At 50.4% G+C, this 57,671-nt stretch carries 51 protein-coding genes, 1 rRNA gene and 1 riboswitch (1 of these 53 running past the window's edge); of the genes, 11 read left to right on the top strand and 41 right to left on the bottom strand.

The window, feature by feature from the left end; genetic code table 11:
- The 4 genes from CBE73_RS20540 to CBE73_RS20525 all read right to left on the bottom strand — a co-directional run.
- Positions 1-633: ribosomal RNA gene (locus CBE73_RS20540) — 16S ribosomal RNA — on the bottom strand; it reaches 922 nt to the left of the window's first position.
- Between the two features lie 479 nt (positions 634-1,112).
- Positions 1,113-1,979, bottom strand: coding sequence for an L-serine ammonia-lyase, iron-sulfur-dependent, subunit alpha (sdaAA, locus tag CBE73_RS20535; RefSeq protein WP_094095831.1), 867 nt, complete (start codon positions 1,977-1,979; stop codon positions 1,113-1,115).
- Positions 1,976-2,674: an L-serine ammonia-lyase, iron-sulfur-dependent subunit beta gene (gene sdaAB / locus CBE73_RS20530; protein WP_094095830.1), complete on the bottom strand. Its 699-nt coding sequence runs from the start codon at positions 2,672-2,674 to the stop codon at positions 1,976-1,978. Before sdaAB ends, sdaAA begins: the two co-directional genes overlap by 4 nt.
- 122 nt (positions 2,675-2,796) lie before the next feature.
- Positions 2,797-4,395, bottom strand: a complete 1,599-nt coding sequence (locus CBE73_RS20525; RefSeq protein WP_094095829.1) for an amidohydrolase — start codon at positions 4,393-4,395, stop codon at positions 2,797-2,799.
- A 267-nt stretch (positions 4,396-4,662) separates the two neighbouring features.
- Between CBE73_RS20525 and yhbH the strand changes: the two genes are divergently transcribed.
- Both yhbH and CBE73_RS20515 read left to right on the top strand, forming a co-directional pair.
- Positions 4,663-5,823, top strand: coding sequence for a sporulation protein YhbH (gene yhbH / locus CBE73_RS20520; RefSeq protein ID WP_373286365.1), 1,161 nt, complete (start codon positions 4,663-4,665; stop codon positions 5,821-5,823).
- A 281-nt stretch (positions 5,824-6,104) separates the two neighbouring features.
- Positions 6,105-7,595: a peptide MFS transporter gene (locus CBE73_RS20515; RefSeq protein ID WP_094095827.1), complete on the top strand. Its 1,491-nt coding sequence runs from the start codon at positions 6,105-6,107 to the stop codon at positions 7,593-7,595.
- Between the two features lie 170 nt (positions 7,596-7,765).
- Here CBE73_RS20515 and CBE73_RS20510 read toward each other — a convergent pair whose 3' ends face one another.
- A complete protein-coding gene (locus CBE73_RS20510; RefSeq protein ID WP_174704784.1) occupies positions 7,766-10,093 on the bottom strand; it encodes a helicase C-terminal domain-containing protein in 2,328 nt (775 codons plus the stop codon).
- Between the two features lie 285 nt (positions 10,094-10,378).
- On the opposite strand from CBE73_RS20510, the gene CBE73_RS20505 reads away from it, so the two are divergent.
- From CBE73_RS20505 to CBE73_RS20495, 3 genes are all read left to right on the top strand, one after another.
- Positions 10,379-11,824 carry a SpoVR family protein gene (locus CBE73_RS20505; protein ID WP_094095826.1) on the top strand — a complete coding sequence of 482 codons (1,446 nt, stop codon included), beginning with the start codon at positions 10,379-10,381 and terminating at the stop codon, positions 11,822-11,824.
- Between the two features lie 153 nt (positions 11,825-11,977).
- On the top strand, positions 11,978-13,018 hold the full coding sequence (locus CBE73_RS20500; RefSeq protein ID WP_094095825.1) for a HEAT repeat domain-containing protein: 1,041 nt from the start codon (positions 11,978-11,980) through the stop codon (positions 13,016-13,018).
- A 306-nt stretch (positions 13,019-13,324) separates the two neighbouring features.
- Positions 13,325-13,684: a nucleotidyltransferase domain-containing protein gene (locus CBE73_RS20495; RefSeq protein WP_094095824.1), complete on the top strand. Its 360-nt coding sequence runs from the start codon at positions 13,325-13,327 to the stop codon at positions 13,682-13,684.
- A 273-nt stretch (positions 13,685-13,957) separates the two neighbouring features.
- Here the strand turns inward: CBE73_RS20495 and CBE73_RS20490 are convergent, their stop codons facing one another.
- On the bottom strand, positions 13,958-15,853 hold the full coding sequence (locus CBE73_RS20490) for a PrkA family serine protein kinase (RefSeq protein WP_094095823.1): 1,896 nt from the start codon (positions 15,851-15,853) through the stop codon (positions 13,958-13,960).
- A 332-nt stretch (positions 15,854-16,185) separates the two neighbouring features.
- Between CBE73_RS20490 and CBE73_RS20485 the strand changes: the two genes are divergently transcribed.
- Positions 16,186-16,926 (top strand): DUF2161 family putative PD-(D/E)XK-type phosphodiesterase, encoded by a 741-nt coding sequence (locus CBE73_RS20485; RefSeq protein WP_094095822.1) that lies wholly within the window; start codon positions 16,186-16,188, stop codon positions 16,924-16,926.
- Positions 16,927-16,979: 53 nt separating this feature from the next.
- Here CBE73_RS20485 and CBE73_RS20480 read toward each other — a convergent pair whose 3' ends face one another.
- Positions 16,980-17,468: an aminotransferase-like domain-containing protein gene (locus tag CBE73_RS20480; RefSeq protein WP_094095821.1), complete on the bottom strand. Its 489-nt coding sequence runs from the start codon at positions 17,466-17,468 to the stop codon at positions 16,980-16,982.
- A 206-nt stretch (positions 17,469-17,674) separates the two neighbouring features.
- Here CBE73_RS20480 and CBE73_RS20475 point away from each other — a divergent pair, with 206 nt between their 5' ends.
- Positions 17,675-18,085, top strand: coding sequence for a hypothetical protein (locus CBE73_RS20475; RefSeq protein ID WP_094095820.1), 411 nt, complete (start codon positions 17,675-17,677; stop codon positions 18,083-18,085).
- A complete protein-coding gene (locus CBE73_RS20470; RefSeq protein WP_094095819.1) occupies positions 18,082-19,155 on the top strand; it encodes a phosphodiester glycosidase family protein in 1,074 nt (357 codons plus the stop codon). The genes CBE73_RS20475 and CBE73_RS20470 overlap by 4 nt, the downstream gene beginning before the upstream one ends.
- A 125-nt stretch (positions 19,156-19,280) precedes the next feature.
- On the opposite strand, the gene CBE73_RS20465 is transcribed toward CBE73_RS20470, so the two are convergent.
- The 20 genes from CBE73_RS20465 to metA all read right to left on the bottom strand — a co-directional run bounded on the left by CBE73_RS20465 (position 19,281) and on the right by metA (position 42,215).
- Complete coding sequence (locus tag CBE73_RS20465; RefSeq protein ID WP_094095818.1) at positions 19,281-19,535, bottom strand: AbrB/MazE/SpoVT family DNA-binding domain-containing protein; 255 nt, start codon at positions 19,533-19,535, stop codon at positions 19,281-19,283.
- A 275-nt stretch (positions 19,536-19,810) separates the two neighbouring features.
- Complete coding sequence (trmL, locus tag CBE73_RS20460) at positions 19,811-20,275, bottom strand: tRNA (uridine(34)/cytosine(34)/5-carboxymethylaminomethyluridine(34)-2'-O)-methyltransferase TrmL (RefSeq protein WP_094095817.1); 465 nt, start codon at positions 20,273-20,275, stop codon at positions 19,811-19,813.
- Positions 20,276-20,428: 153 nt separating this feature from the next.
- Entirely contained in the window at positions 20,429-21,517 is a 1,089-nt protein-coding gene (serC, locus tag CBE73_RS20455; protein WP_094095816.1) for a 3-phosphoserine/phosphohydroxythreonine transaminase, read from the bottom strand.
- A gap of 199 nt (positions 21,518-21,716) precedes the next feature.
- Positions 21,717-23,141 carry a type I glutamate--ammonia ligase gene (glnA, locus tag CBE73_RS20450; RefSeq protein ID WP_094095815.1) on the bottom strand — a complete coding sequence of 475 codons (1,425 nt, stop codon included), beginning with the start codon at positions 23,139-23,141 and terminating at the stop codon, positions 21,717-21,719.
- Positions 23,142-23,415: 274 nt separating this feature from the next.
- Positions 23,416-24,459, bottom strand: a complete 1,044-nt coding sequence (aroF, locus tag CBE73_RS20445) for a 3-deoxy-7-phosphoheptulonate synthase (protein ID WP_094095814.1) — start codon at positions 24,457-24,459, stop codon at positions 23,416-23,418.
- A 344-nt stretch (positions 24,460-24,803) separates the two neighbouring features.
- Positions 24,804-25,766 carry a 4-hydroxy-3-methylbut-2-enyl diphosphate reductase gene (locus CBE73_RS20440; RefSeq protein WP_094095813.1) on the bottom strand — a complete coding sequence of 321 codons (963 nt, stop codon included), beginning with the start codon at positions 25,764-25,766 and terminating at the stop codon, positions 24,804-24,806.
- A 40-nt stretch (positions 25,767-25,806) separates the two neighbouring features.
- On the bottom strand, positions 25,807-27,282 hold the full coding sequence (locus CBE73_RS20435; protein WP_094095812.1) for a sensor histidine kinase: 1,476 nt from the start codon (positions 27,280-27,282) through the stop codon (positions 25,807-25,809).
- A gap of 2 nt (positions 27,283-27,284) precedes the next feature.
- Positions 27,285-27,974 (bottom strand): response regulator transcription factor, encoded by a 690-nt coding sequence (locus CBE73_RS20430; protein WP_094095811.1) that lies wholly within the window; start codon positions 27,972-27,974, stop codon positions 27,285-27,287.
- Between the two features lie 106 nt (positions 27,975-28,080).
- Positions 28,081-29,796, bottom strand: a complete 1,716-nt coding sequence (locus CBE73_RS20425) for a S1C family serine protease (RefSeq protein WP_094095810.1) — start codon at positions 29,794-29,796, stop codon at positions 28,081-28,083.
- 171 nt (positions 29,797-29,967) lie between these two features.
- Positions 29,968-30,624 carry a response regulator gene (locus CBE73_RS20420; protein WP_094095809.1) on the bottom strand — a complete coding sequence of 219 codons (657 nt, stop codon included), beginning with the start codon at positions 30,622-30,624 and terminating at the stop codon, positions 29,968-29,970.
- On the bottom strand, positions 30,621-31,658 hold the full coding sequence (locus CBE73_RS20415) for a sensor histidine kinase (RefSeq protein WP_094096448.1): 1,038 nt from the start codon (positions 31,656-31,658) through the stop codon (positions 30,621-30,623). Before CBE73_RS20415 ends, CBE73_RS20420 begins: the two co-directional genes overlap by 4 nt.
- Before the next feature lie 5 nt (positions 31,659-31,663).
- The gene (gene liaF / locus CBE73_RS20410) at positions 31,664-32,599 is read right to left on the bottom strand and encodes a cell wall-active antibiotics response protein LiaF (protein WP_094095808.1); all 936 of its coding nucleotides are present in this window, start codon (positions 32,597-32,599) and stop codon (positions 31,664-31,666) included.
- Between the two features lie 195 nt (positions 32,600-32,794).
- Positions 32,795-33,028, bottom strand: coding sequence for a hypothetical protein (locus CBE73_RS20405; RefSeq protein WP_094095807.1), 234 nt, complete (start codon positions 33,026-33,028; stop codon positions 32,795-32,797).
- 92 nt (positions 33,029-33,120) lie between these two features.
- A complete protein-coding gene (locus CBE73_RS22725; RefSeq protein WP_373286364.1) occupies positions 33,121-33,960 on the bottom strand; it encodes a 3D domain-containing protein in 840 nt (279 codons plus the stop codon).
- Between the two features lie 103 nt (positions 33,961-34,063).
- Positions 34,064-36,001, bottom strand: a complete 1,938-nt coding sequence (gene thrS, locus CBE73_RS20395; RefSeq protein WP_094095806.1) for a threonine--tRNA ligase — start codon at positions 35,999-36,001, stop codon at positions 34,064-34,066.
- A gap of 428 nt (positions 36,002-36,429) precedes the next feature.
- Entirely contained in the window at positions 36,430-37,299 is an 870-nt protein-coding gene (locus CBE73_RS20390; RefSeq protein WP_157739636.1) for a putative sporulation protein YtxC, read from the bottom strand.
- A gap of 198 nt (positions 37,300-37,497) precedes the next feature.
- Positions 37,498-38,634, bottom strand: a complete 1,137-nt coding sequence (mqnC, locus tag CBE73_RS20385) for a cyclic dehypoxanthinyl futalosine synthase (RefSeq protein WP_229752657.1) — start codon at positions 38,632-38,634, stop codon at positions 37,498-37,500.
- Between the two features lie 211 nt (positions 38,635-38,845).
- Positions 38,846-40,048 (bottom strand): trans-sulfuration enzyme family protein, encoded by a 1,203-nt coding sequence (locus CBE73_RS20380; RefSeq protein WP_094095803.1) that lies wholly within the window; start codon positions 40,046-40,048, stop codon positions 38,846-38,848.
- A 2-nt stretch (positions 40,049-40,050) separates the two neighbouring features.
- Complete coding sequence (locus tag CBE73_RS20375) at positions 40,051-41,265, bottom strand: aminotransferase class I/II-fold pyridoxal phosphate-dependent enzyme (protein ID WP_094095802.1); 1,215 nt, start codon at positions 41,263-41,265, stop codon at positions 40,051-40,053.
- Positions 41,266-41,279: 14 nt separating this feature from the next.
- On the bottom strand, positions 41,280-42,215 hold the full coding sequence (metA, locus tag CBE73_RS20370) for a homoserine O-acetyltransferase MetA (protein WP_094095801.1): 936 nt from the start codon (positions 42,213-42,215) through the stop codon (positions 41,280-41,282).
- Between the two features lie 123 nt (positions 42,216-42,338).
- Positions 42,339-42,471: riboswitch (SAM riboswitch) on the bottom strand.
- 448 nt (positions 42,472-42,919) lie between these two features.
- Between metA and corA the strand changes: the two genes are divergently transcribed.
- On the top strand, positions 42,920-43,855 hold the full coding sequence (gene corA, locus CBE73_RS20365) for a magnesium/cobalt transporter CorA (protein ID WP_094095800.1): 936 nt from the start codon (positions 42,920-42,922) through the stop codon (positions 43,853-43,855).
- A 134-nt stretch (positions 43,856-43,989) separates the two neighbouring features.
- Here the strand turns inward: corA and CBE73_RS20360 are convergent, their stop codons facing one another.
- Entirely contained in the window at positions 43,990-45,018 is a 1,029-nt protein-coding gene (locus CBE73_RS20360) for an HRDC domain-containing protein (protein ID WP_094095799.1), read from the bottom strand.
- 233 nt (positions 45,019-45,251) lie between these two features.
- Between CBE73_RS20360 and CBE73_RS20355 the strand changes: the two genes are divergently transcribed.
- Positions 45,252-45,554 (top strand): DUF3055 domain-containing protein, encoded by a 303-nt coding sequence (locus tag CBE73_RS20355; RefSeq protein WP_094095798.1) that lies wholly within the window; start codon positions 45,252-45,254, stop codon positions 45,552-45,554.
- A gap of 14 nt (positions 45,555-45,568) precedes the next feature.
- Here the strand turns inward: CBE73_RS20355 and CBE73_RS20350 are convergent, their stop codons facing one another.
- The 10 genes from CBE73_RS20350 to CBE73_RS20305 form a co-directional block, all read right to left on the bottom strand.
- Positions 45,569-46,717 (bottom strand): phosphodiester glycosidase family protein, encoded by a 1,149-nt coding sequence (locus CBE73_RS20350; RefSeq protein WP_229752656.1) that lies wholly within the window; start codon positions 46,715-46,717, stop codon positions 45,569-45,571.
- Complete coding sequence (locus tag CBE73_RS20345) at positions 46,714-47,601, bottom strand: 5'-3' exonuclease (RefSeq protein WP_094095797.1); 888 nt, start codon at positions 47,599-47,601, stop codon at positions 46,714-46,716. The genes CBE73_RS20350 and CBE73_RS20345 overlap by 4 nt, the downstream gene beginning before the upstream one ends.
- A 69-nt stretch (positions 47,602-47,670) precedes the next feature.
- Positions 47,671-48,030, bottom strand: a complete 360-nt coding sequence (locus CBE73_RS20340; protein WP_094095796.1) for an arsenate reductase family protein — start codon at positions 48,028-48,030, stop codon at positions 47,671-47,673.
- Positions 48,031-48,129: 99 nt separating this feature from the next.
- The gene (locus CBE73_RS20335; protein ID WP_094096445.1) at positions 48,130-49,089 is read right to left on the bottom strand and encodes an RluA family pseudouridine synthase; all 960 of its coding nucleotides are present in this window, start codon (positions 49,087-49,089) and stop codon (positions 48,130-48,132) included.
- 5 nt (positions 49,090-49,094) lie between these two features.
- Positions 49,095-49,664 (bottom strand): cob(I)yrinic acid a,c-diamide adenosyltransferase, encoded by a 570-nt coding sequence (locus tag CBE73_RS20330; RefSeq protein ID WP_094095795.1) that lies wholly within the window; start codon positions 49,662-49,664, stop codon positions 49,095-49,097.
- Positions 49,665-49,762: 98 nt separating this feature from the next.
- Positions 49,763-50,038 carry an aspartyl-phosphate phosphatase Spo0E family protein gene (locus CBE73_RS20325; RefSeq protein ID WP_229752655.1) on the bottom strand — a complete coding sequence of 92 codons (276 nt, stop codon included), beginning with the start codon at positions 50,036-50,038 and terminating at the stop codon, positions 49,763-49,765.
- A gap of 192 nt (positions 50,039-50,230) precedes the next feature.
- On the bottom strand, positions 50,231-51,445 hold the full coding sequence (locus CBE73_RS20320) for an aminotransferase class I/II-fold pyridoxal phosphate-dependent enzyme (RefSeq protein ID WP_094095793.1): 1,215 nt from the start codon (positions 51,443-51,445) through the stop codon (positions 50,231-50,233).
- A 13-nt stretch (positions 51,446-51,458) separates the two neighbouring features.
- Positions 51,459-51,959, bottom strand: a complete 501-nt coding sequence (locus CBE73_RS20315) for an Lrp/AsnC family transcriptional regulator (protein WP_094095792.1) — start codon at positions 51,957-51,959, stop codon at positions 51,459-51,461.
- A gap of 152 nt (positions 51,960-52,111) precedes the next feature.
- On the bottom strand, positions 52,112-52,492 hold the full coding sequence (locus tag CBE73_RS20310) for a spore coat protein (protein WP_229752654.1): 381 nt from the start codon (positions 52,490-52,492) through the stop codon (positions 52,112-52,114).
- Positions 52,493-52,512: 20 nt separating this feature from the next.
- Entirely contained in the window at positions 52,513-52,749 is a 237-nt protein-coding gene (locus tag CBE73_RS20305; protein WP_308420936.1) for a hypothetical protein, read from the bottom strand.
- Between the two features lie 135 nt (positions 52,750-52,884).
- Between CBE73_RS20305 and CBE73_RS20300 the strand changes: the two genes are divergently transcribed.
- A complete protein-coding gene (locus tag CBE73_RS20300) occupies positions 52,885-54,129 on the top strand; it encodes an NAD(P)/FAD-dependent oxidoreductase (protein ID WP_094095790.1) in 1,245 nt (414 codons plus the stop codon).
- 116 nt (positions 54,130-54,245) lie between these two features.
- On the opposite strand, the gene CBE73_RS20295 is transcribed toward CBE73_RS20300, so the two are convergent.
- From CBE73_RS20295 to CBE73_RS20285, 3 genes are read right to left on the bottom strand one after another with little or no spacing between them, the layout of a single operon-like run.
- The gene (locus CBE73_RS20295) at positions 54,246-54,806 is read right to left on the bottom strand and encodes a hypothetical protein (RefSeq protein ID WP_094095789.1); all 561 of its coding nucleotides are present in this window, start codon (positions 54,804-54,806) and stop codon (positions 54,246-54,248) included.
- A 20-nt stretch (positions 54,807-54,826) separates the two neighbouring features.
- Positions 54,827-55,276 carry a DUF350 domain-containing protein gene (locus CBE73_RS20290; protein WP_229752653.1) on the bottom strand — a complete coding sequence of 150 codons (450 nt, stop codon included), beginning with the start codon at positions 55,274-55,276 and terminating at the stop codon, positions 54,827-54,829.
- Positions 55,260-57,620: an endonuclease MutS2 gene (locus CBE73_RS20285; RefSeq protein WP_094095788.1), complete on the bottom strand. Its 2,361-nt coding sequence runs from the start codon at positions 57,618-57,620 to the stop codon at positions 55,260-55,262. Before CBE73_RS20285 ends, CBE73_RS20290 begins: the two co-directional genes overlap by 17 nt.
- Positions 57,621-57,671: the final 51 nt, after the last annotated feature.

Raw genomic sequence — 57,671 nt, 5'->3', positions numbered from 1 at the left:
GTTGAGCCCCGGGATTAAACACCAGACTTAAATGGCCGCCTGCGCGCGCTTTACGCCCAATAATTCCGGACAACGCTTGCCCCCTACGTATTACCGCGGCTGCTGGCACGTAGTTAGCCGGGGCTTTCTTCTCAGGTACCGTCACTCGGGTAGCAGTTACTCTACCCGACGTTCTTCCCTGGCAACAGAGCTTTACGATCCGAAAACCTTCATCACTCACGCGGCGTTGCTCCGTCAGGCTTTCGCCCATTGCGGAAGATTCCCTACTGCTGCCTCCCGTAGGAGTCTGGGCCGTGTCTCAGTCCCAGTGTGGCCGTTCACCCTCTCAGGTCGGCTACGCATCGTCGCCTTGGTGAGCCGTTACCTCACCAACTAGCTAATGCGCCGCAGGCCCATCCGCAAGTGACAGATTGCTCCGTCTTTCCCAGCTCCCTCATGCGAGGAAACTGCGTATCCGGTATTAGCTACCGTTTCCGGTAGTTATCCCAGTCTTGCAGGCAGGTTGCCTACGTGTTACTCACCCGTCCGCCGCTAAGTCTCAGGAGAGCAAGCTCTCCTAAGGCTCCGCTCGACTTGCATGTATTAGGCACGCCGCCAGCGTTCGTCCTGAGCCAGGATCAAACTCTCCATTAAAGATGGAAGGTCCCTGCCACCCGAAGGCGGTAGGTTTTCCATTCAAAGTGTTTGTTTAGCTCATTTTGAATCTGACGAGACCGGAGCGAATTTCAAATCGACATAGATTTGAAATTCGTCCCAATGTATCTCAATTTATTTCTCACTCGTTGTTCAGTTTTCAAAGATCAAACTTTTCATTTTGTTGCTCGCTTTCGTTCTCAGCAGCAACTCTTATATCTTATCACTTACTAACCAACTTTGCAAGAACTTTTTTCAAGAAGTTTTTTCCTTCAAAACCAGTTCTATTCGTTAGCCGACCGTTAAACATCTTGTTTAATTGGCCGGAATAAGAATATAACATATTCCGACACGTTCTGACAAGTGTTTTTTCGAATTTGTTTTCATGATTCTGATCGTTATCCTCCCCCCTTACCTAAAAATAATACCGCCCCAGTTATTGGAGCGGCTGAATATCACAAATGTTCCTATTTATCCCCCTATAACTCCTGCATGATTTTACGGCCGGTCGGAGTCTGGGCTAATCCGCCTTTAGCTGTCTCCCGGTGTTTCTCAGGCATGGAAGACCCCACTTCCATCATCACTTGGATAACTTCATCTGAAGGGATCACGCTTCGCACGCCAGCCAGAGCCATGTCAGCTGCCGCCAGCGCAGTCACCGCACCAAATCCGTTCCGGACGATGCAGGGAACCTCCACAAGGCCGGCGACGGGGTCGCAGATGAGGCCGAGCGTATTTTTCAAAGCAAGACCTACAGCATGAACAGCTTGAGCGGCCGTCCCGCCCCGCAGCTCAACCAAAGCCCCCGCCGCCATTCCAATGGCGGAGCCAATTTCCGCCTGACAGCCTCCTTCGGCGCCGGAAATAAACGAGTTGTTGGCAATTACATAGCCAATAGCTCCAGCAGCAAACAAACCGTAAACCATGTGCTCATCGGTCCAGCTGAACCTTCGTTGACTGCTGACGAAGACTCCGGGAATAACTCCGCAGGAGCCCGCAGTTGGCGTAGCCACAATCCGTCCCATAGAAGCGTTCACTTCGGAAACGGCCAGTGCGTAAGCCATGACCTCACCTGCAGCTCCGCCAAGGTTCATTTCGGATTGTTTTCCGTAATTAACCACCCGCTGGGCATCCAGGCCAGTCAAACCGCTCGGGGAAGTTGTATCTTCATTTAAGCCTTTGTGCACGGCTTCCTTCATGACTTCATAATATTGCGCCATAGTTGCAAATTCAGCCTCAGGCGTACGTCCGGATTCCCGGCTTTGCTCCTCAAGCATTAATTGTCCGATGGTCATATTTTTGGCTTCGCATAAAGCTGCCAGCTCATTTAATGTTGAAAAATTCATTTCTGTTCCTCCGTTTGGGTCTCCTGAGACAAATCGATGATACCAACTGAAATCAAAGCATCCATTTGGGCAATCCGCTCCAGGATCCCTTCCTTGATTTCGCCGTCAATTTCGACAACCGTTATAGCGTTGCCGCTTCTATTCTTACGATCTACGGACATGTGGGCAATATTGGTGCCCTCTAAGCTTAAAGCCTGCGTAACATAAGCCAGTACGCCCGGAGAATCATAATGCTGAATGACAAGGGTCGGGTAGATGCCTGTCATTTTAATATTGAATCCGTTGATCTCTATAATTTCAATATTGCCGCCGCCGATGGAAATACCGGTCATCGTAAGCTCGCTTCCGCCGTCTCGATCCGACAGAATCAACTTAGCCGTGTTCGGGTGCCGGACTATCCCTCTGCCTTCCTCGAAGGAAACTTCCAGCCCGGACTGCTTGGCATAATCAAGCGCCATCGGAATTCGCGAATCATCGGTATCATAATCCAGCAGACCGCCAACAATCGCCCGGTCCGTCCCATGTCCTTGATAAGTTGCTGCAAACGATCCGTAAAAGATAATGACCGCCTTCTCCGGCTGTTTGCCGTATAAATGGCGGGCCGAGCGGCCAATTCGGGCAGCCCCGGCGGTATGCGAGCTGGATGGACCGACCATAACGGGCCCAATAATCGAAAAAACATCTTTAAAACGCATATTCCTAAAGCCTCCGCGGCAGTCCTGCCCATGAGTCGTAAACACGACTTCCTTCTCTTGCAGTATGCCTTTTTCTTAAAATATGCTGGAAATCGTCCAGCCGTCCCTCTTATTATAGCTTTTTAACGGTCGGCTGAATAGGCGATTTGTCCATTCACAATGGACATTTTTACCTTCACTTCCAACAGGGCATCCACATCTTCAGTAAGGTCAGTATCAATAACCGTGAAGTCCGCATATTTCCCAACCTCGATGCTGCCTCGTTCCCTCTCTTCCCCAACAGCAGCCGCACTGCCCAGCGTAAAGAGATGCAGGGCCTGCTGCAGCGTCAATCGTTCAAGCGGCAAATAGCCTTCCCCCTGCTGACCAGGTCTGCGTCTCGTTACAGCGGCATGAAGGCCGAGGAATGGATTCAGCGGCTCAATCGGCGCATCGCTGCCCCCTGCGCAAACGATGCCAGCGTCCATCAGCGTTCTCCACGCGTAGAGAACGTCCTGACGATCCGGACCTACCCTTTCCAGTACCCAAGGGAAATCGCTGGCCACGAAGCGCGGCTGGATGTCCGCGATCAGCGGCAGCTTTTTCATCCGTTCCAGCAAACCACGATCCAGCACCTGGGCATGAATAAACCGGTCAGGCAGGCCAGATGCACTGCCGAGCGGAAGTTTCTCCATCGCGCCGAGAGTCAGATCAGCCGCACCATCACCAATCGCATGAACAGCTATCGGGTAACCGTGTCTGCGGGCCTTCGCAACCAGTTCGTGTAATTGTTCAGTCGTCTGGATCGCCATGCCTTTGGTATCGGGAGCATCGCTGTACGGCTCCTGCAGGAGGGCCGTTCGGCCGCCGATAGCGCCGTCAGCGAAGATTTTCATCGCTCCGATTCTTGTCCATTCGTCCCCGCTGCCCGCCTTGACGCCCAGCTCCGCCACTTCCTCCATATAAGCATGGAACATCAGCTGGTGGGAACGCAGTGCCAAACCTTCCTCCCGAAGCTCGCGGTGAATCCGCAGCATCGTTTCTACACTACCAAGGAATCTCAGATCCTCCGTATGCGCACCGGTCAACCCAAGGCTTAGCGCATCGAGACTGGCGCGGCGGATGGCGGCTTTTTTCGTCTCATAATCGGGTTCAGGCTGAACCTTCTCAAACGGGTAACACGCCTCTTCGTAAATCCAGCCGTTAAAGCTCCCATCCTGATGGCGGCCAAACGCTCCGGAAGCGGGGTCAGGCGCTCCTTCTGGAATGCCCGCACAGAGAAAAGCTTCCGAGTTGCCCAGAAAGGCGTGGAAGCAGGTTCTTGTCAAAAAGACCGGATGACGGTCCGTTACCTCGTCCAGCTCCTGCCGGGTCGGAGCCTCGGCTGGCGTGAACTCATTTTCATTCCAATTCAGCCCTGTAATCCACTCCCCTGCCGGCGTAACCGCCGCACGCTCCCGGATCAGTCTCAGCATCTCCTCTTTGGACGTGACACCGGTGAAATCCAGCATGCTCAGCTTCATGCCGTGCATCCCCAGATGCATATGCGAATCGACCAGACCTGGAAGCACATATGCCCCCTCCCAATCGACCGTTTGATAGAGTCGCCCCGACAGCTGAAGCTCTAAATCGGAAGCCTGTCCGATCGCTTTAATCCTTCCATTCTCCACATATATAGCATTCGCAGACTGGTGATCAGCCGCAAGAGGAAAAATCCCGTTTTTGAATAAAACAGCCGTCATAATATCTTGTCTCCCTTATGATTTCTAATATGTCCAAGAAACCTCCCTTGATTATACCTCCGTCCGATCCAAACAGAAAGACAGCGTCTACGCTGCAAAAAATCATCCCGAATCCCGCGCCCGCTCGCGTTCATATAATGAAGAAAAACAAAATTCCTCCCACTCAGACGGCGAACTCCCTCACATATCGGACACTCTCGCGAATATACTTTATTTACAATCGTTTTATTGTCTTAGGCTGTGACTTCAACCGGGGAGGTGCCGCAAGTGTCGTCTTCATCGCATAATTTTGTTGTTTCCCGAGAGGATTGGTCTTTACACAGGAAAGGATACCAGGATCAGCAGCGCCATCAGCAAAAAATCAAGGAAGCGATCAAGGAAAACCTTTCCGATCTAGTGTCTGAAGAAAATATCATCATGTCTGACGGCAAACAGATCGTGAAAATTCCGCTTCGCAATCTGGAGGAATACCGGTTTGTCCATAATTTCAATAAACAAAAACATGTCGGTCAGGGGGATGGCAGCTCCGAGGTCGGAGATGTGCTGGCCCGGGATCGTCCGGGAAAAGCAGGCAAGCCCGGTAAAGGCGGCGAAGCCGGCGACCAGCCGGGTGACGATGTCGTAGAGGCCGAGGTCAATATCGAGGATCTGGAAGATATTTTATTCAGTGAGCTTGAGCTGCCCCATTTGAAGGAGAAAGACAAACAGGAAGTCGAAACCGAGGCGATCCGCTTCAACGACATCCGCAAAAAAGGGATCATGTCCAACATTGACAAGAAACGGACGATTCTTGAGAATCTGCGCCGCAACGCCAGACAAGGCCAACCGGGTATCCACGGCATCTCGCCGGATGATCTGCGGTACAAGACGTGGGAAGAAATCATTGTTCCCCATTCCAACGCGGTCATTATCGCCATGATGGATACCTCAGGGTCGATGGGTTCTTTCGAAAAATACTGCGCCCGCAGCTTCTTCTTCTGGATGACCCGCTTCCTGCGGAAGCAGTATGAGAAGGTGGAGATTGTCTTCATCGCCCATCATACGGAAGCCAAAGAAGTGTCAGAAGAGGATTTCTTCAACCGCGGCGAAAGCGGCGGTACGATCTGCTCCTCCGCTTATCTTAAAGCGCTTGAAATTATCGACAGCCGCTTCCCGATATCGAGCTACAACATCTATCCGTTCCATTTCTCGGACGGCGACAACCTGACGTCCGATAACGAACGGTGCGTGAAACTGATCGACGAGCTGCTGAAGCGGAGCAACATGTTCGGCTACGGCGAGGTGAATCAATACAACCGCAGCAGCACGCTGATGTCGGCTTACCGAAATATCAAGAAGCCGGAGTTCAAGCACTATATCATCAAGGAGCGCGGCGAGGTTTATGGCGCGCTGAAGCATTTTTTTCAGAAGCAGGAAGTGAAAGCTTAAATAAAGAACAGTGAATCCTTTCAAGGAAATAAGGGCCTCAACCTCCATGGATCTTCGGAGGAAGGGCCCTTCATCCTAATTTGAGGGACATTGTTATTTTCCAAGAAAGATGGGTATAAATACGGAAGGACCTTGCTCCGTATCTAACAATATACATACTGTTCAAATTCGTTCTTTAGCGGTATAATTTTAGCTTTACTGCCCTAATCGAGCATGGAGAAACAGCTAGAGCACAAGGCAGCAACATCTTAGTCATTACAGAAGCAGCAGGAGGTTAATTCATGGCAGAAATCACTAAAAAGGACATAGCAGAAAGTGTCCCGCAGAAAGGTTTTTTTGGACATCCTAAAGGGTTGTTCACTCTATTCTTCACAGAATTCTGGGAACGGTTCTCCTATTATGGAATGAGAGCTATCCTCTTGTACTATATGTACGACACCGTTATGAACGGTGGTCTCGGTATAGACCAAACTACCGCCTTATCCATCATGTCGATTTATGGCTCCCTCGTCTATATGTCGGGCATTATCGGCGGCTGGCTTGCCGACCGTGTATTCGGAACATCCAAGGCAGTCTTCTATGGCGGCGTGCTTATCATGTTCGGTCATATCGTGCTCGCTATACCGGGCAGCGTAGCCCTTTTCTTTGTTTCGATGGTACTGATCGTGCTTGGCACAGGCCTGCTCAAACCAAACGTCTCCAGTGTAGTCGGAGAAATTTATACGCCGGAAGATCAGCGCCGGGACGCAGGCTTCAGCATTTTTTACATGGGCATCAACCTCGGCGGCTTCTTGTCGCCACTTATTGTAGGTACGCTTGGCGAATACAACTATCACCTCGGTTTCGGGGTAGCGGCCGTAGGGATGTTCCTTGGACTTGTGGTCTTTGCTTTAACCAAGAAAAAATTCCTCGGCTTGGCAGGAACCGTCGTAGCCAACCCGCTTGCAGCAGGCGAGAAAAAGAAAGTATATACATGGATCGTCGTTGGAGTTCTTATTGTGGCGATTTTGGCTTACATCGGAATTGTGACGAAACTTCTCACCTTTGACCGGTTCATTCTGCTGGTCGGCATCCTGGGGATCATTATTCCGGCCCTTTATTTCCTGGTTATGTATCATAGTCCCAAAACTTCGCGTGTAGAGCGTTCCCGGATATTGGCTTATATCCCGCTCTTTATCGCAGCCGTTATGTTCTGGGCCATTCAGGAACAAGGTTCTACCATTCTGGCGGCTTACGCCAAAGAAAGGACCCAGCTGGAGTTTGCAGGCATTACGCTTACCCCTGCCTGGTTCCAATCACTGAACCCGCTGTTCATTATCATTCTGGCACCTGTATTTGCCTGGATCTGGGTCAAACTCGGCAACAGGCAGCCCTCTGTGGCTAAGAAATTTTCTCTTGGGCTTTTGTTCGCGGGATTATCTTTCCTGGTTATCCTGCTCCCGGCTTATTTCGGCGGGAGCGACAGCCTGGTAAATCCGCTGTGGCTCGTGCTCAGCTACCTGATCGTCGTGATTGGCGAGCTTTGTTTGTCGCCGGTAGGTTTGTCGGCTACGACCAAACTGGCTCCGGCAGCGTTCTCTGCCCAAACGATGAGCTTATGGTTCCTGACCAACGCAGCCGCTCAGGCAATCAATGCCCAGGTCGTCAAGCTGTATTCGCCGGAGTCTGAAATGGCCTATTTCGGTATTATCGGGGTTCTCTCAATTGGACTTGGTGTGGTTCTGTTCGCCCTCTCTCCGATTATTCAAAGAGCAATGAAAGGCATCAAATAAAAGCAGCCCCTCTATTAAAAAATACCGCTTTGAAATGCAGCAAAACCAACCATGGCCCTGATGAACAGGGCCATGGTTTTTGTTTTATATCAGGAGCATTAGGAAGCATGGCGAATCCAATTAGATCCCATCAGACACCGGCAGCATCCGGTCCAGTATCCGCTTCAGCTTCAAATCGAAGCCGGATGAACCCGCTTATATTCCCGCCACTCTTCCGGCAGCAGAGAACGGTAAGGATCTTGGGCAAACCGGTCATCCACCAGCACCAGCACCCCTTCGTCCTGCTCGGTCCGGATCAGCCTTCCTCCGGCCTGCAGCACCTTGTTCATTCCCGGAAAGATATAAGCATAATTAAACCCGTTGCGTCCCGTCTGATTAAAATAATCCCGCAGCATATTGTTCTCAAGCCCAATTTGCGGCAGACCGGTGCCGACCACGATCACGCCGCCGAGCCGGTCACCGGGAAGATCCACGCCTTCCGAGAAGACGCCGCCCAGTACGGCAAAACCAAGGTGCGTCCGCTCAGGGTTCGGCTGGAATCCTGCCAGAAACGTTTCCCGCTCCTCCTCCGACATGGAGGACTGCTGCAGAACGACGTCCACGCCTTCCCCTTCTTCCTGCACATACGTATCGTATACTTCCTGCATATATGAATAAGAAGGGAAGAAGACAAGCAAATTGCCGCCGCTCCTCTCCTCGCAAACCTGCTGGAGCAGTCTGGCGATCGTCCTTTTGGAACTCTCCCGGTCATTGTATCTGACCGACAGCGGAACAAGCCGCACATCCAGCTGTTCCTTGCGGAACGGCGAAGGGATGCTGAGCGTGTAATCTTCTTGATCCGCACCAAGCATGTCCCGGTAATAGCTCATCGGAGACAAAGTGGCCGAGAAATAAATGATCGAGCGGTAACCTTTGCCGGCCTGGCGGAGCAGCTCCGAAGGATCGAGGCAAAACAGCTTGATTCGAAATTCGGTACGGATGATTTCGGCATACGTTAAATAATGGTCATCATACAGCTTGGCCATCCGGATAAAGTTTTGCGCCATAAAATAAGTGCTGAGCAGTTCTTCCTGCGCCTCAAGACTAACCTGGGAAGACGCCGCCGCTCCGTTTGCGGCCAGTTCGATTTCGGCAGCCTCCACGAATTTTTCGAGCTTTGTGATCAATTCCTCAGGTAGTTCGGCCTGGATGATGCGCCCTTCGCTGCTGCAGTTGTTCTTGACCGCAGCGAGGAAGGAGTTGACCTCTCCGGCCGCTCGGGAAAGGCCCTCATTCGCCGCCTTATATTCGCTTTTGATGCTGAGAAACACCGATTTGATCAGCTCTGCTGAAAACATGGCCCGGCCCCGGTCGACCAGATTATGGGCCTCATCCACCAGTACAGCCGTTTGTTTCTTCTGCTCCTCGACCAGCCGCTTCAGGGAAACACGCGGATCAAAGATATAGTTGTAATCACATACGACAGCATCAGCGGCATAAGCGATGTCGAGCGAATACTCAAATGGACAAACCCGATGCTTCCGGGCATAGGCCTCTATGATGGGCCGGGTCATGATTGTCTCATTCTCCATGATATCCAGCACCGCACCGTTGATCCGGTCGTAATAACCTTCGCATAAGCTGCAATGTCCGGCATCGCAGGCTTCCTCTTCCTTGAAGCAGATCTTGTCTTTCGCCGTAATCGTCACCGAGTTCAGATGGAGACCTTGAGCCTGCATCCTGGAAAAAGCCTCCTCGGCCGTAGCCCGCGTTGTCGTCCGTGCCGTTAAATAAAAAATCTTACTGATATGCCCTGCCCCGACCGCTTTGACGGCCGGAAACAAAGTGGACATCGTTTTTCCGATGCCTGTCGGCGCTTTGGCCATCAGCCCTGCGCCTTCCTGGATCGTTTTGAAAACCGCTCCTGCAAGCTTCCGCTGGCCCGCCCGGTAAGATGGGAAGGGAAACGGAAGCTCCGCGATCGATCCGTTCCGCTCTTCTTCATGCCGTCTCAGCATTTCGGCATACGGCGCATAAGCCGCGATCACTTCCAGCGTATAGGCTTCCAGCTCATCAAAGGTATGAGAAACGAGCAGCTTCTTCTGCTCACCACTTCCGGTCCGCACGTAAGTGAGCTGAACCTGCATGGACGCCAGCCCCTCCGCCTTGGCATACATGTAGGCATACATTTTCCCTTGGGCCCAATGTACCGGAAGACCGTCCTCCAATTCCTGCAGCGGCGCGGCCGTGGATTTTATTTCGTCAATCGTCCATTGACTATCCAGCTGGATGAGTCCGTCGCAGCGTCCTTCTATCTTAAACAGTAAATCGCCATAAGGGATTTCGGCGGACAGAAACACTTCCTTCTGATCTGTCTCGGCATAGGTTTTCTGGATGCTCTGATGAATCCGGGTGCCCTCCTGCATCGTGGCATTGGTCCGGAAGCCGCCCGTGATACTGCCGCTCCGGTAGACATACTCGACCAATGGCCGGACGGAAATCGCTATTTCGTATGACAAACAAACTTCACCTGCCTGACCATATTCACTTGCGTTATTAAATGAACAAAGCCGGATTCCAATGAATCCGGCCAACAAAAATCCCCTTGTCCCGTCCTGCGACAACCCATCTTGATAGGTGTGCAGCTTATCTGAATTATAGCATAAATTTTCGCACAGAGAGATCCCCTATGCCGAGTTCCTTTTAGGAGATTCCTTATAGCGAGGGCAAAGGCTTTGTCATGATCAAGGCTTCCCGTCCATAAACTTAAATAGACCAAATAAGTCCTTACGGAGGGATCGAAAATGAGTCAGGATGAAATCAACCAGTTGGAACGGGCAATCGATCAAATCACCGAAATAGCCGAAGGCTTCGGTCTTGATTTCTACCCCATGCGTTATGAGATCTGCCCGGCCGACATCATATACACCTTCGGCGCTTACGGCATGCCGACCCGCTTCAGCCACTGGAGCTTCGGCAAAAGCTTCAATAAAATGAAGATGCAATACGACCTCGGACTAAGCAAAATCTATGAGCTGGTGATCAATTCCAATCCCTGCTACGCTTTTCTGCTCGACGGCAACTCCCTGGTCCAGAACAAACTGATCGTGGCCCATGTGCTTGCACACTGTGATTTCTTTAAAAATAATGTCCGGTTCTCCGCCTCCAACCGGGATATGGTAGAAAGCATGTCCGCTACAGCGGAACGGATCGCCCAATATGAATTAACCTACGGTTCCGATAATGTCGAAAAATTTATCGATGCCGTCCTGTCGATCCAGGAGCATGTCGACCCTCAAATCATCAAACCCCGCAAGCTCGACAAACGCCGCTACACCGAGGAGAAAATCAGGGAAGCCAAGCAGGAAACCAAACAAGCTGCATCAGAAGGTGCCTATCAGGATCTATGGTCATTGGATGAGCTGGGTACTCCGAAAGCCCCCGAAGATCCAGATGCCGCCCGGATCCCCTTCCCGCCTGAACCCGAAAAAGACCTGATGTGGTTCATCCAGGAATATTCCGAGATACTGGAGGATTGGCAGCGGGACATCATGACGATGCTGCGGGATGAAATGCTCTACTTCTGGCCGCAAATGGAGACGAAAATCATGAACGAAGGCTGGGCTTCGTATTGGCATCAGCGGATCATGCGCGAGCTCGATTTGACGAGCGACGAAACGATCGAATACGCCAAGCTGAATTCGTCTGTCGTCCAGCCGTCCACGCAGAGCTTGAATCCCTATTACTTGGGGCTTAAAATCTTTGAGGACATCGAACGGCGTTGGGATAAACCGACCGAAGAGGAGCAGAGCCGGCTCGGCCGGAGGCCCGGCAAAGGCCGCGAGAAAATTTTCGAAGTGCGGGAGCTGGATATGGATACCTCCTTCATCCGCAACTACTTGACCAAGGATCTGGTGAAGGACCTGGATCTGTACGTATTCGAGAAACAGGGGCCGGAGTGGAAAATCACCGACAAGACTTGGGAGCATATCCGCGACCAGCTGGTTTACTCCCGCGTGAACGGAGGCAGCCCTTATATCGTCGTAGTCGACGGCGACTTCAAACGCACCGGCGAGCTGATGCTGCAGCACCGTTATGAGGGCATCGAGCTCGATCTAAAGTATCTGGAACGTACGCTGCCTTACGTTTATACGCTTTGGGGCCGTCCCGTGCATCTCGAAACAGTAGTGGAAGGCCAGAAGGCCATGTTCAGTTACGACGGAAAAAAACATTACCGCAAAATGTTATAGGCCTCGTAGTTAAGCTTAAGTGGCACAGCGGCATAGCCGCATATGCTCCTCTCTCTAATCCTTCGGCTCATTCCTTTGCGGGTTTGGGCCGGGGGATTTTTTGTGTGATATAATAAAAGCCACTCTTGTTTACAAGAAAGGAATAGAAAAGTTATGTACACTTCCGAACAGGTCAAAGCGTACCTGACCCATAAAGACGACATTGTCAGCAACGGAGCGATCCAATATTTTGCCGAAAGCTTTAATTATACGGAAGGCATCATGGAGCGTGTGCTGGACAAGCTTTCCGGGTCTCTCACGCCGGACCGGATTTATCTGCATCTTGTTTCCTCTTTTCCACAATCGGCCGAAACGGTATCCCGGATGGCCAAGCTGCTGAGCAAAAGCTCTCTCAAAGGCAACAGCCGCCTACATATTCAGCAAACGCTGCTAAGCAGCCCTCCTTCCCTGCTGGAGCAGGTGCTTGCCGAGCTGCAACCCCTGCAGGACGAAACCAGCGTGAAAGCCGAAGAACATATCCGCATCGGCCAAATGGAGCCGGAACAGCTCCGCGAAACGCTGCAGCAGATGATTGAAGCGAGCCGGGGGCTGGAATACGATGATCTTGAGTACGATTATCTCGATTATCTGGTTAACGTGGCTATAAGCAAACAAGCTTTGACTCCCGAATACGTAATCAGCAAGCTCGAGCAAGCCGATCCGGAAGACACTGCCAATTATGAGTCGGTTTATTACACGCAGGCAGCCGGAAAAATGAAGCTGGCTTCCGCTGTGCCGCTGCTCATCGACTATTTGGCCTCGACTAACGACCTGCTGGCAGAGCAGGCGTGTGACGCCTTGGTCCGCATCGGGTCGGAGGACGTCGTGAGCCGGCTCGCCGAACGGTACGCGAAGGAACAGGACGATTATTTCAAGCTGTATGCCGCCGATTGCCTCGGGCGCATAAGCGACCCTGCCGCTGAACCGGCCGTTCTTTCCCTCCTGCAGAAGGAGCGGAATTTAACGCATGCCACCAAACTGGCAGCCAGCCTGTGCTTTATGGGCTCCAAGCAAAGCATCCCGGTCATAACCAAATTGATAGAATCCGGCTATGACGACGATTATCTGGATTTAAGGGAACCCCTTTACTTGAACTGTGTCATGAATGAAGTGGAATTGCCTCAGCTGTTGGAATGGAGAAAAACCTTCCTGTAAGGCGGGATTAACAAAGGCGCGAGATCTAGCTTAACCGAACGCGGGACGTTAGCGCAAAGAACGCTGCAAGCCAAGGCTTGCAGCGTCTTTGTGTTCATTGGCACGCCTATACCTGACATGAACATCCCGCGAAACAGGTATCTTACACTACAAAGAAGAGCAGTCGAACAGTATTATTTTCTAATAAATGTAATTTAAACACTGAAAAAATATTCAAATCGCTTTTTCATGTCAAATACATTTACATTTAAGTCAGATTTATATATGGTAGAAGCAAGAAATGATGAAAATAAAGGAGTGGAAATTATGGCCGGGTTAACCGAGGAACAGAAGGTTCAGATTGTCCGCTGTCTTGCCCGTCATTTTCAAGCTTATTCCGTTGTCCTGTTCGGTTCCGCAGCCAATCAGTCGCTTTGGAAGGACAGCAATGTCAATGTTGCTTATTTATCCGACTCCTCACTTTCATCCGAAGTTCAAGCCAAAGCCGTTCACGAATTGTCTTTATTTCTGGACAGAGAGGTCATGATCGTCGATTTCAACAAGGCGTTGCCCGCTCACAAGGCTCAAATCGTCAGCAGCGGCGTGCTGCTTTACGACCGGAAACCTGTGACCCGGCAGTATGTATTCAAACGAGCGCTGAAAGAGTATGTTCTGAATCATCCTTAATGCGAGATCCCCTCAAAATACCCTCCCTATCAGACCCTGATCCGGTGCCAGCCGTTGATCAGGGTTTATTTTTGATCCGACAGTTTTAGACCAAACAGCTCTTCCTTCAGGCGGTTTCACCGTTAAACACCCCATAACAAAAGAAAGACCGGGTTTCACCGGTCTGGTTTTTACACTATTTAAAGTCTATTTCGGTCCATTTCAGTTTATTCTTGGTTTAGGCCCAGGTCTATCTCGTCTTTCCCGGCTTCCTACCCTCACAGCTTCCTCACATCAACGGTTCAGCAGCGATCCCACATAACGAAGCAAATCATTAGCCGAGACGGTTGAATAGCCATGTTCGTCGACCAGACGTTTGATGACCTCGTTGATCCGTTTAAGCTGCGTCTCATCCGGCGTTTTGGTCGAAGTCGTGATTTTGACAATGTCTTTCAGGTCAGCGAACAGCTTTTTCTCGATCGCTTCGCGCAGACGGTCGTGGTGATGGTATTCGAATTTTCTGTTTTTTCTGGAATAAGTCGAGATGCGGATCATGATTTCTTCGCGAAAAGCTTTTTTGGCATTTTCGGAAATGCCGATCTGTTCTTCGATGGAACGCATCAGGCGCTCATCCGGATCAAGCTCCTCGTCGGTCAGCGGATCGCGGATTTTAGTCCAGCTGCAGAAGGCTTCGATGTTATCCAGATAATTTTCGAATAGCGTTTTGGCCGACTCTTCAAAAGAATAGACAAACGCTTTCTGCACCTCTTTCTTAGCCAGCTCGTCGTATTCCTTACGTGCGATCGAAATAAAGTTCAAATAACGCTCGCGTTCTTCTTTGGTAATGGAAGCATGTTGGTCAAGGCCGTCCTTGATCGCCCGCAAAATATCGAGCGCATTGATCGAATCCAGATTTTGTTTAATCAGAGCACTGGAAATCCGGTTGATGACATACCGAGGATCGACGCCGGACATGCCTTCATCCAAATATTCGTTCTGCAGCTCCTTCAAATCGGCTTCCTTGAAGCCCTCCAGCTCCTCACCGTCATACAGGCGCATTTTCTTGTACAGATCGATGCCCTGCTTTTTGCTTTCCTTCAAACGGGTCAGAATGGAGAAGGTCGCAGCCGCTCTAAGCGCATGCGGAGCGATATGAATGTGCTTCATGTCGCTTTGCGAGATAAGCTTGGCGTAGATTTTTTCCTCTTCGGATACTTTCAGGTTATAAGGAATTGGCATTACAATCATCCGCGATTGCAAGGCCTCGTTCTTTTTATTGGAAATAAATGTTCGATACTCCGCTTCATTCGTGTGAGCTATAATCATTTCGTCCGCGCTTATGAGCGCAAACCGCCCCGCTTTGAAATTCCCTTCCTGGGTCAGCGACAGCAGGTTCCACAGGAATTTCTCGTCGCATTTCAGCATCTCCTGAAATTCCATCAGGCCGCGGTTCGCTTTGTTCAGTTCACCATCAAACCGGTAGGCGCGCGGATCGGATTCCGAGCCGTATTCGGTAATCGTCGAAAAGTCGATGCTGCCCGTCAAATCGGCAATATCCTGGGATTTGGGATCCGATGGGCTAAATGTACCGATGCCGATCCGGGCGGATTCGGACAAAATAACGCGTTCTACGCGGACTTTTTCAATGTCTCCGCCGTATTCCGTGTCGAGCTTCAACCGGCATACCGGGCAAAGCTCGCCTTCGATCCGGATCCCGAACTCCTTCTCGAATACAGGACGCAGCTCGTGGGGAATCAGATGCAGCGGATCTTCTTGCATCGGGCAGCCTTCAATGGCATAAACCGCCCCTGCGTCCGTTTTTGAAAACTGCTCCAAACCGCGTTTGAGCAGCGTGACCAGCGTAGATTTGCCGCCGCTGACCGGACCCATCAGCAAAAGAATCCGCTTGCGGACGTCCAGCCTTCTGGCCGCGGAATGGAAATATTCCTCTACCAGCTTTTCCAGCGGACGGTTAAGCCCATAAAGCTCCTGCTCGAAAAACTTATAGGTTTTGTGGCCCCCCTCTTCCTCAACCCCGTAAGAACGAATCATTTCATAAACCCGGGCATGCGCAGTCATAGCCGGTCTGGGATCTTTGCGCAAAAGTTCGATATATTCCTTAAACGTGCCGCTCCATGCTAATGAGTCGTGTTCTGCCCGATAGGCCGCTATTCGTTCGAAAATATCCATGATCGGTACCTCCTGTGCTCCGCTTTTAGTATTCGCATCCTTCCCGCCGCCCTTTAATAAGGTACTGCACTGAATCTATTTTGGAAAAAGATTATTACATAACTATGCGCCCGGCAGCGGGATTATTGCTGTTTTTTAAGCGGGCTTACGTTCATTTCATCCGAAAAAAATAGCTTCCACGGCAGGTAATCCCTGAGCGCCGGAGGCGGCCTATGTTAAAATAGACAAGGATGATTTCAGGTCTTGGGAGCCAAGCAAATTAGAAGGCATGAATATAAAGCGAAGGCCAAGCCCGAACAAGAACCGACAAGCAAGTAAAGGAGAAGCTGTATATGGCTGTCCAGCATGAAACGGAATTATACAAACCTTTAAAACAATATTTCGAGAAATTGGGTTATCTGGTGAAAAGCGAGGTCCGGCACTGCGATCTGGTTGGCATTCACTCCGGGCAGACCGAACCGCTGATTGTCGAAATCAAAAAAACGTTTAATCTCGCCCTGCTGCTGCAAGGACTGGAACGGCAGAAAATGACGCGCGAGGTTTATTTAGCGGTGGAACGAAACCGCGCCAAAAAAGGAGCCCACAACCAGCGGTGGAGCGATCTGACTGCTTTGTGTCAGCGTCTGGGCCTTGGACTGATGACGGTAACCTTTTATAAAACGAAATCTCCGTTCGTAGAGGTGCTCTGCACGCCGTCCGGCTACGAAACCGGCCGCCGGGCTTCCAAGCTCCGCACCAGCAGGCTCATTAACGAATTTCACGAGCGTTCCGGCGATTATAACGTCGGGGGGAGCACCGGCCGAAAGCTGTATACCGCCTACAGGGAGAAAGCGCTGAAGGTAGCCGCTGCTGTTCAAGCGGGCGGCCAGATTTCGCCCAGAAAAGCCAAAGAACATTCCGGCGTTTCGGCAGCGGCGGCGATCATGCAGCACAATTATTACGGCTGGTTTCAAAGGGTAGCCCGGGGAAGTTATGTTTTGACCGAGACCGGAACGGCGGCCCTCGCCGAATATGAGACGATGCTGCGAAACCTGGAGCGGGCGGAAGCGGCCCCGGGGCTGGAGGAAGTTTAGATCATAAGGGATTGAGAGATCCGCAGAGGGATTGAAACAGCTGATCAGGCTGCTCAGGGATCGTCCTGATCCAGCCGGGCCGTGAAGGCGCCTATGGCAGCCGCAACTCGGTCCAGTCCGACGGCAAGCTGGGCGCAGCCGTAACCGGTATAGCTGAGCCGGATCAGCCGGTCACGATCGGCGGCAGGCTCTGTGGTGGCCAGCGGGCCGGGCAGGAACGCTGCGCCTTCCAGCAGGGCGGCACGGAGCAAGGCCGTGCTGCTCAGCCCCTCCGGCAGGCGCAGCCAGATATGGCGGGAGCCGGCGGCGATGATGGCCGTCCCGTCCCAGGACGGCTCGGCGAGCTTCGACAGCATCAGCTCGCGGCGCGCGGTGTATTCCTGCCGTAGCGCCTCCGGCACTTCCGGATCCGGCTGACCTTCATCCGGAATCCGTCTGTCCTCCAGCCGGTCCCAGGCCAGATTAATAAGCCCCTCCTCTTTTTCAAGCCTCCTGATGTTCGCCTTCCAGCTTGCCAAACCTTCGTCAAAACCTTCACTCATCTTACATCCCCCCTTATCCTCTTATCAGCCATTCGCTTATCCGCCGTTTGCGTTGTTACCGAAAATTGTAACGCCGGACAATCCTGCCGGGCAAGTTGCCGTCTTTTCTGGAATTCTATGAAAAGAATGTCGTATTTTTGCGAAAGAAATGTCATCATGCTAGAATAAAACCTGTTAAAAAATTAATAGATTTCAGAGGTGATAGAATGCCATACGCTGCGGAGCAAGTTTCCACATCTTCATCGACGCGCAACCAGAGAAAGCGGGGACCTTCCGTAACCGTGTTTTTAGCCGTATGGATTTTGCTGATAGGAGCCGGAGTTGCAGCCACCGTGATGTACAGCAATCATATGAAGAAACAGATGGTTGAGGAACTAGACGCCAAATGGCAAGGTCAGATCTCGCAAATGCAGTCGGACTATCAATCCCGGTTAAAGACACTAGATGGAGAAGTCGCCGATCTGCAGACCAAGGTCGAAGCTTTTAATGAACTTCTTACTTTCACTAAAGATAATGCCAGCAGCAAAACGGATAACAGCAACCAGCTTTACACCCAATTAAATGAAGTGAAGAAGCAGCTGAGCGAGCTGCAGAAGAAAATGGATCTGCTCAAATGAATATTCAGGTCAAACAGGTCAACCGTTTTTTCCTGCTGGCCACTGCCCCGTTTCTGGGTTTTCTGCTGACGCTTTGGATCAGCAGCCATTCCTTGGACTGGAACACCGGCAATACCTTGTTTGAGAGCCAAGAGGATACGACCATTGTCGAGAAAACTCGCTCCATATCGGCAGGATTGTCGCAAGCCGAGGAAACGGCCCATTACACGGTCTCTACTATTAAGAAAACAGCCAACTTGTATACGCAAACGACAAAAGCGATGAATGACATCGTCAAAACAACAAAAGAACAAGCCGCACGTCCGGAAACTATCTACAATAAACGTATTGTTTCCCGGCTTGGCGTTCCTTTCCAGACCTTTCAATCGGATCGTATCCGCCTTGAATTATACAAGCTGAATTCCGGCACCTACCAAGGTTATGCCATGAAAGTGAAGCTTAAGGATGCATCCGCTATGAAAATGGTCCTCGGCAACGATTCGCTGGGTGGTTCTGAAACCACCCTGCATGCAGTTAACCGCTATGGAGCGATTGCCGGCATTAATGCCGGAGGATTTGCTGATGCGGGCGGCAGCCGGTACCCGCTCAGCACGACCGTTCTGAACGGCAACTATCTGACCGGCTTTGAACCCAGCTTCAAAGATCTGGCTTTTGTCGGCTTAAGCAAATCCGGCAAGCTGATCGGCGGCAAATTTTATTCGCAGCAGCAGCTTGATCAGCTCCAGCCGATGTTTGGCGCGACCTTTGTGCCGGTTCTGCTCAAGAATGGCATACGGCAAGGGATTCCCGATAAGTGGAAAACCTCCCCGTACCGGGCGCCCCGTACGGTCATCGGCAATTATAAAGACGATCAGCTGCTGATCGTGGTCGTTGATGGCTATAACGAAAACGGAGCCTCCGGTGCTACGCTGGAGGAACTGCAGAACAAACTGATCAATCTGGGTGTCAAGGATGCATACAATCTGGACGGAGGCGGCTCCTCCTCTCTGATCTTTGGCGGCAAAGTCATTAACCATCCTTCCGACAAAGCCCTTCGGCCGGTGCCTACACACTTTTTATTCTTCAAATAACAAAAAAAACAAGCGTCTCCTTCCCCAAGGAGGCGCTTGTCCATTTATCGGCTTCATTTAAAGCCTTCTGCTGAATTGGCATATATAAGCAGCATATACAAAGCTGTCAGCTCTAATTATATGTATCAGCCCAATCTGCGAAGACCATTCATTTCAGTCAGGCACTGTTTGCAGATCGTACGTTCTTTGAATTCTGAAACTTCTTCCATGGAACCGCAAAATACACATTTTGGACGATAACGCTCCAAAATAATATGATCCCCCTGAACCAAAATTTCGACAGGATCTCCCTCGTTCATTTGATAACGTTTGCGAAGAGATTTCGGCAAAACGATTCTTCCCAATTGGTCTACTTTACGTACAACACCGGCTGGTTTCATTTGGCACCTCTTTCTATAAGAAATATTTGCGGATAGCATTTACTTGTTAATTCGACAAAAATAAATCGAATCCTGCCGAATTTTATTTTTTTATTATCTTTTTTTGTTTGATTATAAAAAAGAATTATAGAACTGTAATGAAAAGGGTTACAGCAAAAAACCGGCAGCAAAGCTGCCGGCTTCTAATTTAAAACTATTAAGACAACCTGAACGTAAGGCTATCGAAATGCAGGCCTATAAGAACGCTTCACAGCCGCATCTCTTGACGGTCCCGCTTACCCCATGCCCGGAAAATCAAGCTGACGCAACGCTTCGTATACAATAATAGCCGCTGAATTCGACAAATTCAGAGAACGAACCTTGTCTGTCATCGGCATTTTCATTGCCGTCTCCCGGTTCTTTTCAATCAGCTCCGGCGGAAGGCCTTTTGTTTCTTTGCCAAAGACCAGAAAGTCGCCATCCTGGAACTTGAAGTCATGATAATACTTGTTCGCTTTGGTCGTAGCATAAAAATATCTTCCTTCCGAATAAGCCGCCTGCAGCTCCTCGAAGGAATCGTGATATTCAATGTGAACGGCATACCAGTAGTCCAAACCTGCGCGTTTGAGCGTCGCATCATCCGTGCGGAAGCCAAGCGGACGAACCAAATGCAAATGTGTGCCTGTCGCCGCGCAGGTTCTGGCAATGTTGCCGGTATTGGCCGGGATTTCCGGTTCAACAAGTACAATATGTAAAGCCATGTTAAAGACACCTCTTTATAAGATTCTGAGAAGACAGCTTTAATTTCACAGTCTTTATATTATACCAAAATAATGCGCAGAAAAAAGAACCCCACTCTTCAGCGAAGAGTGAGGCCCTGGTTCTGGAAGTTGTATAAGTTCTGAATCTACATCTTAATGATTGCTGCTTTTGAAGTCCTCCATGAATTGCACCAAAGCTGCGATGGCTTCAAAAGGCACAGCATTATAGATAGAAGCACGAAGTCCGCCGACGCTGCGGTGACCTTTAAGTCCAACGAACCCGGCAGCCTCAGACTCCTTCACGAACTTCTTCTCCAGGTCTTCGGAGCCGAGGCGGAAGGTTACGTTCATCAAAGAACGGCTGTCTGGCTGGGCAAAGCCGCTATAGAAGCCTTCGCTCTGGTCAATAGCCTCATACAGCAGCCCGGCTTTCTTCCGATTAAGCTGTTCGATGCCGGTTAACCCGCCCTGCTCCTCGATCCATTTCAGCACTTCGTTGACCATGTAAATCGAGAAGGATGGCGGCGTATTGTACAAGGAATCATTTTTATAATGCGTATCATAACGGAAAATGGTCGGTAAATGTTTAGGCGACTGCTCCAGCAGCTCTTCACGGGCAATCACAACCGTCACGCCGGAAGGCCCCAGGTTCTTCTGTGCGCCCGCATAAACCATGCCAAATGTCTCAAGATCAAAAGGACGGGACAAAATATCACTGGACATATCGGCGATCAAAGGAACGCTGCCGGTATCCGGATATTCGAAGAAAGAAGTGCCTTCAATCGTTTCGTTGGAAGTAAGATGGACATAAGCCGTTTGCTCAGGCAGTTCAAGTTTACTGAGATCCGGAACTTGCCGGAATCCGGCAGACTCGGAGGAAGCGGCTACAAAGGCCTCGCCGACCAGCTTGGCTTCCTTCAGCGCCTTATCAGCCCAGCTGCCCGTTCTGACATAACCGGCTGATTTCCCTTCAGATAAGAAGTTCAGTGGAATCATGGCAAACTGTGTAGTCGCTCCGCCCTGCAGAAATAACACTTTGTAGCCGGAAGGACTGCCAAATAATTTTAACAATCTGCTTTGAGCTTCATGATGCACGGATTCATAAACCGCTCCACGGTGAGACATTTCCATAATGGACATGCCTGTCCCCTTATAATCCACAAACTCGGCTTGTGCACGCTGCAGCACCTCAAGCGGCAAAGCAGCAGGACCCGCATTAAAATTGTAGGCTCTCTTGTTCAAAAGACTCCCATCCTCTCATCATCTGTCACTGCATTTATGAATTATCATAGCAACTCACAAATATTCCATCAAGAGTTAACTCGCAATTTTTTTATTATTTTAAAGGAATAAAGCGTTAAAGTAACCAATTGTTCAAAAATAAAGAGAACCCTCCGGCAATCCGGAAGGTTCCTTTGTTGCTCTTGGCAAGACTTTGATCTTACAGGTCAAAGTAAAGGCTGAATTCATGCGGATGAACACGAGTAGAAACCGCTCTTGCTTCATGGCGTTTGAAATCTACAAAGTTATCGATAAATTCTTTAGTAAATACGCCGCCTTCAGTCAAGAATTCATAGTCGGCAGCCAAAGCGTCAAGCGCCTCGTCCAGGGAACCTGGAACGCTGCGAATATTTTCTTTCTCGGCATCGGACAGTTCGTAGATGTTTGTATCGAAAGGACCGTAGCCTTGGGCTCTAGGGTCGATTTTATTTTTGATGCCGTCCAGGCCGGCCATCAGCATAGCGGAGAATGCCAGGTACGGGTTCGCTGTGGAGTCCGGTGTACGGAACTCGATCCGGCAGCCTTTAGGTGTAACAGCTGCAACCGGAATACGTACTGCCGCAGAACGGTTGCCTTTGGAGAATACCAGGTTGACCGGGGCTTCGTAGCCAGGAACCAGGCGTTTAAACGAGTTGGTGCTTGGATTCGTGAAAGCGATCAGCGCCGGTGCATGGTACAGGATACCGCCGATGTAATGCAAAGCCGTTTCGCTCAGGTTTGCGTAAGCGCCTTTTTCATAGAACAATGGCTCACTGCCGTTAAAGATCGATTGGTGAACGTGCATGCCGCTTCCGTTGTCTCCAAACAATGGTTTAGGCATAAATGTCGCTACTTTACCTGCTTTATAAGCCGTGTTTTGAACAATGTATTTATATTTCATCAGGTTGTCTGCTGTTTTGAGCAAAGTATCGAAACGGAAGTTGATTTCCGCTTGGCCTGCTGTCGCCACTTCATGGTGATGACGTTCTACAACAAGGCCGGCTTCTTCAAGCAAACGGCACATTTCGCTGCGCAGGTCTTGACCTTTGTCTGTAGGAGCTACAGGGACATATCCGCCTTTAACAGGCACTTTGAAAGCAAGGTTTCCGCCTTCTTCGTTACGTCCGCTGTTCCAGCTTGCTTCTTCGGAATCTACGGAGTAATAGGACTTATTCATGCCGCTTTCGAAACGTACATCATCAAAGATAAAAAACTCGGACTCCGGAGCAAAGTTAGCATGTGTACCGATGCCGCTGTCTTGCAGGTATTGTTCAGCCCGGGCTGCAATGCTACGCGGGTCGCGCTCGTAACGTTCGCCTTCAGGTGTATAAATATCGCACAATACGTTAAGTGTCGGGTGAGCCGTGAAAGGATCTACGAATACAGAACCGCTGTCAGGCATCATAACCATATCGGATTCTTCAATTCCGCGGAAACCGGGGATAGAAGAGCCGTCAAACGCAACACCGTTAACGAATGTATCTTCATCCACTGCAGTAGCCGGCAGAGAGATGTGATGTGAACGGCCTGCCAAATCAGTAAAACGGAAATCCACCCACTCAATCTGTTGTTCTTCGATTAATTTCAAAACATCCTGTGCTGACATCCTTTTTTCCTCCCAATCACGAACATTAAAGCGCGAACCAACGATTAACGTTCATTTTTATTTATTTTTGTTGTCGTCATTATAAATCTCAAACAGGTTAGCCGTCAATAGCTATGTAAGGTATTTTCGATGATTATGTCAGGTATTATCACATTTACCCCACTGCTGTAAAGCACAAAATTTAATAGCCCTTCGGCAAGCCGAAGGGCTGTGGAAGAACACCTTGTTATCCTGATCCTTTACATCCAGAAAACGGTCATTCCTACGGACGTGTTTAATTTACTGCTGCCAGATCCGGCACCCGAAAGCTTCGGCCTACAAGCGGGGCCAGCTTGCCCAAGTCCTGGAGCAGGGCTGCAAATTGATCCGGGAACAGAGACTGCACGCCGTCACCGGTCATCGAATTGTCCGGATCGGTATGCATCTCAACAATCAAGCCGTCTGCGCCTGCGGCAACGGAGGCTTTGGACATCGGCTCAACCAGCTCGCGGCGCCCGGTGCCGTGACTTGGGTCCGAAATCACAGGCAGATGGCTGAGCTGCTTCAGGGACGGAATCGCTGCTAAATCAAGCGTATTCCGGGTGTAGGTTTCAAAAGTACGGATCCCGCGTTCGCATAACATCACATTAGGGTTTCCGCCCGCCAAAATGTATTCAGCCGCATTAAGCAGCTCGTCATAAGTGGCGCTGAAGCCTCTTTTGAGCAGAACCGGTTTGCCGCATTCCCCGAGCTTACGAAGCAAATCAAAGTTTTGCATGTTCCGGGTGCCCACCTGCAGAATATCTGCATATTCCGCGCAAATGTCCACGTACTCCGGCGTCATAACCTCTGTGATCGTCAGGAGACCATGCTTCTTCCCGGCTTCGGCCATCATAACCAAACCCTCTACCCCAACGCCTTGGAAGCTGTATGGACCTGTACGGGGCTTGAAAGCACCGCCGCGAAGCACTTGAGCCCCTGCTGCTTTGACGAGCGCCGCAATTTCGTCGATCTGCGAGGCCGATTCAACCGCACATGGACCGCCCATAATAACCAGTTCCTTGCCGCCAATCTTCACATCGCCGACTTGAATAATCGTATCCTCCGGATGGAAATCACGGCTTGCAAGCTTGTAGGACTTCGTAATCTTCACCACATTCTCCACATCTTTCATTTGTCTTAAATGCTCAGCCAGCGTTGGCTCGATCCGGCCAATCAAACCGATGATCGTACGGTCATTACCTTGGGACACATGGGTTTGAATGCCCTCTTTCTTTATGAATTCCACGATTTCCATGACTCGTTCTTCCGGTGTATGTGCTGAAGTAATAACGATCATTCCTGCACTTCCTCTCTCTCTTATATTTAAGTAATAGGCCCTCTATATAAATAGCCTCACACAATCCTCCGACTTGTTCTTTCACACTTAAACGCTTGTTAGCTTTTAAGCTTTTAATCACTAAAGTAAATATAACCGAGGAAACCCTCTTCGTCAAGATCATTTCTTTATCCAAGCCAAAAAGAAGCCTGCTCAGCAGCTTATTTATTTCCTGGATTTGTCCCCCGTCTCTAAGTCCCTTTTCTATGCATAGAACATATTTGCATTGTAAGCGCTCTATATAAATAGAAAAAACCCGCCAGCGGCGGGTTCCTGTTCATTATCAAATAAGCTTCAGGACAAGATTACGATTCAGAAGCTGAGGAAGCTTTGGCTTTTACCGGAGGCAGCAGCTTTTTCATATTAACCGTTCTTACCAGCGGCCAGGTTTCCGGTTTATCATCCTCATATTGCTCCAGGTAAGAAATAACCTCCTTGGTGATCGGCGTTGGTGTCGAAGCTCCTGAGGTTACAGCCACCCGTTTCTTGCCAATCAGCCATTCCCGTTTGAGCTCCGAAAGATCGGCAATCCGGTAAGCCTTAACACCGGCGATCTCTTCGGATACCTGGGCCAAACGGTTGGAATTGTTGCTGCGGGGGTCGCCGACCACGATGACAAGTTCAGCTTGCCCGGCCTGCTCTGCAACCGCTTCCTGACGTACCTGTGTGGCGAGGCAAATCTCATTATGCACTTCTGCCCCGGGAAACTTCTCGAGCAGCTTCTTCATGACATATTTGATGTCCCATTGGCTCATCGTGGTTTGATTCGTGATGAGAATCTTGTCAGCCTGAATATTCAGCTGCTCGATCTCCTCTTCTTTCTCAATCAAATGGACCTTCCCGGGCGCAACGCCTAAAGCCCCTTCCGGTTCTGGATGGCCTTTCTTCCCGATATAAATAATTTCAAAACCTTCCGCAGCCTTCTCCTCGATCAGGACATGCGTTTTGGTAACATCCGGGCAGGTGGCGTCAACCGTGGTCAGCCCTTTCTCACGTGCTCTGCGGCGAACCTCAGGCGAAACCCCGTGGGCCGTAAAAATGACAGTTCCCTGATCCACCTGATCCAGAATATCCAGACGATTGGCTCCGTCCAGCGTAATGATACCTTCGTCTTCAAATGACTGGGTAACATGACTGTTGTGCACAATCATGCCTAATATATAGATGGGCCGCGGGAGATCGAGGTTTTTGGCAGCCTGGCGCGCCAGCACCATTGCGTCAACAACCCCGTAGCAGTATCCGCGCGGCGATATTTTTACAATTTCCATGGCAATTAACCCGCCTTTCCTACTTCAACCCCATTATACCTTATTCTTTGGCAGCGTTAAAGGCGGCTGGAAGCCAAATGAGGAAAGTGGTACCTTCTCCTTTTCGAGTAAAGACTTCTACAGAGCCGCGGTGCTCATCGATAATCCATTTGCCGATGGACAAGCCAAGCCCTGTTCCAGGCGTTACGCCGCGCGACTGGTCGGCCCGGTAGAAGCGGTCGAAGATATGCTCCACCTCTGAGCGCTCCATCCCGATCCCGGTATCGGCAATACGAATGCCGAGCTGCCCGTCGTTTTTCAGCGTATCAATAACCACTTTGCCGGAAGGCGTGTATTTAAAGGCATTTTCAATAAAAATAAACAGCATCTGCTGCAAATAATCGCGATCGCCTTCCACCACCGCTCCTTCAAGCGCGCTGAGATCGCCCTGAAGCCACTCCGCTTTGCGCGGCAAAAACTGGGCACGGCGGATCACTTCGGTGACGAGCGGCTCCATTTCCACCGCTGTCTTCTCAATAGTCTGCCCTGCATCTGCCCGGGCAAGCGACAGCATGTCATTAACCAGGCGGCTCATCCGGCTGGCTTCATCCGCAATATCGCTGACAGCCTCGACAGACATTTGGTGCAAATCCACCTGGCTGAGCTTGCCCCCAGCCCCGTCCTCCTGCGTCCAAACCTTCTTCAGAAGATCGACATTTCCACGGATCGTCGTCAGCGGCGTACGCAGCTCATGCGAAGCATCCGATACAAACCGCCGCTGCGCCCCATAGGCTTGGTCCAGCTCGTTATAGAAGGTCTCCGTTCGTTCAAGCATTCGATTGACCGTACCAATTAACCGGCCGATCTCATCCTGCGGCCCATCATAGTCGATCCGCACACTAAGGTCATTGCCGGTCTGAATCTGGTTAGCGGCATCAATCACCTTACCGATCGGTCTCATAGAGGTACGGGCCAGGAATAACCCGAAGGTGGAGGCCACAACAATCGTAATGATGGAGCCGATCAACAGCACATGCCAAAGCTGATCCATGATCCGGTTCTCGGCAGCCGTATTAGCGGCAAGCTGAACAAGGCCGATAACGCCTGCTTGACCGTTAACAGTCGCCGTGATGGGGACGATCAGTACGCTGTAAAAGTTCCCCCCGACCGTCACATTCTCAAAATGCGCTTTCGGATTGCTTCCAAGCGTCCCTAGATCAGGGACCGGAAACTGCATCGCCCGGTTCTTCAGTCCTGTCGAAACCTGAGTTAAGCCTGAAATATAACTGTGGGTCTGCCAAAAAATTTGTGAATCCTCAAGCCGAATCCGCTGTGAAATATCCGGAGTAAGGTCAAACCCCTGAATGGTGGTCACGTTAAGCGAAGCGAGAGTCGGGTTGGCCTGGTCGAGAATTTTGTTCTTCACTTCCGTAAAGATATTATAGCGGACGATGCCGTAAATCGAAGCGCAGAACACCAGGAGCGTAACCGCCAAAATGCCTGTATACCAGGCTGTAAGTCTGAGCCTGATAGACATTTCTAGTTGTCTCCTCTCAGAATATATCCGGCTCCGCGAATGGTCTGAATAACCCGCTTCCCTCCATACTCTTCCGTCTTCTGACGGAGCATGGCAATGTATACTTCGAGGACATTGGATTCCCCGCTGTAATCATATCCCCAGATTTTGTCCATGATTAGGTCACGCGTAAGCAGCCGCCTTGGATTCTGCATGAATAAGTGAAGCAGATCAAATTCCTTCGCCGTCAGCTCCAGGCGGTTACCGGCACGCACGACTTCCCTGGCATCCAAATCCATAATAATATCTTCAAAAATCAACCGCTGTCCTCCGCTTTCTCCTGCCGGCTCCTTGCGTCTGAGCAGCGCGCGGACACGGGCCAGCAGTTCTTCCAAAGCAAAAGGTTTAACCAAATAGTCGTCCGCGCCGGTATCAAGCCCTTTAACCCGATTCTCGACCTCGTCTTTGGCCGTCAGCATTAGAATGGGCACCGTGCTCCCGCCCTCCCGCAGTCTGCGGCACACCTCAAACCCGTCAAGCTGAGGCATCATGACATCCAGGATGATTAAATCCGGATCCGTGGACAACATCATCTTCAGGCCTTCAAGCCCGTTGTTAGCGGTATAAACGTCATAACCCTCAAAGGCTAAGCCACGCCGCAGCATGGAAGTAATTTTCTCATCATCATCAATAACCAAAATGCCGTTTCTCACCTAAACATCCCCCAATGACACCATATTCCGAATATGAATAGAAGCGGTAGGGAGAATAACCCTGCCGCTTCCTCATTAAAGCCCGACTTGCAGCTGCACGTCAAGATTAAGGATTAGTTGTGCTGCTCGTAGAAGTCTGGAAATCGTTTTTGTTGCCGATCGTTACCGGCAGGTCGATCTTTTTGCCGTCGCGAACGATATTCAGCGTAATTTTATCGCCGACTTTTTTCTTCTGAATATAAGCAATCAGATCGTCAGCTGTATCGTAATTGGTGCCGTCTGCACCTGTAATAATGTCATATGGACGCATATCCGCTTGATAAGCCGGCGATTTGAACAGTACTTCCATAACCAGCGAACCTTCGGTTACGTTCGTTCCCATTTGCTTCGCAACCTGCGGAGTTACAGTTTGCAGAGTTGCCCCGATAAACGGCTCTGGTTTGGCCGGAATTTCTTCGTTGTTTTTCAGCTTGTCGAGCACTTCCGTAATCGTGCTGGTAGGAATCGCAAAACCGATACCTTGGGAATCCGAGCTTACAGCCACATTAATGCCGATAACTTCACCGTTCAGGTTCAGCAGCGGGCCACCGGAGTTACCTGGGTTAATAGACGCATCCGTTTGCAGCAGGTTCTGGTATTTGCGGTCTTTCTCCCCGTTCTCGCCGGCAATGGAGATTTCACGTCCTGTTGCACTAAGCACCCCAGCAGTAACCGTATGGTCAAAGCCTTGTGGGTTACCAATCGCTACCACGCTTTCTCCTACCTCTTCCTTGGTGGAGTCCGCCAGAGAGATAGAAGGGAAGTTGCCGTCGCCATCGATCTTCAGTACAGCCAGGTCAAGATCATAGCTTGTGCCGAGCACTTTGGCTTCATAGGGTTTAGTCGTTCCCTGAACCGTCACCTGTACAACGTCAGCACCGTGTACCACGTGTTCGTTCGTGAGAATATAGCCCGATTTATCGAAGAAAAATCCGGAGCCCAAACCGGAAGCGACCAACCCATCGTCCGTGCCGCTGCTGTTTCCGCCGCTGCTGCCACTGCCACTTCCGCCGCCGTTACCGCCGCCGCTTCCTCCATTACCGCCTCCTCCGCCGAACGGATCTCCGAAGAAGTAATTGAAGAATGGATCGTTATTAAATGAATTGCCTGCGCTACTGCTATTTGATTTCACCAGTGTTTCAATCTGTACAACCGCCGGTCCTGCCTGTTTGACAACTGAGGTCACATCTCCGCCGGAACCTACCGGCAGCTTCACGTTTGTAGCTGCCGAATCTGAAATGGCGTTGGAAGCTGCTGTTGCAGCAGGTGCTGCGGATAAGGCCTGCTTGCCGCCGGTGAACAGATTCTCGGAATCGGCATAATACATCGCTCCGCCCATCAGAACCATACCCGCCAGCACGCCGGCTACAACCGATTTGATCGGTGATTTAGGTTTCTTATTGCTGTACTGCCAATTCGGCTGATTTCGTCCGCCCGGATTGCCGGAATCGGAATTGCCTCCATTTGATGCGCCTTCAAAGGTCGAACGTGTCGGATAATTCGTTGGCATCGGGCGAACCGGCTGCGGCGGAGTAATCTCCACGTTGTCTTGGTTTCTTTGATCATAGCTGTCGTAAGCGCCTCCGTTATTCTCACTTTGGTCCTCACGGCTGCGGTCTTGAGATTGATATGGACCATAAGAATAATAGTAAGGTGTATTGGAGTCGGCCGGTCTTCTGTCATAATTGCTGGAGCTATTGTTGTTCAATTCTTCTTTATGGTTACGATCGGAATCACTGTCGAAACCGAAACCCTGGTTAGATTTGTTGTTTTGTTCGTCCATTGTTTATATCCTCCTCATCCCTGATTGGTTAGGGGTTATGTTCTTGATGCTTTTATTTTGTACTATAAACCTTAAGCATACCTTAAAAACAATTAAAAAGAAGATAAATCCCTAAATAACAGCAAGTTCCTCCAGGAATCGAAAAAACATAAACCACGCGCTATAGAATCCTCAGGATACCCATCCCTGACGGTGGGCATAGATCGCTAGCTGTGTACGGTCTTCCAGTTCGCATTTCATCAGCAGATTGCTGACATGGGTTTTGACCGTCTTGATGCTGATATGCAGCTCCTCGCCGATCTCTTTATTGCTTTTACCTTCCGCAATCAGCAGAAGCACCTCTTTCTCCCGGTCGGTCAGACCGGCTGTATCGCCCTGAACTGTCTTCTGACGGATTCCGCGTGTCAGCGCCTGCGCTACATCACCCGTCATAACCGGCATGCCCCGATAAGCGCCCTGCAGCGCATAAATCAGTTCTTCAGCCGACACCGTCTTCAGTACATAACTTACAGCGCCCGCTTCTATAGCTTCTACGACTAGATCATCTTCCAGAAAGCTGGTCAAAATGATAATTTTAATCCCCTCATGGCGGGCATTAATAAGACGGGTTGCTTCTGCTCCGTTCATGTTCGGCATCATTAGATCCATCAGAATAATGTGCGGTCTTTGATCTGCCTGCATTTCGTCTATCCTATTAACTGCCTGCTGGCCGTCGCAGGCCTCGGCCATCACTTCAAACTGGGGTTCAAGAGATAGATATGTTTTTAATCCCATTCTTACCATATCATGATCATCCACGATCATCACTTTAATTGGTCCATTACTCATGATTCTTCCCCTTTCCTTACATCCTCAAACTTCGGAATATGTATGCGGACTGTAGTTCCCGCTCCCGGCTTGCTGATAATTTCGGCAGTACCTCCAAGCTTCTCCGCGCGTTCCCGCATCGTCGATAATCCATATGAGCCCTGCTTCTGCACCGAGGAACTAAAGCCTTGACCGTCATCACTCACACTGAGCACCACCTGCCGTTTGGATTCCTGCAGCGCCAGACTGACCAGCTTGGCTCCCGAATGCTTGACGATGTTAGCCATAGCTTCCTGGATGATCAGAAACAGCTGATGCTCAATCGCTTCTGACAGCTGCCCCTTCAAATCCAGATCGATGATTCCTTTAAGCCCGTTCTGACGGCAGTAATCCGGAAACCATTGATCCAGCGCCTGCGACAAAGACTTATCGACCAGTTCCATGGGGCGAAGCTGCGCAATGAGCGCCCTCATTTGCTTCTGGGCTGTATTGGACATTTGGATCAGCTGATCCATGACTTTGCCGCCCTGCTCGGGTCTGTTTTCCAGAATCTTGGGTAAAGACGAAGCGGCCATATGAACAGCAAAAAGCTGCTGGCTCACCGTGTCGTGCAGATCACGGGCGAGCCGCCGCCGTTCTTCCAGCACCGCCTTCTCAGCGGCTTGTTCCTTATTGGTCACTTCCTGTTCCCCAAGAACCTGCAGCAGATGCATCTTCTTCTCGACCGCATCCGTCATCCGGTTAAATTCACCGTATATGCCGGCGAAGGTCATATCCGTTGTCTCGGGAATCCGGACCGATAAATTTCCTTTGGCCACCTGCAGCATGCTTAAATGAAGCAAGTCGAGCCGGCGCTGAATACGCTGGCCTGCTATATACCCAATTACGACGGTGAACACCACGATTCCAGCCACATAATAAATCCACACTCTCGGGTCAGAAACAACGATGTAGTCCGTGCTATTTCCCGCATATAGAATTCCTGCCGTCAATACGCCCGTAAGCAGGAAGTAGAAGAGCAGCTCCCACTTCGTGCTTTTAAGCACCTTCATCATCATTTTCAGCCCACCCTGTTGATCCGGATATCTCCAACTAACACGCTGACGTTCAATTTAATTCTTTTACTTGTTTCGTTATAATTCGGAGTTTTGGAATTGATGCTGCTCATGAAACCGCCCGACTTCTCCTGAAGCACCTTCATATCCCCAATAAGCGAGTTCGAAGCAACCGAAATGCCGAGATCTGCATCTACAGGCACAAACACCTTCACATCCCCGATAAAAGCTGAAACATTGATTTTGGTTTCTCCGTAAGGAATTTGCGCTTTCGTCAGGTCGATGATCGTGTCCCCGATAAAGTGGGAAATATTTGCCGGCTTCAGCTCGAAATACTGATCCCCCAGCCGCACGTCTCCAATAAAACCCGACCGGTTGATCTTGTCATCCGGATCTGAGTTCCTATATTCATGTTTAGGCCGCTTAAGCTCCTCTTCCTGTTCCCGGCGTTTCTTGCTTTCATTAGGAAAGGCCTGCTCAAACGCTTCATCCAATGTTGACCCGAAATGAGGATCCAAAGAAGGATCCAAAGGGGGAGGAGGTGGAATGACCGGCTCTTCATAGCTTCCGGTTCCGGTACCCAAATCTGAACGCTGCCGTCTGGACGGACGAAACATCACCGACAACCCCGCCGCAATCAGAACAACAGGCACGGCATATTTAAAGAAGTCACCTACGGACAAAGAGATCAAATTCAGATTTCGCGCCAGGAAAAAAACGCCCACAACCGTGACTACCAAACCTCCAAAAACAGAACCGCTGTTACGTGCGTTGTTCGTGAGCTGCGATAAGCCCGCCAAGATGACGAATACCGGCCAGTAAGTCGCAAACAATTCGCCAGGGCTAACGTGTATATAACCCATCATGTTCAAGAGAAGCAGTACCCCTGCCGCAAGCAGTATAAGCCCCCCAAACATTCTGCCAGTCCATCCTTTAAACATATTGTATCCCCCGTCTTCCTTAACTTGTTAGATCATGCTTTTAGTTTAACGGACTTACGTGAAGCTGCATAGCGGCGGCAGATTGAAAGCGACTCGGTCTCCAGACCGATTCAACTGTCAAATTTGGGTATCCTTCCATTATGTAAAAACAAAGAAGATGCCGCTGAGGCATCTTCATTTGTTTTGGCTATCGCCTTATTTCGTTTGTTTCTGGGCTTTCGATTGCTGAACTTTCTTTTTAACCGGCTGGCCGCTCAAATCCGCGAATTCCTCGTCGAATTTTTCGTTCGGTGTTTTGTAGCCTGTGCTTTGAGCCATACCCGAAGTACCTGCAGATTTTACTTTTTGTTGAACAGGATTGCTGCCCAGCTCTGCAAATTCTGCGTCAAATTTCTCGTTCGGTGTTTTGTAGCCTCGGTTTTTAGCCATGGGTAAAGCACCTCCGATAATAATTTTGGCTGCCGTAATGACTAGCCGAAATGTATTATGTGGAGCTTTAAATGCCGCTATACAGGTAAACTTTAGATGGAATTTTCCCAGTTCGGGTCCATTAAATCCTCATTCACTTCAATGGATTCCCCGAACTTTTGGAGCATCTGCTCGGTCAGCTTTCCGGTGCCCCACTTGATCACGCGTACGTTGACCTTTTTCTTGCCCCATTCCTTAAAGACCTGCTTGGTCGTCGAGAAATACAAATCAACGTGATTGCCTTTGATCGCACCGCCTTTATCCGCTACTACCCCATATCCGTAACCGGGAATATAAAGAATAGTTCCCAGCGGAAAAACATTCAAATCCGCAGCGATAGTCGAAAGGGCAGCTTTATCGCGTCTGACCTTTACACCGGAATATGTAATCCCGTATTGCGGATGATTTGGGCGTTTGCCGGTAGACTCGTACCCGGCAGTATAGCCGGTGGCCAGCACCGTTACAATTTCGGACTGTTTAGGCTCCATGTTCCTCTTCTGCAGACCCGAAACGGTCCGCGCAACTTTTCCCGCATCCGACATGGCTTTGCCAATAACACTTCCTGCGCTGCGCACGGAATCTTCATCTTGGCTCTCATTACCACTAAAATTACCACTAAAGTCATTATTAAATGTAAAGTCTTGATCAAACGCTCTGGTTTCATAGTCGCTGTAAGAATAATAGAGATCATCCTGATTTAAGCCAAAGTTCATCATCGTGAAATCACTTAAATCGAGATCAAAAAGGTTGACCGCCGCTTCTTTATAAGGCTCCTGACTATACTTGAACCCGCCAAACGCGGCAGCTATCTCTTTGCCTTCGAAACTATTAAAAACCAATCCGGCTCCTATCAAAACCAAAGTGAGTTTTTTCCAAAATTTAAAATGGCGCATGTGAAATCCTCCCCCTTAGTCGCAAGGATGTCCACATACGCCAAATTTTATACCTTATTTTTCATACTCTATGATGCTCTATTAAATTTACCCTATGAAAGGCTTAAATCGTATGACTCTTAATTTCTTCCTGGAGCAGAAGAATCGCATCGGCCAAAGATTTGGCCCCAATGTCGCCTTCGCCACGTTTGCGGACAGATACCGTACCTTCGTTCATTTCGTTCTCTCCGACAATAAACATGTACGGAGCTTTCTCGAGCTGGCCTTCACGGATCTTGTAGCCCAGCTTCTCGTTGCGAAGATCGGCTTCCACGCGGATGCCTGCCTCCTGCAGTTTCTCGGTCACTTCTTTGGCATAAGCCTCGAAAGCGCCGGAAACCGGAATTACCTTGGCTTGCAGCGGGGACAACCAGAGCGGCAGCGCGCCGGCAAAGTTCTCGAGCAGGAATGCAGTCATACGCTCCATAGTGGAGATAATACCGCGGTGAATAACGACCGGACGGTGCTTCTGACCGTCATCGCCCACATACTCCAGCTCAAAGCGCTGCGGCAGCAGGAAGTCCAGCTGGCAAGTAGACAACGTTTCTTCTTTGCCCAACGCGGTCTTGATTTGAACGTCCAGCTTAGGACCGTAGAATGCGGCTTCACCTTCCGCTTCAAAGAACGGAATGTCCAGCGATTCCACAACCTCACGAAGCATACGCTGGGACATTTCCCACATCTCGTCATCCTGGAAATATTTCTCGGTATCCGCCGGATCACGGTAAGACAACCGGAAACGGTATTCCTTAATGCCGAAGTCTTCGTATACGCGCTGAATCAGCTGGATTACACGCGAGAATTCTTCTTTAATCTGGTCCGGACGGCAGAAGATATGCGCATCATTCAGCGTCATGGAACGAACGCGGTGAAGGCCGGTCAAAGCGCCGGACATTTCATAGCGGTGCATCAGGCCAAGCTCGCCGATCCGGATCGGCAGGTCGCGGTAGCTGTGCATTTCGCTCTTGTACACCATCATGTGGTGCGGGCAGTTCATCGGACGAAGCACGAAGCTTTCGTTGTCGAGCTCCATAACCGGGAACATGTCCTCTTGATAGTGCTCCCAGTGCCCGGATGTTTTGTACAGATCCACGTTGCCCATAACCGGCGTATAAACGTGCTGATAACCCAAACGCTCCTCCAGGTCCACGATATAACGCTCCAAAGTGCGGCGCAGCTTCGCGCCGTTGGGCAGCCAGATCGGCAAACCTTGGCCAACCAGGTTGGAGAAAGTAAAGATTTTCAAGTCCTTGCCGAGCTTGCGGTGGTCGCGTTTCTTCGCTTCTTCGAGCAGGCGGAGATGCTCATCCAGGTCTGCTTTTTTAACAAAAGCGGTGCCGTATACGCGCTGCAACATTTTATTGTCGCTGTTGCCGCGCCAGTAAGCGCCGGCCACGCTCAGCAGCTTGAACACTTTGATCTTGCCGGTCGACGGAACGTGAGGTCCTCGGCACAGGTCAAAGAATTCACCTTGATCGTAGATGGACAGCACGCTGTCTTCAGGCAGATCACGAATCAGCTCCAGCTTGTAAGGATCGCCGAGTTCAGTGAAGATCGCCAGCGCTTCTTCGCGGCTCACTTCGCGGCGGGTAATCGGCAGATTCTCACCAACGATCCGCTCCATTTCCTTCTCGATCTTCTGCAGATCCTCTGGATTCAGGGGATGATCCAGATCCATGTCGTAATAGAAGCCATCTTCAATTACAGGTCCGATCCCAAGTTTGACTTCTTTGTTGCCATAGAGCCGTTTTACGGCTTGGGCCAGCAAATGCGCCGTGCTGTGGCGCATCATTTCCAGACCTTCCTTGGAGTCCAAGGTCACCAGCTCCACCAATGCTCCATCCACGATAGGTGTGTTCAGGTCCACCAATTTTCCGTCCAGCTTGCCGCCTACGGCATTCTTGCGCAGGCCGCTGCTGATCGAAGCCGCTACATCTTCCAAAGTGCTGCCTTCCGCGTACTCTCTGACAGAGCCGTCAGGCAATTTGATTGATACTGCCATGCTGTTCTCCTCCTGTTTCAACGATTCTTGGTATGCAGCCGGAAGCGGAGAACAAATCAAAAAACACCCGCCCCCGGAAAGGGACGAGTGTTATACCCGTGGTTCCACCCTAATTCAGCCTGATCTTTAAACTTTAAACGGACAACCGCCGCTTATAATTATAAAGTCAAAGCCCTTCATTAAGCCATTCATAACGGGAATGGTTCCGGCAGTTCCTACTTATTCGCGGTGTGTCCCGAAGGCATACGCGGTTCAGAATTGCAGCTCCAAAGGGGTAAACCAAATCGGAAGTCCGGAGGAAATTGCAGCCTGTGTTTCCTCTCTCTGTACGGTTCCAAGACATTTGGTCCATGTCTTTGTCTTCGCTGTTCCTAATTGAATTTCTGCAAGTATTATAAGCTTTATTTAAAAAGCACGTCAAGCCCTTGTCAGTCGCTGCAAAGCTGCGCGCGGTCCCCAAATATTTCCTGGATGGTTGCAATCATACGAAGTCCAGGTTCACTGGTATGGATCATAATGCGGGCCGGCGATAAGGAAATCAAGGAACTGACGACGGCATCCTCCATTTGAAGCTCCAGATCCGCCATCTTGATCGTGATTCCATCATCATAAGGAAGCGGCCCGAGCGGGTGCATTTGATCATCCAGCAGCTCAAATTCCATACCCTCCACATGTTTCAAATGAATAAGCGGAATGCGAATATCCTGAAATTGGACAAAATATTTAAGCAAGCCGATAAACTCTTCATATTGCTTGTCCAGCATATATTCATCTACAGCCAAATCCAGTGCATCCTTTAATTCATCCACATACGCGGGCATCCGGAACGACAGCCAGCCGTCAACATCTACAGCCCCTACGTTCACAAGCCCTTCCAGAAAAGCGCTGTAAAGCTCGGCTACTCTCCGTTCCCTCCCTTTCATATGCACTTCGTATTCGGATAATCCATCCAGAATTTGCACAGCCATGCTAACGATAGCCGGAATATCCTCATGCTTATGTAGGGAGTAATATTTACCGAGCAATTTGCGAAGCAAAGCCGGTTCTTTATCCCTTAACACATGTTCCGTCATCCATTCGGCTGTTCTGGACTTTAGTCCTTTCACCGTTCTCGCCGGGATCGCCGCATGATCACTGATACATTCTACAGTCAACCTGTGGTGGGCATAACTATAACGGAAACGAACGGAGTTGCTGCGACCATGACTCAATTTTTCGCCTTCTGCCTCAAGCATGGTACATAATTGTTCGGCAGAATGACGGGAATCAACCGATGTTGTAAGGTTAAACAGCTGCATCTTATCGCCCCTTCCTCGAGTCCTCCAAACAAGTATATGGTGACCAGGGGGCATGTATACGAATACGGAGTATGTAATGGATGGAAGCTGCAGCAGCTCCATCATTATTTCCTTCTACTTATTTCCTTCTACAAATAAAAAAAGCCCCGCGAACGGGAGCCTTTGATAATTTTTGAAATCAAATGGATTAGGGATGAATTAGTTCTGCATGATAAAGTCATTCTCAACTTTAACGTTAACATCATCAAATACACGCAAAATCTCATAACGCGTATTACGCTGAGCCGGAATTTTACCAGCCTGTCGAATGATGTCCAGCGTAGAAGAAATATTAACTTTATGTGTAGCACCCGCCGAGGAAACAACGTTTTCTTCGATCATGGTGCTGCCGAAGTCGTCGCAGCCGTACTGCAGGGAAAGCTTGCCGATTTCCGGTCCCATGGTCACCCAGGAAGACTGGAAGTGTTTGATGTTATCGAGCACGATCCGGCTGATCGCAACGGTTTTCAAATATTCTTCAGGCGTTTGACGATCCAGCTTCAGGTTGGTGTTATCCGGTTGGAAGGTCCATGGAATAAAGGCCAGGAATCCTTCGGATTTGTAGCCATTCTGAATGCATTCGTCCTGGGCGTCGCGCACCCGCATCAAGTGAAGCGCACGTTCCTCCATGCTTTCACCAAGGCCAATAACCATGGTAGCCGTCGTGTTCATGCCGATTTTGTGGGCCGTCTTCATGACGTCCATCCAGTCCGTCCAAGAGCCTTTAAGCCGGCTGATCTTCCGGCGGGTGCGGTCATCGAGGATTTCAGCTCCGCCGCCTGGCAGGGAATCCAAGCCCGCTTCATGTATCTGGCGGACTACTTCCTCCAGCGACAAGCCGTCTGAAACGACCTTCATCTTCTGGATTTCAGCCGGGGAGAACGAGTGCATCGTAATATCCGGGAATCTCTTCTTAATATTGCGCAGCAAATCCGTATAATAGCTGAACGGCAGGTTCGGGTTGGTACCGCCCTGCATCAGAATTTCCGTACCGCCTACGTCAATGGTTTCCTGTATCTTCTGAAAAATGGTTTCGTCCGACAGCACATATCCTTCATCGGATCCCGGTCTGCGATAGAAAGCGCAGAAACGGCAGTACACGTCGCAAACGTTCGTATAATTGACATTACGACCGATAACAAATGTCGTAATCTTCTCAGGGTAACGTCTTTCCATCAAAATGTTGGCCGTATGGCCCATTTTCTCAATTTCGTTAGACTCAAACAAAGCGGTAGCTTCCTCAAGCGTTACACGTTCCCCGCGCAAAGCTTTATCAAGGATAAAATCAATAGCCACTTTGAAGCAGCCCCCTTCCATATCATAGACTTTCAAGCGTTCTGGATCGTCACTCGGGGCGTTCCTTTCTTTCATCCTAACATACTAGCCTAAAGAAAAGAAGCACCCGGAGGACCGGATGCGGGAAAATTGTGAAAAATGTCTCATTCAATTCACATATTTAAATATTGACTTATTCTTGTACCAGTTATTGTAGCAGTCATTGTAACAGTTATTGCTCCAGCGCCTGCTCCAAATCGGCAATCAAGTCCTCGATATTTTCAAGGCCGACCGAGAATCGAAGCAGCCCGTCCGTAATGCCGCGTTCGAGACGAACTTCAGGAGGCATTGAAGCGTGGGACATCATCGCCGGATAAGAGAGAATGCTCTCCACTGCGCCTAAGCTTACAGCGACAATCGGCAGCTTAACGGCATTCAGCAGCCGTTTGGCCCGGTCGCCGGAGCCAACATCGAAGGACACCACTGCGCCATATCCGGAAGACTGCCGTTCCTGAATGCCACGGCCCGGATGATCGCTCAGGCCCGGATAATACACGGCAGTAATGTCCTCCCGGTTGTTCAGCCATTCCGCCAGCCTGCGGGCGCTGATTTCGCTGTGGGCCATACGCGCGGACAAGGTTTTCATCCCGCGCATCAGCAGCCAGGAATCCTGAACGCCAAGCACGCTGCCCAGCCCGTTCTGCAAATATTTCACTTGGCGGCCCAGCTCTTCATTGGCTGTTACAGCCAAGCCGGCCAGCACATCGCTGTGCCCGCCGAGGAATTTGGTCGCGCTGTGCAGCACAATATCAATACCCAGCTCAATCGGACGCTGATAATACGGCGTCATAAACGTATTATCAACGATGCTGATCAGACCGTGTTCCTTCGACCAGGCGGCAAGTGCAGCAATGTCCGTTATTTTTAAAGTCGGGTTGGACGGGGTTTCGATATAGATGCCTTTCGTATTCGGCCGCAGAGCAGCTTGCACCTCTTCAATCTTGGTCATATCCACAAAGGAAGCCTCAAGCCCGAAACGGTTCAAAATACCTGTTAACAAACGGTAAGTTCCGCCGTAAACATCTTCGGTAACGATCAAATGATCGCCTGCCGAGAACAGCATAAACGCGGTGGAAATCGCCGCCATGCCGCTAGGGAAGGCATATCCGTTCGTGCCGCCCTCAAGCAGCGCGATATAATCTTCAAGCGCCTGCCGGGTCGGGTTGCCCGACCGGGAATAGTCATGCAGCGGAGGGTTAAAGACATCCGCGTGATGAAACGTTGAAGCCTGGTAAAGAGGAACACTGGAAGCGCCTGTTGCGGTATCTACTTCGGAGCCGAAATGAAGCAATCGTGTATCAAAGCTCAGGTCCTTCTCCTTCTGTTCGCCGGAAACTTGTTTGTCGGGAACTTGTTTGCCGTCTTCATGGCTCATATTCAGCGCACCCCTTCCACTTCAGCCCGGGCTGCTTCCAGCGCTTGAGCCAGATCTTCGATCAAATCATCCGGATGTTCAATGCCTACGGAGAAACGCAGCAGCCGGTCGTCAACGCCAACCGCTTCCCGGATTTCAAGCGGGATGTCCGCGTGGGTCTGTACAGCCGGATAAGTCAGCAGCGACTCAACGCCGCCAAGACTTTCCGCAAATGCGATCAGCTTCAAATGACGTAATATCGGTTCCACATAACGGGCATCTGTCACTTTGAACGAGAAGATTCCCGTGTTCCCCGAAGATTGCCGGTTCTGAATTTCATGTCCCGGATGGCCCGGAAGCGCCGGGTAAAACACCTCTGCGATTTGCGGATGCGTACTCAGGAAGGTTGCAATCGCCGTTGCATTGCTTTGGTGCCGCTCCATCCGCAGCGCCAGCGTCTTCATGCCGCGCATCAGCTGATAACTGTCATTTGGACTGAGTACCGCTCCGATCGAGTTGTGCAGGAAGGCGACTTCTTCAGACAGCTTTTGTCCTTTGGTTACGATCAATCCTGCAAGCACATCGTTATGTCCGCCCAAATATTTCGTAGCGCTGTGAACGACAATGTCTGCGCCGAGCTCGATAGGACGCTGAAAATAAGGCGACAGCAGCGTATTGTCCACAATGGTCAGGAAGCCATGCTTACGGCTCCAGGCAGAGACAGCGGCAATATCGGTGACCATCATCAGCGGATTGGTAGGCGTCTCAATGAATACGGCTTTGGTTTCCGGACGGCGGGAAGACTCCAGCGCATCCAAGTCGTTGGTATCCACATAAGTTGCGGTTATTCCGTAACGGGACAATATTTTCTCAAACAGACGGTATGTACCGCCATATAGATCCAGGGATACGATCAGGTGATCGCCGGAGCTGAACAGCATAAACAGCGTTTGCAGCGCGGCCATGCCCGAGCTGCAGGCAAAGCCGGCATCGCCGGATTCCAGATCGGCAGCAGCTTTTTCCAATACGGCTCTTGTCGGGTTCTTCGTGCGCGTATAATCGAACCCCGTGCTCTGTCCAAGCCGCGGGTGACGGTAAGCTGTCGCCTGATAAATCGGATAAGTAACCGCACCGGTAACCGGCTCCTCCATGGAACCGATTTGTGCCAGCCTGCTCTCAATGCGAAGTTTGCCGGTTTGATTGTCTGGTTTGTTGTTATCTGCGTTATGTTCTGCCATGTCTGCTCTTCCTCCTAAATATGGTATTCGTGACTGACTGCTGCATCAATATCGTAAGGTGTTTCCTGATACACATAGTAATTCAGCCAATTGGCAAACAATAAGTTAGCATGGGCGCGCCAGGAGGATCTTGGCGTCTGGGTGGGATCGTCTTTCGGAAAATAATTAACCGGCAGCGCAACATCCATGCCTTTGGCCGTATCACGGTCATACTCCCATTTCAGGGATAAAGGATCATATTCCGGATGACCGGTTACAAAAATTTGTTTCCCGTCTTCCGTTGAAGCAATGTATACACCGGCTTCGTCCGATTCGGCCAGAATATCGAGCCCGTTTGCTTTAACAATATCTTCCTTATTCAGACCTGTATGACGAGAATGAGGAACCAGGAACTGCTCGTCAAAGCCGCGCAGCAGCTTCGTATTCGGAACATTGATGTGGTGGGCAAACACACCGAAGCATTTTTGCGGAAGTGAAACCTTCTCGATGCCGAAATGATAGAACAGCCCTGCAAAGGCAGCCCAACATATATGCATGGTTGAAGTGACGTGGGTTTCGGTCCATTCGAAGATTTCCTGAATTTCGCTCCAATAATTGACGTCTTCGAATTCGAGCTGTTCCACCGGGGCACCGGTAATGATCATCCCGTCGAAACGGAGATGCCGGATTTCGCTGAACGTCTTATAGAACTGCTTCAAATGCTCGGCTGAAGTGTTCTTCGAAGTATGGGAGCTGGGATGAAGCAAAGTAAACTCCACTTGAAGCGGCGTATTGGCCAGCAGCCTGAGCAGCTGCTCCTCTGTTGTTTCTTTGGTTGGCATCAGATTCAGGATGGCGATCCGCAACGGACGGATGTCCTGATGGAAAGCCTGGCTTTCATCCATCACGAAAATATTTTCGTTCGCCAGCACTTCTTTGGCCGGCAGAGAATCAGGAACCTTGATTGGCATAGATCTTCACTCCTCTTCAGTCTTTGAGCGGCAATCTTATGGTAGAAGAACGAGCGCATATAGCAAATATGACCTTCCTCGTAAAATCGAGAAAGGTCATATCATGTCATAGTGTATGCGCCTCTCTCATCTCTCAGAGACCCTAGAGTCCCGCAAAATACGGGTTCCTAAAGTTCCGCAAGAATTAGCACCGTGCGATTGCTCGCCGGTTGCCGGGTTTCATCGGGCCAGTCCCTCCACCTACTCTTGATAAGATTTCGCCTTATTCAATTTGTTGTTCGTGTACTTCTTGAATTCGTTCATGAAAATGTAACATTACTATGCCCTTACTGTATAGCATCCTCTTCCTTTCGTCAAGCAAATAATAAGGCCTGAAGGCGGGTACACACCGCACCTTTCGGGCTTGCATGCCATATGCTGGCCTAGAGCTAAATCAAGCATGATTTCGCTTGAAAATTTTCATAACCCGGCGTTATACTAGACAAGTGCTAAAAGTCTGGATTAAAGAAGAGGTGAACCGGTAATGGAAGGCGACTCTAGTCCGCAGAGCAAATCCCCAAGGGCAACATACAACCGCACAGGATTCAATCGGCAGAATGCTCACGGAAGTAGGGGGTTCTTTCGTTTACCGGCATTTTATTCGTGCTGTTTAAAATAGCCGGAAGCTGATGTCTCCTGTGTTGAACAACAAAGGAGTGAATCAGATGAAAATCCGTCATGTCAATGCCGGCGTCTTCACCACGGTCGAGAACCTGGAGGATACGCTGACTGCACCAGCCGAAGGTTTCTACTGGATTGATGCGGATACCGAAGATCTGGAGCTGCTTCAGCCTGTATTCGGGCTGCATGATCTCGCAGTAGAGGACTGCCTCAGTGAAGAGGAGCAGCGGCCGAAGATCGAAATCTATGAAAGTCATTATTTTATCGTCGTGAACAGTATTCGCTTTGATGATGAGGAAATTTTCCTGCGGGCCTTGAACGTCTTTCTGGGCCGGCATTTCATTATTACAGTTACCAAGCAGAAGCTGAACGAGCTTCGTGCTATTAAACCGATTCTGTGGGAGCAGGAAGTCAGCGAACCTGACCGTTTCCTTTATCTGCTGATCGACCTTGTAGTGGATAACTATTTCCTGGTCGGCGACCGGATCGAGGACAAAATCGAGAAGCTGGAAGAAGACATTCTTGTTCATACAAAACGTTCCCATTTGAATGAAATTATCGGGCTGCGAAGCGAAATTCTGTGGCTGAAGAAAATGCTTGGGCCGCAGAAGGAAGTGATCAACGTCCTTAATAAAAAAGACCTGCGTCTGATCGATGATCAGCTGCAGAAGTATTTTAGCGATATTTATGAAAATGCCGTTAAAATCTCCGAGAACTTTGATACGTTCCGAGAGCTGATGGGCAACTTACGAGAAGCTTATCAGTCCAGTATCGCCAACCGGGCGAACGAAATCATGCGTGTATTTACTGCGATTACTACGATCTTTATCCCGTTGACCCTGATTACGGGCATCTACGGAATGAACTTCGACAATATGCCGGAAGTGCATACGGAATACGGCTATTTCATCGTAATAGGCATCATGATCACATTAGGTCTAGGCATGTTCTACCTGTTCCGGAAGAAAGACTGGATTTGAAAGCATTCATATCAATGGATTATTAAGTCAAGGGCGAAGCAGTCCCCGGGATTCCGGAGGCTGAACTTCGCCCTTATTGGATTGGTTAATCAAATTATAGCTCGGGCAGGCATCAGCATCAGCATCCGTATCTCTTACGCACTTTGCGGTTTGCCTACTGCTGATGCTGTCCCCCTCGCCTCTCTCCGGTACCGGATTCGCATCAAACGCAGCCATTCATAACGCCGTTCAAGCTCCCCGCTGCCCGGCTGCATCGTATCTGCGCCGTATACCTTATGCAGCACCGGCTTCAGCAGGGCGTCTCCCAGCTCCAGATAGGCATTCCAGATTGCCGTCTGTTCTTCCTGCGGCAGCCCGGTTAATTCCCGCTCTACCAGCGCTTCCGTATCGTAGCCCTCCTTCTCCAGCTGTTCGAGCTGTTCAATCGCTTCCCGTCTGGATAAACCGGTAAAATCCTGAATCCGCTCCAGGCTTTGACCCTCACGGATTGCTTCAAGCAGCTGTTTGCGCAAGCTTGATCGCTCGATTTCCGCTTTAAACCGGGATTCTTTCTGCTTGTACATCCAGGAGCGGAAGATTTCCTCATCCAGTTCCTGCTCCACCCAATCCAGAGGAAACTGCCAATTGCGTTCAATTCGGGCCGTAATCGCTACGATCTCTTCCCCATATTCAGCCGCTTTAACCTCTCCGACACCAGGAAGCTGGGTAAGCTCTTCCTCCGTTTGAGGCAGGAAAGCGCTGATCAGGCGGAGCAGCCGGTTACTGGCAATCAAATACGGCGCTTTGCCCGCTGCGGCAGCTTTCTGACGGCGCCAGGCCGAAAGCTCGGCATACACTTCTTCGCTGCCATTCAGCTCGCTGTAGCAATACAGCTTCTGGGTCCACATCCCTCTATGGCCTTCCTCTTCATGAAAAATCCCGCTGATCACCGGACGGAATCCGTCGGCCAGCTTTACGGCCAGCTGATAGCGGTAATGGCTCAGCATATCAGACCAGGACTCGCCTTCAAACCAGATTTGGCCTTTGGTGCCGGCTGCTCCTTCTTCATCCCAGCCAATCCGCCATACTCCGCCTTCTTCTCCAATCCAGACCTGGGCTAAATCTGCATGCCCTGCCCGTTCCTGCAGCCTTCTCTCCATACTGTTCAAAAATACGATACGCATTTCTGCACCTCCTTGAATTCAGCATACTTCACTGGTACGTGTCTTCCGAAAACACAAAAAGCACCTCTCCTGCATGCAAGAGAGGTGCTTCCCCGATAAACGTATACTGTTGTTAACTATAATACCATATTCTGTATGACAGTCAATAGGAACGGGATTGGATTCCCGTTTTCCGAAAGCGTTTTTTTCCGATATAATAGACGTCAAGAACGCATCTGAGGAGGACTTTATTCATGACCTTACCTGAACACGACCTTGATTTCCTATCGGACAGCACCGAACAGACCTCTACCCGTTTCGCGACCTTTATCGGTCCTTCGCTGAAACGTTTTGATCTGGCTGTGACCACAACCAACCGCTTTTTTGGCAAAAAGCTTGTTACCGATCTGCAAAGCGGCAAAACAGCCATCCTCGGCTCCGACGATCTGGAGCAGGACGGTTATATGGCCTCGATTTACGGACTCTCCGAGGAGGAAGAAGCCGAGCTTGGGAGCTTCCTGCACCAGGTACTGGGCGAACCCCATTTTACAGACTGATTCCTGGCTTGTTATTATTTCGTGACCTGGCTGCCGAACACAAGCGTGTTGCTGAGCAGCCGCCCCGCCGGGGTCAACATTTTGCCTCCCCCATATAACGCCGAAGAGGCCCCTCCGTCCAGGTTCATCGCTTGTTTGGCTCCAAGCGCCTTCATCACGGAAGCCCACTGTGACATGGTCGCCCCGTTCACTGTAGCCAGCAGAATCGAACCGTCTGGCAGAATGGCGATGCCGCTGCGCGCCGCCGAAGCCGTCAGAATCTTCTGATCGTTAAACCCTTCCGCTTTAGCGTTCAAAGTCACCTTGCCGTCGGTAACGAGTCTTGGCCCTGCGCCAACAGCCGTCTGTACATTGGACCAATCCAGCTTCTTGCCGGCCTGGTTCGTATAAGTTACATTCCACTCAACGCTGCTGCCGACCTCAAACCGGTCTGCCATGGCCTTCTCTTTGCCGCTGAATACAAGTACATATCCCTGCTTCGGAATAGCCGTATTTCCGTTGACGCCTTTATGTGTGACAACTCCGCCGCTAACGGTCACCGCAATACCGCCGCTAAACCCGACTTTGGGGCCCCGGTCCGGTGTAAACAAAATACTGTTGTTTGCACCAGCATCAGGCGTACGGTTAATAAAAGTAGCATACCAGCTGCGCGGCTTGCCATCCGCTCCGGTCACTTTACCGGTCAAGGAAGGCCGCAGCGTATCCATAATGGCCGTGCCGTCCTTCTGAAAGCCGATTGTCGTGCCGTAACGGCCGATATGGGAAATCTTTCCTTTAATAATCAGCGTTCCGTATGGATCGGCCGGTCCGCCATAGGAGTTGAAGAAAGCGCCGTTAATTGCGGCCTGCGCCTTGTAGGACTTAATCGTCGATGCAAAGGCTTCCGTCTGCCCGACCTGATGTTTGGCCAGTCCAACCGTTACCGGCGTTCCTTTCGGAATCTTTACCGTACGGACGGTAAAGCTTTTCCCTGACACCTTGACGGTCTTAACGGCCGTCTGGATCGTACCGGCTGCCTCCGCCGGGCGAAGCCCCGGGGCAGCCGGGATAAGGAGCAGGATGGCCGCTGCCAGCAGCAGGCCGCGCCGGATGATTTTTCCGCCAGCTAACGAAACCTGATTCCCGCTGCTGAACGGCCTAAACCGCGAAAATAGAGATTTCACAGCGCCTGAACCCCCATCCAGGAGCACACGCTCTTCATCTCCAGCTCTTCAAATTTGGCCACGACCACAGAGTGGTTCAGCTCCCAGCGGCAGGACCGCAAATCACATTCCAGCGCAATATCGCAGCGGATCGACGCCAAATCGCGGGACAGATGCAGCATCTCCAGATCGGTTTCGATTTTGGTGCGTATCCCCTTGGACAGCTTGTCCAGATTGGCGAGAATGCCCTCTACATTTTCATATTCCTGCACGAGCTTTAACGCCGTCTTCTCACCAATGCCGCGAACTCCGGGATAGTTATCGCTAGGATCGCCCATCAGCCCTTTAACATCAATGATTTGGGCAGGTGTCAGCTGCCGTTCTTCAAACAAGCTTTGCGGAGTATAGACAAAATAATTGCCATACCCCTTCTTCATAATGGCAATGCTTGTCCGCTCGTTCACCAGCTGCAGCATATCGTGGTCGCCGGTCAGCACAACCACGTTCATCTCCCGGCTGAACTGGGCGGCCAGGGTGCCGATGCAGTCGTCCGCCTCATAACCTTCGGAGCTGATATTCGGAACGCCAAGACTGTCCATCACCTCTCGAATCACGCTGAACTGAGGAATCAGGTCATCCGGTGCCTCCGAACGATTCCCCTTGTAGGCCGGGTACTGAGCGGTGCGGAACGTTTTGCTTCCCAAATCCCAGCAGCACGCCACATGTGTAGGCCCAAATTTCTCAACCGCGTCCAAGAAATAACGCATAAATCCATAAACGGCATTCGTCGGCAGACCCGCTTTCGTACGGCGGATGTAGCCTGTAACTGCGGAGGCATAATAAGCCCGGAACATCAAGGCCATGCCGTCAACAAGCAGCAGTGTTTCTTCCTTGCTTTCGGTCAACTTTCTCTCTCCTTAATAATAGCTTCTGAGTAATAAACATATCTGAATCTATTTATTTTACTATATTTTTCAGCTCCATACGGAGGCAAATTCATCCTCTTTAAAACCTAACGTAACCCGCTGACCGTCGGTAACGATCGGGCGTTTGATGAGCATGCCGTTTGACGCCAGCAGCTTCAACTGCTCTTCGCGCGAAAGGGACGGCAGCTTGTCCTTCAAACCCAGGCCGCGGTATACCTCACCGCTTGTGTTAAAGAACTTCTTCAGCTCAAAGCCGCTCAGCTCGACCAGCCGGCCTAATTCCTCCGCAGTCGGCGCTGCTTCAACAATATGGTGGAGCTCCAGTTCATGGCCGTGTGTCTGCAGCCATTTAACTGCATTGCGGCAGGTGCTGCATTTCGGGTATTGGTAAACAGTTAATTTGCTCATTAGAAAAATCCTCCGGTCTATTTAAAAATACGAGAGTCGAGAGTCGAGACAAGTGCCACAAATCCACTAGTCGACTCACCAAAAGCTTAAATCTAAAACTTAGAGCTGTCCGCCCGCCATCAGCCGGCTCAGCTCGGCCATATCCGCTGGCAGCGGCGCCTCGAATACCATCTCTTCACGGGTGAGAGGGTGGACAAATCCAAGCTGTGCGGCATGCAGCGCCTGCCGGCCAATGGCCGCGTTCAGCCGCACGGCCGCTTCGAGATCAGGCGCTGGCAGACCCAGCGCCTCATAGCTGTACAGCTTGTCGCCGATCAGCGGACAGTCGATGGAGGTCATGTGGACCCGGATCTGATGGGTCCGCCCGCTTCCCAGCTGCAGCTCAACGAGCGAGCCTGCAGCAAAGGTTTCCCGCACCTTGTACAACGTCAAAGCGGGATACCCGCTGTCCGTGACGATGCGGCGGTGCGGCTCCAGCGGATCGCGGTCGATGGGACCGTCGATCCGGCCCTCCATGGCTGGCGGGGTTCCGTGAACCAGCGCCGTATATTTTTTCAGCACGGTACCGGCAATCATCTGCTCGGAAATATGCTGGTGGACGTAGGCATTCTTGGCAATAGCAAGCACGCCGCTGGTCTCTTGATCCAGCCGGTGAACGGGACGGAACCGGAAGCGCTCGCCCTTCTCCTGCCAGTAATACACGACGCCGTTCGCCAAAGTGTCCGTGTAGTGGCCATGTGTGGGGTGAACGATGATGCCCGGTTGTTTATTTACGATAAGCAGCTCTTCATCTTCATAAAGAATATCGAATGGAATCGGCTGCGGCAAAATATCCTCCGATGTTTCTTGCTCCAGCCGAATTTCTACCAGGTCGCCTTCTTTGACGTAATGGCTGATGTAGACGCGTTCGCCGTTCAGCGTAATTCCCTGCTCGGTCAGTTTGAGACGAGACGTCAGCTTGCGGGAAACCCCGAGTCTTCTGTTCAGTACCGTTTTCAGCATCCAGCCTTCTTCGGCAGCTGTTACTTGATATGAAATCGGCTTGTAATATTCATTCATAGAAATCAACGAAACACCTTTCCGCTCCGCTCATATTCGGTTTCCGGAACTCCTGCCTTCACATTTGCCAGCCGGGCAGCCGTAAAGAAATAATCCGAAAGCCGGTTTACGTACCGCAGAACCTCTTTATTGATATCTGTTTCAGCCGCTAGGCTGACCACCCGGCGCTCGGCTCTCCGGCAGACCGTTCGGCAGACATGCAGGACCGCGGCAAGCGTCGTACCACCGGGCAGCACGAAACGCTCCAGCGGCGGAAGCTCCTGCTCCCAGGAGTCGATCCACGCTTCGAGATTTCCGGTCAATTCGCCATGGACTTTATATCCAAGTTCATTAGGTTTGGCATAAGCCAAATCCGAACCGCAGTCAAACAACTCATGCTGAATCCGGACGAGCTGTTTCTTTAATTCGTCATTCCAGGACTCTCCGTCTGCACATGCAGCGGCAGCGGCTTGGCCGACAAAGCTGTTCAGTTCATCCAGCGAACCATAGGCCTCCACCTGAAGATCATCCTTACGGACCTGACCGCCAATGACAAAGGTATTCCCCTGATCGCCTGTTCGCGTATAGATTTTCATCGATATATGTCCTGCCTTTCCAATGCTTTCTCGAAGCAAAAAGGAGACCCTGATGATTCAGGATCTCCCCTTATTTTAACATAGGTTTTCAATAAACATTATTGTTTCCAATCCTGGCTTCTGACCTTCATATATTCGTTTATCTTCAGGTCCAGCAGGGTACTGATTTCCACTACGATGTCTGATGTAAAAGATTGCTCTTCCATAAAAATCTTCTCCATTCTGCTTCGCAGCAGTCTGATCTCATCTTCCAAGGAGAGCCTGCGGTTTAGAGCGGGGATGCCTCGGCTCTCAAACGTCCAATGATTATTGTTGTCCTCAGCAATGATCATCCCGTTATAACTTGGCAAATTGTATTCGCCGCAACTCATCATCCACTCCTCCTTGACTGATCAGCCAGCCCTTCCTTGGGCCGTCCGGATATTACCAGTAAAGCCTTAGGATTCAAATTATACCATGCCGGATATCCGGTGTTCAATTCGAAAATGAAATAAATGTAAATAAGCATGAAAAATTTTCAATTTTATTATCCGGCTCAAGAATCAGGAAGCATTCCGAATTAGAAATTAGGACAGCTTTCGGACAAATTCGCCCATCCGGTGAATGGCCTCGTTTAGCTGGGCTACCGATGTAGCGTAGGAGCAGCGCAAATACCCTTCTCCGCCCAAACCGAATACGTTGCCTGGAACGGCGGCTACCTTGGCTTCTACCAGCAGGCGCTGCGCAAACTCATCCGAGGTCAGTCCCGTTGACTTAATGCTCGGGAACGCATAAAAAGCGCCTTGAGGTTCATGGCATTCCAGACCGATGTCACGCAGGCCTTGTACGACGAGGCGGCGGCGCTGGTTATAGGAATCGACCATCCGGTCTTTCTCTTCCAGACCGTTCGTCAGAGCCTCAAGCGCGGCTACCTGTCCCATCGCCGGAGCACACATCACTGTGTATTGGTGAATCTTCAGCATCGCGGAAATTAGGTCAGGATGACCGCAGGCATATCCCATGCGCCAGCCGGTCATAGCAAAGGCTTTGGAGAAGCCGCTGACCAAAATAGTCCGGTCTTTCATCCCGGGCACCGAAGCAAAGCTGACATGCTTGCCAGCGTATGAAAGCTCCGCATATATTTCATCCGAAATGACGATCAGGTCATGCTTCTCTACAACCTTGGCAATCGGCAGCCAGTCCTCATAGGTCATAATGCCGCCGGTCGGATTGCTCGGATAACTGAGTACCAGCACCTTAGACTTAGGTGTAATAGCAGCTTCCAGCTGTTCTGCCTTCAGCTTAAACTGGTCTTTCGCGAAGGTCTCAATGCCGACCGGAACTCCCCCGCCGATCATGGTAATCGGGGAATAAGAGATATAGCTTGGTTCGGGGATCAGGATTTCGTCTCCCGGTGTGATCAAAGCGCGCAGAGCAAGATCAATGGCTTCGCTTCCGCCCACCGTAACCAGAATTTCGTCTTTAGGTTCATAAGCAACATTAAAATTATCGTTGAGATATAGAGCGATGGCTTCACGAAGCTCCGGAGTTCCCGCATTTGAAGTATACCGGGTGAAACCGCGCTCCAGCGAATATACGCACGCTTCCCTCACATGCCATGGCGTTACGAAATCCGGCTCACCTACGCCAAGCGTAATAATATCTTTGTTGCCGCTCACCAGATCGAAGAACTTCCGGATACCGGAAGGCTGAATCTGCTGGACTTGCGGGGCCAAATAGCCCTGCATGGATTTATTAGGTTGACTACCGTCGGTTTGTTGTTTGTCAGAATTCACTATCATCTCATTACTTCCTTTACGGAGAAATCATAAGGCGGTGATCTTCTTCATGGTCTTCAAAAATGACGCCGTCTTGTTTATATTTCTTCAAAATAAAATGGGTTTTGGTAGAAAGCACCGATTCCAGAGTAGAGAGCTTCTGGGAAACGAAGCTGGCTACATCCTTCAGGTTCCGTCCTTCAACTTCAACAAGCAGATCGTAGGCTCCTGACATCAGATAAACGGATTTTACCTGCGGATACAAATAGACCCGTTCAGCTATGCTGTCAAAACCTCTGCCCCGTTCAGGCGTAATCTGCACTTCGATCAAGGCGGTCACTTTCTCGTCATCCAGCTTGCCGCTGTTCACGACGGTCGCGTATTTAACGATAATATGCTCTTGCTCCAGTTCCTGAATCGCGGTTTTGACTTCCGCTTCAGTGACACCAAGCATGGTCGCGAGCAGCTCAGGAGTATACCTTGCATCCTCTCTAAGGAGCTCAATCAGCTTTTGTTTAAGATCACTTAATACCTTCATGTGTCCCTCCTATGCCTGCTGAGTTTTATTAACTATATTACATGAATTAAAGGTTCCTGCAAAGAAAAACCGCCATCCCATGACAGATTGTCTGGAAAGGCGGTTCAATTGTTCTTATTTCCTTGAAATGGATTCTAATTCATTCATTCAGGTTAGCTATATTGTGAGGTACTCCCCATATTACTCTGGTTCTGGCCCTGGCCCGAAGACATCGACATGCCCATGCTGCCGGACAGATGCTGCTGGACGAACTGCTGGTCCTGGGTCTGCGTTTGCTGAACGGATTGAATGCGTTTGGATACCTCTTGGCGGGCGGCCTGTGAAGGCGCACTGTACATATTGTTGCTGGACATCAGCTGGTACATTTCCCCCTGCATTTTCAAGGTGCTGTCTGTGAGCTGGGTAAACATCTGACGGACAGTCGGACAGGAAGCTTCTGTCGCAGCCGTTGCATATTCACGGACAGAGCGGCGAAGATCCGCAAGGGTGGTATTCAGGAGGTCTTTGTCCGGAAGCATTTGATTTGGTGTCATGATCATCTCTCCTTAATCCCTTATTGAAGTTGTGCCGGAGCTAACTGCTCATGCTGGTGCAGACAGTCGGCGAGCATCCGCATATGCTGCTCATGGGTTTGCACGTATTGCTGACAAGCTTGACGGATAGACTGATTTTGAGTTTGCGAAGCAATCGTGCTGCACAATTTGATTTGCATGCTTTCATTCGAAATACAATCGGAGATATACTCCAGCTCTTTACAGGTCAAAGCTTGCATTTGCTGGTTATTGTTCACCAGAAACCCCTCCTTCATAAAAATGAACACAAATATTATGTCCCTTATACAGCTCATTATGTGAAGGATTTAAATAGGAAACAGGACTTTCGAGAATAATAACCGGGTCTCATTTGCGGAAAGGCGTTGATTTCGATGCAGCTTCATTCCGGCCGTTTATTTTGGCCGACTCTGTATGATAAACCTCAGCAGTACCCTGTTCTTTCAGAATCCCTGCGGTGTGATGTTCTGATCATTGGAGGGGGCCTCAGCGGCTGCTTATTAGCTTATATGCTTTCCAAAACTGGCATGAACGTCACCTTGCTGGAGAAACATAAGGCTGGTTCCGGAAGCTCCGGTGCGAACACCGGACTGATTCAATATACCAGCGATAAAACCTTAACCTCCTGCATAAACAGTTTCGGCGAAGAGAAAGGTGTTCGATTTTATCAGCTGTGCAGGGAAGCCGTTCATGGCTTAACCCGTTTTTATAAAGAAACGGGCGGTATGGAAGAAGGCATGGCGCTTCGCAGCAGTCTGTATTTTGCCAGTACCCTTGACGACAAACCCATGCTTCAGGAAGAATACGAAACGCTGCGAAAATATGGATTTTCTGCAGCATGGCTGTCCGAGCAGGAGATCGCCAGACGGTTTCCTTTCTCTAAACCGGGAGCGATTTACACATCTGGAGATGCGGAAATAAATCCTTATCATTTCGTACATGTCCTGCTGCAGGCAGCCGCCCGAAATGGAGTCAAGGTTTATGAGGACAGCCCTGCAGCCGGCTTTCATTTTGATGGTCGTCATGTCCGCTGCAGAGTTGGTGAACATGAGGTTACGGCCGATCGAGTAGTCATTGCCACAGGCTACGAAACCCAGGAGATGAAGAAAGACCGGGGAGCCTATTTGACCCAATCCTTTGCGCTTGCAACAGAGCCTGTCCAGTTTCTGGATCAGTGGTATCAAAGATGTTTGATTTGGGAGAGCGCCCGCCCTTATTTATATTTGCGGACTACCTCCGACAACCGGATTATTATAGGAGGACGTGACGAATCCATTGGGCCGGGTGGACTCGATGAAACCCGATATCTCAGCCAATGTGATAACCTCCTGCAGGAATTAGCTGAATTGTTCCCCATGGCAGCAGGATTAAAGGCTGAATTCGCTTGGGGTGCCGTATTCGGCCAGACACACGATGGACTGCCCTATATCGGCGAGCACCCCCGATTCCCGGGCTGCTTGTTCATGGAAGGATACGGAGGCAACGGGGCTGTATACAGTTATATTGCTTCAAAGCTGATCATGGATGTTTTGAAAGGACACAGCCGCCGTGATCTGGAATTATTTTCACTTGTACGGACGGCTCACGGACAGCAGCCGCTCTTGACTGATTATGACTAAGGTAAGGCATCTGCTGCTGAAGAGCAGCCGAATAGAGGATAGATTCGACCAAAAAGCCGCCCCCAACACGGGAGCGGCTTCTCATCTATTCAACCCTTTTTGAGGCTGATCAACCCTCAGTTTTCATTTGATTCTGCAGCTTGTTGGACCCGACCGGCAAAACGAATCCGATCCTCATCCGTCAAGAAGGAGCTGACATGGAAACAGGAAGGGCAGACATAAACATTCATCCGGATCGGAGCCTCAAGCAGCGGATGTTTGAGTCCTGCCGGGGTCACGGAACTGTACCCGTCTGCCTTCACCATGTTCTTTCCAGTCAGAATCATATATTCCCGGCAGTGCGGGCACTCAGGCATTTGATCCTGGGTTTCAAGAATTTTGCCGATGGCGGATTCATAAGCAAGTAAGTCCGTATCATTTCCGTCAAGGGACGGCAATCGGGTTAACCCTTGGGTACGGGGACTGCTGCTTTCCTCCTCATCCATCCATGAGCTGTCAGAATTGTAGGATTCCTCCTCCAGTTCCTCCTGCAACTCTTCTTCATCATCACTTAAAGTGACGTTTAACGTACGATAACCTTTCAGTTCATTATGGCAATGAGGGCATTCCTCTTCGGGCCCGATTTCCTCATCCCAGACTATTTCCGTTTGACACCACGGGCAAACCGTTGTTTCCATTTTCATTCCTCCTGCTTTCTCTAAACCATACACGCCGCTATGACAAGCGCCAGCGATACCGAGATGAACACCGAGATCACCCCGGCTGCCGTATTGCGCGATTTGATTTCTTCATCAATTTTAAATACGGGTGTAAAAAATTCAAATAATAGATAGGCAATTAACAATAATAAAGTACCGAAGCAGGACCATTTGATAAAATCATTAATACCCGGGTAGGAAGCCGCCGACCGCAAAATCAAGCAGATGCCGGCGATTTTACCGCCTGTAGCCAAAGCCGCCGCCGCATTGCCCGCGGCAATTTCATCCCAGCAGCGGTAAGAAGTGAACCGCTCGAAACAGGCAAGAAACACTACCAGCTCCAGAATCGATAACGATAAAATTCCGATGGTATGTCCAAACGGAAAAGCCAGCAGCTGATCGATCGTGTCCAGAGCAGTTCCCCCTTTTCGACTATTTAAGCTCGGCAACCGTTACACCAGAGCCGCCTTCCCCATAATTGCCCAGTCGATAGCTCTTTATATGCTTATGTCTGCGCAAATATTCCTGCATGCCGTTTCTCAGGACACCCGTTCCTTTACCATGAATGATATAGACCTGACCAAGATTGGCGAGGAAAGCTTCGTCCAGGAAACGGTCTACCTCGATCAGCGCTTCTTCCAGATTGGCTCCGCGAAGATCAAGCTCGGTACGCACCGAATCGTCCTTCGTACGTTTCACATTCGTCACAGTACGCTGCGGCGTTTTGGCCGCTTGTTCCTGCTGCACCAGTTCGAGATCATCCAGGCTGACCTTCATCTTCATGATGCCCAGCTGAACTACAGCTTCTTTGCCGGCCAGCTCTACTACATGTCCTTTCTGGTTCAGGCTGTATACCCGAACTTCGTCCCCCGGTCCAATTTGCCGCTGTTTGAGCGCCTTGCGTACAGCTGGAGCTTTCTTGCGTTGGGCAGGCGCCGCTTCGTCCAGCGCTTTACGGGCGGCAATCAGCTTGTGTTCCTTAACGGAAGCCCCTTCCTCAAGCGCCAGCTTACGCAGGTCCTCAATGATTTTCTGCGCTTCATCGCGGGCTTTCTCCACGATTGCTCTGGCTTCGGTTTCCGCTTTCTCGATTCGCTTATCCCGCTGCTCTTCGAATTTCTCAAGATCCTGCTCATATTTCCGACGCAGCTCTTCCATTTCCGCCCGCAGCTTCTCGGCTTTCTCCCGTTCACGCTCGGCACTGAGCCGGTTCTGCTCGAGTGAAGCAATCATGTTCTCTACCCGCAGGTCGTCTTCTTTCACTTCGCCTCGGGCGAAATCCAGGATGGAGGATGACAATCCGAGACGTTCGGCAATCGCAAAAGCGTTGCTTCGGCCCGGCACACCGATCAGAAGACGGTAAGTCGGACTCAGCGTGTTCACATCAAACTCCATGCTGGCGTTAATAACGCCTTTGCGTTCATAAGCATAAGCTTTCAGCTCACTGTAGTGGGTCGTTGCTACCATACGGCAGCCCAAGGAATGGATATAATCCAGAATGGCGATCGCAAGTGCAGACCCTTCTGCAGGGTCAGTACCTGCACCCAGCTCATCCAGCAGAACCAGACTTTTTGAAGACATCTCATTTAAAATATTAATGATGTTCGTCATGTGGCTGGAGAACGTACTCAAATTCTGCTCGATGCTTTGCTCGTCCCCGATATCCGCATAAATCGCATCAAAGACACACAGCTGGCTTCCATCTTCGGCCGGAATAAACAACCCGGACATGGCCATCAGGCTGAGCAGACCGATCGTCTTCAGAGATACCGTCTTACCGCCCGTATTGGGTCCAGTCACGATTATGGACGTGTATTGATTGCCAAGCTCCACATCAAGCGGAACCACTTTATCAGCGGCAATCAGCGGATGACGACCTTTCTTGAGCTTCAAAAATCCGCGGTCATTCATCAACGGCAGAGTTGCTTTCATTTCACGGGCCAGTTTGGCTTTGGCAAAAATAAAATCGAGCTCCGCCAGCACTTCGCAATCGTAAAATAAAAGCTCGGACTGCTCACCCACGAGCGCGGTCAGCTTTTGCAAAATGACCTCGATTTCGCGTTCCTCGGCCAGTCTTGTTTCCCGCAGCTTGTTATTCATGGCTACGATCGACTCCGGTTCGATAAACAAAGTAGCTCCAGATCCGGACTGATCGTGAACAATCCCGCCGAAATAAGAACGGTATTCCGCTTTAACCGGAATAACAAAACGGTCATTCCGGATCGTAATCAGCTGATCCTGCAGCATCTTCGACACGTTGGAGGAGCGGATCATGGTATCCAGCTTCTCGCGGATCCTTCCTTCTCCTCCCCGCAGCTCGCGGCGAATCTGGGCGAGCGCAGGGCTTGCGGTATCCAGCACCTCGGCGTTGTCGTCGATACAGCGTTTGATGGCGTCTTCAAGCGCCTTCTGATCGCTCAAATCCTCCGTCAATTGAAACAACATCGGAATGGGCTCGTCTTCATGCAGGGCAGCCAGATGCCGCTTTACTCTGCGCGCACCATACAAGGTTGACGCGATGCCGTGCAGTTCATGCGGACTCAGCGTACCGCCGATCCGTGCCCTTTTCGCCGCCGGGACCATATTGATGATGCCGCCAAACGGCGGGGCTCCTTTAAGCCTGTCTACTTTAAAGGCTTCGTCTGTTGCCTTAAGCAGCTGTTTGACTTTATCCAGATCGGTTGACGGTTCCAGTTCCTTGGCTAAATCACGGCCCAGCTCTGTTCCAGTAAAATGTACAAGCGCATCTATAATTTTATGGTACTCCATCGTTTTCAATACTTTTGGATTCAAGAACGTGCAGCTCCTCTCGTCACCGAAAATAAACCTTTCATGCATCTTCTG

It is taken from the genome of Paenibacillus physcomitrellae (genome assembly GCF_002240225.1).
Lineage (GTDB): Bacteria > Bacillota > Bacilli > Paenibacillales > Paenibacillaceae > Fontibacillus > Fontibacillus physcomitrellae.
The sequence above is the reverse complement of the archived record's forward strand: the minus strand, read 5'-3'. Positions and strand labels throughout refer to the sequence as shown.

Bases quoted from the DNA above. Each gene is read 5' to 3' on its own strand.
- CBE73_RS20335 (WP_094096445.1), bottom strand. From the start codon at position 49,089: ATGAATGAATATTACAAGCCGATTTCATATCAAGTAACAGCTGCCGAA.
- CBE73_RS20525 (WP_094095829.1), bottom strand. From the start codon at position 4,395: ATGACGGCTGTTTTATTCAAAAACGGGATTTTTCCTCTTGCGGCTGAT.
- CBE73_RS20405 (WP_094095807.1), bottom strand. From the start codon at position 33,028: ATGGCTAAAAACCGAGGCTACAAAACACCGAACGAGAAATTTGACGCA.
- CBE73_RS22725 (WP_373286364.1), bottom strand. From the start codon at position 33,960: ATGCGCCATTTTAAATTTTGGAAAAAACTCACTTTGGTTTTGATAGGA.
- CBE73_RS20515 (WP_094095827.1), top strand. From the start codon at position 6,105: ATGGCAGAAATCACTAAAAAGGACATAGCAGAAAGTGTCCCGCAGAAA.
- corA (WP_094095800.1), top strand. From the start codon at position 42,920: ATGAAAATCCGTCATGTCAATGCCGGCGTCTTCACCACGGTCGAGAAC.
- CBE73_RS20440 (WP_094095813.1), bottom strand. From the start codon at position 25,766: ATGGAAATTGTAAAAATATCGCCGCGCGGATACTGCTACGGGGTTGTT.
- CBE73_RS20475 (WP_094095820.1), top strand. From the start codon at position 17,675: ATGCCATACGCTGCGGAGCAAGTTTCCACATCTTCATCGACGCGCAAC.
- CBE73_RS20435 (WP_094095812.1), bottom strand. From the start codon at position 27,282: ATGTCTATCAGGCTCAGACTTACAGCCTGGTATACAGGCATTTTGGCG.
- CBE73_RS20425 (WP_094095810.1), bottom strand. From the start codon at position 29,796: ATGGACGAACAAAACAACAAATCTAACCAGGGTTTCGGTTTCGACAGT.
- CBE73_RS20375 (WP_094095802.1), bottom strand. From the start codon at position 41,265: ATGGCAGAACATAACGCAGATAACAACAAACCAGACAATCAAACCGGC.
- sdaAA (WP_094095831.1), bottom strand. From the start codon at position 1,979: ATGAATTTTTCAACATTAAATGAGCTGGCAGCTTTATGCGAAGCCAAA.
- CBE73_RS20295 (WP_094095789.1), bottom strand. From the start codon at position 54,806: ATGGAAACAACGGTTTGCCCGTGGTGTCAAACGGAAATAGTCTGGGAT.
- CBE73_RS20485 (WP_094095822.1), top strand. From the start codon at position 16,186: ATGGCTGTCCAGCATGAAACGGAATTATACAAACCTTTAAAACAATAT.
- sdaAB (WP_094095830.1), bottom strand. From the start codon at position 2,674: ATGCGTTTTAAAGATGTTTTTTCGATTATTGGGCCCGTTATGGTCGGT.
- CBE73_RS20390 (WP_157739636.1), bottom strand. From the start codon at position 37,299: ATGCAGCTGTTTAACCTTACAACATCGGTTGATTCCCGTCATTCTGCC.
- CBE73_RS20495 (WP_094095824.1), top strand. From the start codon at position 13,325: ATGGCCGGGTTAACCGAGGAACAGAAGGTTCAGATTGTCCGCTGTCTT.
- aroF (WP_094095814.1), bottom strand. From the start codon at position 24,459: ATGATCGTTATTACTTCAGCACATACACCGGAAGAACGAGTCATGGAA.
- liaF (WP_094095808.1), bottom strand. From the start codon at position 32,599: ATGTTTAAAGGATGGACTGGCAGAATGTTTGGGGGGCTTATACTGCTT.
- CBE73_RS20500 (WP_094095825.1), top strand. From the start codon at position 11,978: ATGTACACTTCCGAACAGGTCAAAGCGTACCTGACCCATAAAGACGAC.
- glnA (WP_094095815.1), bottom strand. From the start codon at position 23,141: ATGTCAGCACAGGATGTTTTGAAATTAATCGAAGAACAACAGATTGAG.
- CBE73_RS20360 (WP_094095799.1), bottom strand. From the start codon at position 45,018: ATGCGTATCGTATTTTTGAACAGTATGGAGAGAAGGCTGCAGGAACGG.
- trmL (WP_094095817.1), bottom strand. From the start codon at position 20,275: ATGGCTTTACATATTGTACTTGTTGAACCGGAAATCCCGGCCAATACC.
- CBE73_RS20380 (WP_094095803.1), bottom strand. From the start codon at position 40,048: ATGAGCCATGAAGACGGCAAACAAGTTCCCGACAAACAAGTTTCCGGC.
- CBE73_RS20300 (WP_094095790.1), top strand. From the start codon at position 52,885: ATGCAGCTTCATTCCGGCCGTTTATTTTGGCCGACTCTGTATGATAAA.
- CBE73_RS20325 (WP_229752655.1), bottom strand. From the start codon at position 50,038: ATGATGAGTTGCGGCGAATACAATTTGCCAAGTTATAACGGGATGATC.
- CBE73_RS20340 (WP_094095796.1), bottom strand. From the start codon at position 48,030: ATGAGCAAATTAACTGTTTACCAATACCCGAAATGCAGCACCTGCCGC.
- CBE73_RS20465 (WP_094095818.1), bottom strand. From the start codon at position 19,535: ATGAAACCAGCCGGTGTTGTACGTAAAGTAGACCAATTGGGAAGAATC.
- CBE73_RS20505 (WP_094095826.1), top strand. From the start codon at position 10,379: ATGAGTCAGGATGAAATCAACCAGTTGGAACGGGCAATCGATCAAATC.
- CBE73_RS20310 (WP_229752654.1), bottom strand. From the start codon at position 52,492: ATGACACCAAATCAAATGCTTCCGGACAAAGACCTCCTGAATACCACC.
- CBE73_RS20420 (WP_094095809.1), bottom strand. From the start codon at position 30,624: ATGAGTAATGGACCAATTAAAGTGATGATCGTGGATGATCATGATATG.
- CBE73_RS20355 (WP_094095798.1), top strand. From the start codon at position 45,252: ATGACCTTACCTGAACACGACCTTGATTTCCTATCGGACAGCACCGAA.
- CBE73_RS20470 (WP_094095819.1), top strand. From the start codon at position 18,082: ATGAATATTCAGGTCAAACAGGTCAACCGTTTTTTCCTGCTGGCCACT.
- CBE73_RS20490 (WP_094095823.1), bottom strand. From the start codon at position 15,853: ATGGATATTTTCGAACGAATAGCGGCCTATCGGGCAGAACACGACTCA.
- CBE73_RS20330 (WP_094095795.1), bottom strand. From the start codon at position 49,664: ATGAAAATCTATACGCGAACAGGCGATCAGGGGAATACCTTTGTCATT.
- CBE73_RS20415 (WP_094096448.1), bottom strand. From the start codon at position 31,658: ATGATGAAGGTGCTTAAAAGCACGAAGTGGGAGCTGCTCTTCTACTTC.
- CBE73_RS20315 (WP_094095792.1), bottom strand. From the start codon at position 51,959: ATGAAGGTATTAAGTGATCTTAAACAAAAGCTGATTGAGCTCCTTAGA.
- CBE73_RS20480 (WP_094095821.1), bottom strand. From the start codon at position 17,468: ATGAGTGAAGGTTTTGACGAAGGTTTGGCAAGCTGGAAGGCGAACATC.
- CBE73_RS20320 (WP_094095793.1), bottom strand. From the start codon at position 51,445: ATGATAGTGAATTCTGACAAACAACAAACCGACGGTAGTCAACCTAAT.
- metA (WP_094095801.1), bottom strand. From the start codon at position 42,215: ATGCCAATCAAGGTTCCTGATTCTCTGCCGGCCAAAGAAGTGCTGGCG.
- thrS (WP_094095806.1), bottom strand. From the start codon at position 36,001: ATGGCAGTATCAATCAAATTGCCTGACGGCTCTGTCAGAGAGTACGCG.